Annotated in this window: 50 protein-coding genes and 1 riboswitch (2 of these 51 cut by a window edge); of the genes, 21 read left to right on the top strand and 29 right to left on the bottom strand. The window is 68.0% G+C overall.

All coding sequences use genetic code 11. The features are described 5' to 3' along the window. The 9 genes from dnaB to ToN1_RS15255 all read right to left on the bottom strand — a co-directional run. A protein-coding gene (gene dnaB / locus ToN1_RS15295) for a replicative DNA helicase (RefSeq protein ID WP_169205852.1) crosses the window boundary here: on the bottom strand, positions 1-1,360 show its 5' portion. The gene continues 50 nt to the left of window position 1, outside the view; 1,360 of the gene's 1,410 nt are visible here — the first part of the coding sequence; it begins with the start codon at positions 1,358-1,360; the stop codon falls past the left edge of the window. Positions 1,361-1,475: 115 nt separating this feature from the next. Beyond that, positions 1,476-1,925, bottom strand: a complete 450-nt coding sequence (rplI, locus tag ToN1_RS15290) for a 50S ribosomal protein L9 (RefSeq protein ID WP_169205851.1) — start codon at positions 1,923-1,925, stop codon at positions 1,476-1,478. A 16-nt stretch (positions 1,926-1,941) separates the two neighbouring features. Next, positions 1,942-2,214, bottom strand: coding sequence for a 30S ribosomal protein S18 (rpsR, locus tag ToN1_RS15285; protein ID WP_015434307.1), 273 nt, complete (start codon positions 2,212-2,214; stop codon positions 1,942-1,944). Next, positions 2,177-2,530, bottom strand: coding sequence for a primosomal replication protein N (priB, locus tag ToN1_RS15280; RefSeq protein WP_169205850.1), 354 nt, complete (start codon positions 2,528-2,530; stop codon positions 2,177-2,179). The genes rpsR and priB overlap by 38 nt, the downstream gene beginning before the upstream one ends. Before the next feature lies 1 nt (position 2,531). Beyond that, a complete protein-coding gene (gene rpsF, locus ToN1_RS15275; protein WP_169205849.1) occupies positions 2,532-2,915 on the bottom strand; it encodes a 30S ribosomal protein S6 in 384 nt (127 codons plus the stop codon). Positions 2,916-3,087: 172 nt separating this feature from the next. Then, positions 3,088-7,185, bottom strand: coding sequence for an ATP-dependent RNA helicase HrpA (gene hrpA / locus ToN1_RS15270; protein WP_210147829.1), 4,098 nt, complete (start codon positions 7,183-7,185; stop codon positions 3,088-3,090). A 154-nt stretch (positions 7,186-7,339) separates the two neighbouring features. After that, entirely contained in the window at positions 7,340-8,347 is a 1,008-nt protein-coding gene (locus ToN1_RS15265) for a M48 family metallopeptidase (RefSeq protein ID WP_169205848.1), read from the bottom strand. Beyond that, positions 8,347-9,747, bottom strand: coding sequence for a YjgN family protein (locus tag ToN1_RS15260; protein ID WP_169205847.1), 1,401 nt, complete (start codon positions 9,745-9,747; stop codon positions 8,347-8,349). The genes ToN1_RS15265 and ToN1_RS15260 overlap by 1 nt, the downstream gene beginning before the upstream one ends. Before the next feature lie 184 nt (positions 9,748-9,931). Then, positions 9,932-10,528: a Yip1 family protein gene (locus ToN1_RS15255; RefSeq protein WP_169205846.1), complete on the bottom strand. Its 597-nt coding sequence runs from the start codon at positions 10,526-10,528 to the stop codon at positions 9,932-9,934. 145 nt (positions 10,529-10,673) lie between these two features. Between ToN1_RS15255 and ToN1_RS15250 the strand changes: the two genes are divergently transcribed. Together ToN1_RS15250 and ToN1_RS15245 are read left to right on the top strand one after the other, a co-directional pair. Next, positions 10,674-11,168: a DNA-deoxyinosine glycosylase gene (locus ToN1_RS15250; protein WP_169205845.1), complete on the top strand. Its 495-nt coding sequence runs from the start codon at positions 10,674-10,676 to the stop codon at positions 11,166-11,168. Then, a complete protein-coding gene (locus ToN1_RS15245; protein ID WP_169205844.1) occupies positions 11,165-12,457 on the top strand; it encodes a TIGR03862 family flavoprotein in 1,293 nt (430 codons plus the stop codon). The genes ToN1_RS15250 and ToN1_RS15245 overlap by 4 nt, the downstream gene beginning before the upstream one ends. 13 nt (positions 12,458-12,470) lie before the next feature. Here ToN1_RS15245 and crcB read toward each other — a convergent pair whose 3' ends face one another. Next, positions 12,471-12,869: a fluoride efflux transporter CrcB gene (gene crcB / locus ToN1_RS15240; RefSeq protein WP_169205843.1), complete on the bottom strand. Its 399-nt coding sequence runs from the start codon at positions 12,867-12,869 to the stop codon at positions 12,471-12,473. Between the two features lie 229 nt (positions 12,870-13,098). Here crcB and ToN1_RS15235 point away from each other — a divergent pair, with 229 nt between their 5' ends. From ToN1_RS15235 to ToN1_RS15210, 6 genes are all read left to right on the top strand, one after another. Continuing rightward, entirely contained in the window at positions 13,099-14,835 is a 1,737-nt protein-coding gene (locus tag ToN1_RS15235; RefSeq protein ID WP_169205842.1) for a glutamine--tRNA ligase/YqeY domain fusion protein, read from the top strand. Positions 14,836-14,926: 91 nt separating this feature from the next. Next, complete coding sequence (locus ToN1_RS15230) at positions 14,927-16,090, top strand: efflux RND transporter periplasmic adaptor subunit (RefSeq protein WP_169205841.1); 1,164 nt, start codon at positions 14,927-14,929, stop codon at positions 16,088-16,090. A gap of 8 nt (positions 16,091-16,098) precedes the next feature. Then, on the top strand, positions 16,099-16,791 hold the full coding sequence (locus ToN1_RS15225) for an ABC transporter ATP-binding protein (RefSeq protein ID WP_169205840.1): 693 nt from the start codon (positions 16,099-16,101) through the stop codon (positions 16,789-16,791). Positions 16,792-16,875: 84 nt separating this feature from the next. Beyond that, a complete protein-coding gene (locus tag ToN1_RS15220) occupies positions 16,876-18,084 on the top strand; it encodes an ABC transporter permease (RefSeq protein WP_169205839.1) in 1,209 nt (402 codons plus the stop codon). After that, a complete protein-coding gene (locus tag ToN1_RS15215) occupies positions 18,081-19,280 on the top strand; it encodes an ABC transporter permease (RefSeq protein ID WP_169205838.1) in 1,200 nt (399 codons plus the stop codon). Before ToN1_RS15220 ends, ToN1_RS15215 begins: the two co-directional genes overlap by 4 nt. Positions 19,281-19,411: 131 nt before the next feature. Further along, a complete protein-coding gene (locus ToN1_RS15210) occupies positions 19,412-19,717 on the top strand; it encodes a hypothetical protein (RefSeq protein ID WP_169205837.1) in 306 nt (101 codons plus the stop codon). Here ToN1_RS15210 and ToN1_RS15205 read toward each other — a convergent pair. Then, the gene (locus ToN1_RS15205; protein WP_244860796.1) at positions 19,661-20,875 is read right to left on the bottom strand and encodes a pseudouridine synthase; all 1,215 of its coding nucleotides are present in this window, start codon (positions 20,873-20,875) and stop codon (positions 19,661-19,663) included. The genes ToN1_RS15210 and ToN1_RS15205 overlap by 57 nt on opposite strands. 278 nt (positions 20,876-21,153) lie before the next feature. On the opposite strand from ToN1_RS15205, the gene ToN1_RS15200 reads away from it, so the two are divergent. Next, positions 21,154-21,885 (top strand): IclR family transcriptional regulator, encoded by a 732-nt coding sequence (locus tag ToN1_RS15200; protein WP_244861066.1) that lies wholly within the window; start codon positions 21,154-21,156, stop codon positions 21,883-21,885. Between the two features lie 42 nt (positions 21,886-21,927). Here the strand turns inward: ToN1_RS15200 and pbpG are convergent, their stop codons facing one another. From pbpG to ToN1_RS15185, 3 genes are all read right to left on the bottom strand, one after another. Then, positions 21,928-23,010 (bottom strand): D-alanyl-D-alanine endopeptidase, encoded by a 1,083-nt coding sequence (gene pbpG, locus ToN1_RS15195; RefSeq protein WP_169205834.1) that lies wholly within the window; start codon positions 23,008-23,010, stop codon positions 21,928-21,930. Between the two features lie 178 nt (positions 23,011-23,188). Continuing rightward, positions 23,189-24,319, bottom strand: a complete 1,131-nt coding sequence (locus tag ToN1_RS15190) for a patatin-like phospholipase family protein (RefSeq protein WP_169205833.1) — start codon at positions 24,317-24,319, stop codon at positions 23,189-23,191. Positions 24,320-24,415: 96 nt separating this feature from the next. After that, positions 24,416-26,692 carry an NADP-dependent malic enzyme gene (locus ToN1_RS15185; protein WP_169205832.1) on the bottom strand — a complete coding sequence of 759 codons (2,277 nt, stop codon included), beginning with the start codon at positions 26,690-26,692 and terminating at the stop codon, positions 24,416-24,418. A 332-nt stretch (positions 26,693-27,024) separates the two neighbouring features. Here ToN1_RS15185 and ToN1_RS15180 point away from each other — a divergent pair, with 332 nt between their 5' ends. Next, positions 27,025-28,872 carry a phosphoenolpyruvate carboxykinase (GTP) gene (locus tag ToN1_RS15180; RefSeq protein WP_169205831.1) on the top strand — a complete coding sequence of 616 codons (1,848 nt, stop codon included), beginning with the start codon at positions 27,025-27,027 and terminating at the stop codon, positions 28,870-28,872. A 108-nt stretch (positions 28,873-28,980) separates the two neighbouring features. Next, the gene (locus ToN1_RS15175) at positions 28,981-30,141 is read left to right on the top strand and encodes a pyridoxal phosphate-dependent aminotransferase (protein ID WP_169205830.1); all 1,161 of its coding nucleotides are present in this window, start codon (positions 28,981-28,983) and stop codon (positions 30,139-30,141) included. Positions 30,142-30,186: 45 nt separating this feature from the next. Here the strand turns inward: ToN1_RS15175 and ToN1_RS15170 are convergent, their stop codons facing one another. The 4 genes from ToN1_RS15170 to gcvA form a co-directional block, all read right to left on the bottom strand. Beyond that, entirely contained in the window at positions 30,187-30,915 is a 729-nt protein-coding gene (locus ToN1_RS15170) for a transglycosylase SLT domain-containing protein (RefSeq protein ID WP_244860795.1), read from the bottom strand. A gap of 412 nt (positions 30,916-31,327) precedes the next feature. After that, a complete protein-coding gene (gene ampD, locus ToN1_RS15165; protein WP_169205829.1) occupies positions 31,328-31,954 on the bottom strand; it encodes a 1,6-anhydro-N-acetylmuramyl-L-alanine amidase AmpD in 627 nt (208 codons plus the stop codon). Continuing rightward, the gene (locus ToN1_RS15160) at positions 31,947-34,133 is read right to left on the bottom strand and encodes a YgiQ family radical SAM protein (RefSeq protein ID WP_211162092.1); all 2,187 of its coding nucleotides are present in this window, start codon (positions 34,131-34,133) and stop codon (positions 31,947-31,949) included. The genes ampD and ToN1_RS15160 overlap by 8 nt, the downstream gene beginning before the upstream one ends. 125 nt (positions 34,134-34,258) lie before the next feature. Then, on the bottom strand, positions 34,259-35,242 hold the full coding sequence (gene gcvA, locus ToN1_RS15155; RefSeq protein ID WP_169205827.1) for a transcriptional regulator GcvA: 984 nt from the start codon (positions 35,240-35,242) through the stop codon (positions 34,259-34,261). 130 nt (positions 35,243-35,372) lie between these two features. On the opposite strand from gcvA, the gene ToN1_RS15150 reads away from it, so the two are divergent. Further along, positions 35,373-35,549 (top strand): hypothetical protein, encoded by a 177-nt coding sequence (locus tag ToN1_RS15150; RefSeq protein WP_169205826.1) that lies wholly within the window; start codon positions 35,373-35,375, stop codon positions 35,547-35,549. 28 nt (positions 35,550-35,577) lie between these two features. Here the strand turns inward: ToN1_RS15150 and ToN1_RS15145 are convergent, their stop codons facing one another. Together ToN1_RS15145 and ToN1_RS15140 are read right to left on the bottom strand one after the other, a co-directional pair. Further along, positions 35,578-35,961: a DUF2784 domain-containing protein gene (locus ToN1_RS15145; protein ID WP_244860794.1), complete on the bottom strand. Its 384-nt coding sequence runs from the start codon at positions 35,959-35,961 to the stop codon at positions 35,578-35,580. A 1-nt stretch (position 35,962) separates the two neighbouring features. Further along, positions 35,963-36,943: a DMT family transporter gene (locus ToN1_RS15140; protein ID WP_169205825.1), complete on the bottom strand. Its 981-nt coding sequence runs from the start codon at positions 36,941-36,943 to the stop codon at positions 35,963-35,965. Between the two features lie 231 nt (positions 36,944-37,174). Here ToN1_RS15140 and ToN1_RS15135 point away from each other — a divergent pair, with 231 nt between their 5' ends. The 4 genes from ToN1_RS15135 to ToN1_RS15120 all read left to right on the top strand — a co-directional run bounded on the left by ToN1_RS15135 (position 37,175) and on the right by ToN1_RS15120 (position 40,531). Beyond that, a complete protein-coding gene (locus tag ToN1_RS15135) occupies positions 37,175-37,960 on the top strand; it encodes a (Fe-S)-binding protein (RefSeq protein WP_169205824.1) in 786 nt (261 codons plus the stop codon). Then, positions 37,960-39,366: a LutB/LldF family L-lactate oxidation iron-sulfur protein gene (locus ToN1_RS15130; RefSeq protein WP_169205823.1), complete on the top strand. Its 1,407-nt coding sequence runs from the start codon at positions 37,960-37,962 to the stop codon at positions 39,364-39,366. Before ToN1_RS15135 ends, ToN1_RS15130 begins: the two co-directional genes overlap by 1 nt. After that, entirely contained in the window at positions 39,363-40,004 is a 642-nt protein-coding gene (locus tag ToN1_RS15125; RefSeq protein ID WP_169205822.1) for a LutC/YkgG family protein, read from the top strand. Before ToN1_RS15130 ends, ToN1_RS15125 begins: the two co-directional genes overlap by 4 nt. A gap of 167 nt (positions 40,005-40,171) precedes the next feature. Continuing rightward, positions 40,172-40,531 (top strand): hypothetical protein, encoded by a 360-nt coding sequence (locus ToN1_RS15120; RefSeq protein WP_169205821.1) that lies wholly within the window; start codon positions 40,172-40,174, stop codon positions 40,529-40,531. A gap of 9 nt (positions 40,532-40,540) precedes the next feature. On the opposite strand, the gene ToN1_RS15115 is transcribed toward ToN1_RS15120, so the two are convergent. The 9 genes from ToN1_RS15115 to ToN1_RS15075 form a co-directional block, all read right to left on the bottom strand. Beyond that, the gene (locus tag ToN1_RS15115; protein WP_169205820.1) at positions 40,541-41,146 is read right to left on the bottom strand and encodes an acyl carrier protein phosphodiesterase; all 606 of its coding nucleotides are present in this window, start codon (positions 41,144-41,146) and stop codon (positions 40,541-40,543) included. Between the two features lie 11 nt (positions 41,147-41,157). After that, positions 41,158-42,036 carry a LysR substrate-binding domain-containing protein gene (locus ToN1_RS15110; RefSeq protein ID WP_244860793.1) on the bottom strand — a complete coding sequence of 293 codons (879 nt, stop codon included), beginning with the start codon at positions 42,034-42,036 and terminating at the stop codon, positions 41,158-41,160. Beyond that, positions 42,033-42,623 carry a DNA-3-methyladenine glycosylase I gene (locus ToN1_RS15105; protein WP_169205819.1) on the bottom strand — a complete coding sequence of 197 codons (591 nt, stop codon included), beginning with the start codon at positions 42,621-42,623 and terminating at the stop codon, positions 42,033-42,035. The genes ToN1_RS15110 and ToN1_RS15105 overlap by 4 nt, the downstream gene beginning before the upstream one ends. Positions 42,624-42,801: 178 nt before the next feature. Further along, positions 42,802-44,091 carry a cobyrinic acid a,c-diamide synthase CobB gene (locus ToN1_RS15100; RefSeq protein ID WP_169205818.1) on the bottom strand — a complete coding sequence of 430 codons (1,290 nt, stop codon included), beginning with the start codon at positions 44,089-44,091 and terminating at the stop codon, positions 42,802-42,804. Then, the gene (cobA, locus tag ToN1_RS15095) at positions 44,088-44,936 is read right to left on the bottom strand and encodes a uroporphyrinogen-III C-methyltransferase (RefSeq protein ID WP_169205817.1); all 849 of its coding nucleotides are present in this window, start codon (positions 44,934-44,936) and stop codon (positions 44,088-44,090) included. Before cobA ends, ToN1_RS15100 begins: the two co-directional genes overlap by 4 nt. 208 nt (positions 44,937-45,144) lie before the next feature. Next, on the bottom strand, positions 45,145-45,756 hold the full coding sequence (gene cobO / locus ToN1_RS15090; protein WP_169205816.1) for a cob(I)yrinic acid a,c-diamide adenosyltransferase: 612 nt from the start codon (positions 45,754-45,756) through the stop codon (positions 45,145-45,147). Positions 45,757-45,758: 2 nt separating this feature from the next. Further along, on the bottom strand, positions 45,759-46,544 hold the full coding sequence (locus ToN1_RS15085; RefSeq protein WP_169205815.1) for an ABC transporter ATP-binding protein: 786 nt from the start codon (positions 46,542-46,544) through the stop codon (positions 45,759-45,761). Beyond that, entirely contained in the window at positions 46,541-47,521 is a 981-nt protein-coding gene (locus tag ToN1_RS15080) for a FecCD family ABC transporter permease (RefSeq protein WP_169205814.1), read from the bottom strand. Before ToN1_RS15080 ends, ToN1_RS15085 begins: the two co-directional genes overlap by 4 nt. Before the next feature lie 37 nt (positions 47,522-47,558). Beyond that, positions 47,559-49,457: a TonB-dependent receptor domain-containing protein gene (locus ToN1_RS15075; protein WP_169205813.1), complete on the bottom strand. Its 1,899-nt coding sequence runs from the start codon at positions 49,455-49,457 to the stop codon at positions 47,559-47,561. Between the two features lie 134 nt (positions 49,458-49,591). Next, positions 49,592-49,828, bottom strand: a riboswitch (cobalamin riboswitch). An 85-nt stretch (positions 49,829-49,913) separates the two neighbouring features. On the opposite strand from ToN1_RS15075, the gene cobU reads away from it, so the two are divergent. The 5 genes from cobU to cobC form a co-directional block, all read left to right on the top strand. Further along, positions 49,914-50,456, top strand: a complete 543-nt coding sequence (cobU, locus tag ToN1_RS15070; RefSeq protein WP_169205812.1) for a bifunctional adenosylcobinamide kinase/adenosylcobinamide-phosphate guanylyltransferase — start codon at positions 49,914-49,916, stop codon at positions 50,454-50,456. Between the two features lie 149 nt (positions 50,457-50,605). Then, positions 50,606-52,042 carry a diguanylate cyclase gene (locus ToN1_RS15065; RefSeq protein ID WP_169205811.1) on the top strand — a complete coding sequence of 479 codons (1,437 nt, stop codon included), beginning with the start codon at positions 50,606-50,608 and terminating at the stop codon, positions 52,040-52,042. Between the two features lie 85 nt (positions 52,043-52,127). Then, positions 52,128-53,177 carry a nicotinate-nucleotide--dimethylbenzimidazole phosphoribosyltransferase gene (cobT, locus tag ToN1_RS15060; protein WP_169205810.1) on the top strand — a complete coding sequence of 350 codons (1,050 nt, stop codon included), beginning with the start codon at positions 52,128-52,130 and terminating at the stop codon, positions 53,175-53,177. A gap of 8 nt (positions 53,178-53,185) precedes the next feature. Beyond that, a complete protein-coding gene (locus ToN1_RS15055) occupies positions 53,186-53,956 on the top strand; it encodes an adenosylcobinamide-GDP ribazoletransferase (RefSeq protein ID WP_169205809.1) in 771 nt (256 codons plus the stop codon). Continuing rightward, on the top strand, positions 53,941-54,119 hold the 5' end (the start) of the coding sequence (gene cobC, locus ToN1_RS15050) for an alpha-ribazole phosphatase family protein (protein WP_169205808.1). Its footprint extends 373 nt past the window's final position; 179 of the gene's 552 nt are visible here — the first part of the coding sequence; the start codon lies at positions 53,941-53,943; its stop codon lies off the right edge, out of view. Before ToN1_RS15055 ends, cobC begins: the two co-directional genes overlap by 16 nt.

Genomic DNA, 54,119 nt, shown 5'->3' with positions numbered 1-54,119 from the left:
TGCACTCGCCGATGAAGGTCATGCGGACGGTGCCGGTCGGGCCGTTACGATGCTTGCCGATAATCAGTTCCGCAGAGCCTTTGTCGGGCGAGTCGGGGTTATAGACCTCATCGCGATAGATGAACATGATGATGTCCGCGTCCTGCTCGATGGCGCCGGATTCGCGCAGGTCGGACATCACGGGGCGCTTGTTGGGGCGCTGCTCGAGGCTCCGGTTCAACTGAGACAACGCGATGATCGGAACGTGCAGCTCCTTGGCGAGCGACTTGATCGAGCGTGAGATCTCGGACAATTCGGAGGCCCGGTTGTCGCTGTCCTTGCTGCCGACCATGAGCTGCAGGTAGTCGATGACGATGAGGCCGAGCTTGCCGCACTGGCGTGCGAGGCGGCGTGCGCGGGCGCGCAGGTCGATCGGATTGAGGCCGGGCGTCTCGTCGATGAAGAGCGGGGCATCATAGAGCTTGCCCATCGCCATCGTAAGGCGCTGCCAATCCTCGTCACCGAGACGACCGGTGCGGATCTTGCCTTGGTCGATCCGGCCGACGGAGGAGATGAAGCGGGTGGCGAGCTGGGTACCGGGCATTTCCATCGAGAAAATGGCGACGGGCAGCTTGCAGTCGACGGCGACATGTTCCGCGACGTTGAGCGCGAATGTGGTCTTGCCCATCGCGGGACGGCCGGCCACGATGATCATGTCGGAGGGCTGCAGGCCGGACGTCTTGTCGTCGAGATCAACGAGACCGGTCGGCACGCCGGTGACCTCGGACGGGTTGTCACGGTCGTAGAGATCCTGCACACGGTCGACGACCTGCTTCAGGATGGGCTGGATCGAGACAAAGCCGGTGGTGGTGCGCGCTGTCGACTCGGCGATCTCGAAGACTTTGGCTTCGGCTTCGTCGAGCAGAGTCTTGGCGTCCCGGCCCGTGGCGCTCAGCGCAGAGGCAGCGATTTCGTCGCCGACAGTGACGAGCTTGCGCAGGATGGCACGCTCCCGGACGATTTCCGCGTAACGCCGGATGTTCGCTGCCGACGGGGTGCTGTTGGCGATTTCTGCGAGATAGGCGAGCCCACCCGCCTGCTCGGCTTCACCATTCTTCTCGAGCGATTCGAACACGGTGACGACGTCAGCCGGCTTGCCGAGGTCGAGCAGCTTGCTGATGTGGCGAAAGATGCGCCGGTGATCGTCGCGGTAGAAGTCGGCTTCGCTGGCGAGGTCAGCCACGCGTTCCCACGCCTGATTGTCGAGCAGGATGCCGCCAATGAGGGATTGTTCGGCTTCGAGCGAGTGCGGCGGGAGCTTGATTGCCGAAATGTCGGGGTCGCCGGGGTTCGCTGGAAAGCGGCGCTTTTGAGTGGCCATCGGGGCGATCGTCCTGGAGAGCGAGTGCGGAATTTTACCGAAGCGGCAGGGACTGCTGAAAAAGAAAAGGGGCTGCCGCGGCAGCCCCTTTTGCGATCACCTCAGCGCGGGCGGATTACTGTTCGCCGAGCACGGAAACGGTGACGGGAACCACGACGTCGTGGTGCAGGGCGATGTCGATCTGCACGTCGCCGATGGCCTTGATCGGGCCTTCGGGCATGCGGACCGCGCTGCGCTCAACCTTGAAGCCCTGACCTTCCAGCGCTTCAGCGATGTCGATGTTGGTGACGGAGCCAAACAGGCGCCCGTCCATGCCGGCCTTACGGGCGATCTGCAGCATCAGACCTTCGAGCTTGGTGGCAACGGCCTGCGCTTCGGCGAGCTTTTCGGCCTGGGCCTTTTCGAGTTCGGCGCGCTTGGCTTCGAACGCGGCCATGTTGGCCTGGGTTGCGCGCTTGGCCTTACCCTGCGGGATCAGGTAGTTGCGAGCGTAGCCATCCTTGACCTTGACCACGTCGCCGAGGGTGCCGAGGTTGGCGACTTTTTCGAGCAGAATGATTTGCATGTCCGATCTCTCCTGATTACTTGTGCAGATCGGTGTAAGGCAGCAGGGCGAGGAAGCGCGCACGCTTGATCGCGGTCGACAGCTGACGCTGGTAGCCGGCCTTGGTGCCGGTGATGCGGGCCGGCATGATCTTGCTGTTTTCGGTGACGAAGTCCTTCAGGATGTCGACGTCCTTGTAGTCGACTTCCTCGATCTTTTCCGCGGTGAAGCGGCAGAACTTGCGACGCTTGAACAGGCCGCGATTGCCGCGGTCATCCTTTTTCTTTGCAAACTTCTTGTTGAACGCCATTTTCGTTTCCTTCCAGAAATTCGATCTTGCTCAGGTGCAGTACCGGGCTTCGGCTGCGAAGGCTCTTCGCAGCGAGAAATCCGGAGACCCGTATCCTCATGCCGGGGGATGCACTAGCCAGCACACTGGCCAGTTCACCGACTGCAACCGCCTGCAGCTCCACCGAAACGTCGCGGCTCAGGCCCGCTTCCAGTTGTTTCGATTCGTGCGCGAGGCCGCAAGCGGCGATCGGCACTCCTGCCGGGGTTCGACGCAGGGGCTGGAGTTCAGCAATCCGGGCGTCGAGGTGCAGTTGGTTGATTCCCTCGTCAGTCACCTCAGGCGGATTCGGCCTCGGACTTCGCTTCTTCCGCAGCGGGCGCGGCAGTCAGCGAGCGGGACTTCTCTTCCTTCATCATCGGCGACGGGGTGGTCACGGCGCGCTTCATCTTGACGACGAGGTGACGCAGGACGGCATCGTTGAACTTGAACGAGTGCTCGAGTTCGCCAAGGGCTTCGCCGTCGCACTCGATGTTCATGAGCACGTAGTGGGCCTTGTGCACCTTCTGGATCGGATAGGCCATCTGGCGGCGGCCCCAGTCTTCCAGGCGGTGGATCTTCCCTTCGCGGGCGGTGACGATCGACTTGTAGCGTTCGATCATCGCCGGGACCTGTTCCGACTGGTCCGGGTGGACGATGAATACAACTTCGTAATGTCGCATGGAGACTCCTTGCGGTTGATGACAGCTCCCCGGCATGCGAACCGGTGGAGCAAGGGAAAGCCGGGAAGAATAGCAGGAAACGCTTGACGGATCAAAGGACGTTGTTTAGTGGCGGATGATGGCCTCTATTGCCGTGCTGATCCGGGCCTCCGGCGCTGTGTTGAGAGGCTGTCTATCGGGGGCGGGCGTCCCAAATTTTTTGCAGGCGCTTTACGGACATGGGCATGGGGGTTTTCAGTTCCTGGGCGAAGAGGCCGACGCGGAGCTCTTCGAGGAGCCAGCGGAATTCGTCCAGTGTGGGGTCGGCGACACCGGCCTTGCGCTTGCCGAGGCGTTCCCGCTCGAAGGGTTGGGCGAGACTGCGCCACTCTGTCTGTAGTTGCGCGTCGCGCGCGGGGTTGTTGCGCAGCTTGTCCAGGCGTACGCCCGCGGCCTTGAGGTAACGCGGGAAGTGGGCAAGGCGCTCCCAAGGATAGGCGATGAGAAAGTCCTTGGGCATCAGCTCGCGGACCTGGGCCTGGATGTCGGCGGCGACTTCGGGGAAGCCTTTCATGCCGGTGAGGCGTTTCTGCAGCGCGGCGTGCTCGGCGATCAGGGTCGTCGCGAGGCGCATGAACTCTTGGGCAACGAGGGTGATGCGGGATTTGGCTTCGGCACAGCGCTTCTCGAAGCTTGCGGCGTCGATCGGGAGCGGATCGAGCAGGCAGGTTCGGTCGAGAGTTGCGGTGACGAGTTGGGCCTTGAGCTCGGCTTCGGTGCCGAACGGGATGAAGGCGAGCGCGAGATCGCGCAGGCCAGGCAGGCGCTCGACGGCGCGCACCTGGTCCTTGAGGGTCAGCGCGAAGAGGCGGGTGAGGCCCTTGCGATGCACTTTCGCGGCTTCCTCGGGGGTGTCGTAGGGGCACAGGGAGACGCTGTCACCGTCGTCATGGAGCGCGGGGAAGCCGATGACTTCGCGACCGGCGACCTTGACTTCGAGGAGTTCCGGCAACGGGCCGAAAGTCCAGGCGGTCAAACCGGAGAGTTGGGCGGCGGAGGTTTCGGCGGTCGGCTTCGCGGGGGCGCCCTGCCCTTTCGGCGTCTGCGTGGGCGCAGGGGGAGTCGTCGCCTTTGGCGTGACGGCCTTGGCCGCGACCTCGGGCATCGTGATGCGCGCCCCGCGGAAGCGTTCGGCGACCTGGTCGCGTAGCCGCGTGCGCAGTTCGGCGAGGTTGCGCGACTGGCCGAGCACGCGGCCGTGCTCGTCGATGACGCGGAAGTTCATGAAGCAGTGCGGATTGAGGTTTTCCGCACGGAAGGATTCCATCGGCAGCTTGAGCGAGACGCGGTCCTCGACGAAGCGCTGGAGTGCGCGCAGAAGCGCTTCGTCGGTGTCCCACTCGCCGGCGTCGAAGTGCTCCATGAAGGCGGCGGCGCTGTCGGCGATCGGTTGCAGGCGGTGGCGGTGCTTTTGCGGCACGGTTCGCAGCAGGGCCGCGACCTTCTCTTCCAGCAGGCCGGGCACGAGCCATTCACAGCGGTGCGCGGGGACCTGGTTGAGCATCGCGAGCGGGACGGTGAGCGTGACGCCGTCGTCGGCTTCGCCGGGCTGGTGCAGGTAGGTGAGCTTGAGCTTCTGGCCGAGGACCTCGAAGTTCGCAGGGAAGCGGTCGGTCGTGATCCCTTCGGCCTCGTGGCGCATGAGCTGGTCGCGCGAGAGGTGCAGCAGCTTGGGCTCGGCCTTTTCGGCCTGCTTGCGCCAGGCGTCGAAGCTCGGGACGTCGAGGACGTCCGGCGGGAGCTTGGCGTCGTAGAAGGCGTGGATCAGTTCCTCGTCGACGAGGACGTCGGGGCGGCGCGACTTGTGCTCGAGGCGTTCGATCTCGGCGACGAGGCGGCGGTTGTGCTGCAGGAAGGCCATGCTGCGGGCGGGGCCTTCGGCGATCTCGCCCTGGACGAGGCCTTCGCGGATGAAGAGTTCGCGGCACAGCCCGGGGTCGGTGTCGCGGTAGCCGACGCCGCGACGGGCATACAGGACGAGGCCGTGCAGCGTGCCGCGCTCCCATGCGCGTACCGCACCGGTGGTCTTGGACCAGTGCGGCTCATAGACCTGGCGCTTGAGGAGATGGGCGCCGACTTCCTCCAGCCATTCGGGTTCGATCTTCGCGAGGCAGCGGCCGAAGAGGCGCGAGGTGTCGACGAGTTCGGCGCAAACGATCCACTTGCCGGCCTTCTTGGCGAACGCGGAACCGGGATGCGGCCAGAACCTGATGCCGCGCGCGCCGAGGTAGCTGCCGGCCTGCGGGCCGCTGGCGTCCTCGATCTTGCAGCCGACGTGGCCGAGGAGGCCGGCGAGGAGCGCCTTGTGGATCGCTTCGTACTGCGCGGGCTTGTCGTTTTCCTTCCATCCGTGTTCGGTGCATAAGGTGTGGAGCTGGGTATGCACGTCGCGCCATTCGCGCAGGCGCATGTAGGACAGGTGGTGCTGCTTCGCCCACGCCTTCTGCTTGCTGCCGGTTTCATGGCGCAGCACTTCGCTCCATGCCTTCCACAGGTTCCAAAACCACAGGAACTCGGAGCGCTGGTCCTGCTCGCCGCCGCGGAACCTGGCGTGCGCCTGGTCGGCGGCGCCGGGGCTTTCAGGATTGCGCTCGCGCGGATCCTGCGTCGACAGGGCGGCGGCGATGACGAGGACCTCGGCGAGGCAGCCGCGGTCGCGCGCGGCGAGGATCATGCGGCCGATCTTGGGGTCGAGCGGGAGCCTGGCGAGTTCGACGCCAGTAGGCGTGAGTTCGCGTGCGTCGTCATCCGTGACGGCACCGAGCTCGGTGAGGAGCTGGTAGCCGTCGGCGATCATGCGCGGCAGCGGCGCGTCGATGAAGGGGAAGTCCTCGACCGCGCCGAGGCGCAGGGACTTCATGCGCAGGATCACGCCGGCGAGCGAGGAGCGCAGGATCTCGGGATCGGTGTGCGCGGGGCGCTTACCGAGCTCGTCCTCGTCGTAGAGGCGGAAGCAGATGCCGTCCATGACGCGACCGCAGCGACCCGCGCGCTGCTTGGCGGCCGATTGCGCGATCTTCTCGACCTGCAGTTGCTCGACCTTGTTGCGGTGCGAGTAGCGCTTGACGCGCGCCAGACCGGTGTCGACGACGTAACGGATGCCGGGGACCGTGAGCGAGGTCTCGGCGACGTTGGTCGCGAGGACGACGCGGCGGCCCTTGCCGGGCGCGAAGACGCGGATCTGCTCCTGCGCGGACTGGCGCGCGTAGAGCGGCAGGATCTCGGTGCCGGCGGCGTGATGCGCCTTGCGCAGGGCTTCAGAGGCCTCGCGGATTTCGCGCTCGCCGGGCAGGAAGACAAGGGTGTCGCCGGGACCGCTGCGGTGCGCCTCATCGACGGCGTCTACGATGGCGTCGTAGAGGTCGCGGTCCCTGCGGCGGTCAGCGCCGGGGCGGCGGTCCTGGTGGGCAGGTTCGTCGTCGGATTCGACGGGGCGGTAGCGCAGCTCGATCGGGTAGAGGCGGCCGGAGACTTCGATCACCGGGGCGGGCTTGCCGTCGGCGCTCGCGAAGTGGCGCGCGAAGCGGTCGGCGTCGAGCGTCGCGGAGGTGACGATCACCTTCAGATCCGGGCGACGCGGCAGCAGGGTCCGGAGGTAGCCGAGCAGGAAGTCGATGTTGAGGCTGCGCTCGTGGGCCTCGTCGATGATCAGGGTGTCATAGGCAGCGAGGGTCGGGTCGCCCTGCGTCTCCGCGAGCAGGATGCCGTCGGTCATCAACTTGATGCAGCTCGACTCGCTGAGGCGGTCGGTGAAGCGGATCTTGTAGCCGACAGCCTGGCCGAGTTCGCTTTTCAGCTCCTGCGCGATGCGGGTCGCGGTGGCGCGGGCGGCGAGACGGCGCGGCTGGGTATGGCCGATGAGGCCGGCGGCGCCGCGGCCGAGTGCGAGGCAGATCTTGGGGAGCTGGGTGGTCTTGCCGGAGCCGGTCTCGCCACAGACGATGACGACCTGGTGGGCGGCGACCGCGGTGGCGATCTCGTCGCGCTTTTGCGTGACGGGCAGTTCGGCCGGGAAGTCGGGTTTCGGCAGGCGGGCCCGGCGTTCGGCGAGCGCAGCGCGGGAGCGTGCAAGCAGCGCGTCGAGGTCGGCCTGCAGGCGCTCGCGCTTGGCGCCGGAGTGGCGACCGAGGTCGCGCGCGAGACGGCGCAGGCGCGGGCGGTCGGCAGTCAGGCAGTCGGAATAGTCGTCGCGCCGGCGCTCATCGCGGGGCCGGGAATCGGTAGGAGTCACGTTCGGGGTCGTCGGCGGGACCGCCATGTCCAAACAGTCGCAGGCGGTCGTTCATTGCCCGCCGGGGCGGCGGGTCACTTCGGGAAAGTCGTGCAAATTATGCCAGAACGGGCGGACGGGGCATTACTTGTACGCCCGGCCCCGCCCGCACCGCTCATTCCCGCGCGATGGACAGGATCAGACGCACGCGCTCGGGCGTCGGCGGGTGAGTCGAGAGATACCCCCACTTCTCGTCCGCGTCCTGATCGACCCGCTCGAGGATGTCGACCAGGCGCTGCGGGCTGATGCCATGACGGCGCAGCGTGTCGACCGCGTGACGATCGGCTTCCCGCTCGAAATCGCGGGAGTAGCCCATCTGCGTGAGCAGCAGCGGCAGCGCGGTGACCGCCGAGGACACGGACGAAATGTCGCCGACGACCAGGGCCGAGAGAAGGCCCATGAACGAGGCCTGCAGCGAAGCGCGCATGGCATGGCGGTGCGCGACATGGCCGATCTCGTGGGCAAGCACGCCGATGAGTTCCTCGTCGTGCCGGGCACGCTGGATGAACTGGTCGGTGAAGATGATGGTGCCAGCGGGGAGCGCCAGCGCGTTGGGGCCGATGGTGCCGGCGGCATCCCGGAACACCACCCGAACGGGGCAACCTTCCCCCATGAGCGGGGCAAAGACGGCAAGCAGGCGAGCCTGTTCCTGCGCGGGCAGGCGGCTTGGCTTGAGGAGTTGCCGGTCAAGGAGCTCGAGCACCGCGGTCTCGGCGTGCGCATTGAGTTCGACGGGCAGCGCATGCGCCGCGACGCGTGCCAGCGCCGGGACGCCCCACTGCATGCAGGCCCACACGAACGCGACGGTGAACGCCAGCCCGACAAGGGCGTAGCGCAACTTCGACTCCAGCCGATGCGCGAGCCCGCTCGCGGGCGCACGGCGCGCAAGGAGTTGGTCGACCGCGTCGTTATCGGCGGTCTCGAAGCTCGCCCCGGCCGAAAAACGGAGAAAGCGCGGCGTATCGCCGACCCGCGAAGAGAATTCGACGCAGTCGAGCTCGCAGGCAGGATGCAGGGTTTCGCCCGCCGCGCCCTCGACCTGCAGAACGCCTTTCTCGACCACCACACTCGCCCGGTGGCTGCGCGAGCTTAGGCCGTCGAAGAAGCGTCCCTCGATTCGCATCAGATGCCCAGGTCCACGTCGAACAGGTCGCCGATTTCCCCGCCGGCCGCCGACACCTGTTCGCGCTGCCCGGCGGCGAAGACGTCGAGGTCGCCGTCGGCCACCAGGGAAATGTGCTCGGCGGCGTAGCGGGCACTGCGCACCTTGGCCCAGGGATAGAACAGGCCCAGGGTCAGACCCAGCGCCAGCGTGTTGGTGAGCATCAGCATTGCATAGGAGCCGAAGCCGTAGTTCGCCTGCAGGAGATGTGTGCCGAGCGCCGTGTTGTTGTAGCGGAGATTGGTGATCATCACGTTCGACACCGCGAAGATCGCCAGATACGCCGCAGGCATGACCACAAGGCTCAGCGGCGGGAACACCGCGCCTGTCAGCATCGAGAGCAGGAAGCCGACCACGCCGATGCCGATGACGGCCAGGGCGATCATGTAGAACCCGCCGGCCCGCGCCTCGAACCGGAACGGCTCCACGCCGTAGCGCCCCCTGCCGATGATGAATTGCTGCTGTCGGTACGCCGCGTAGGGCAGGAGCAGGCCGAGCGTGATCGCACCGGCGATCGGCCACAGCAGGAACACGCGATAAGCCTCGCCGAGGCGGCCATCGAAGCCGAAGCGTACGCCACGCCAGGCCGAGTTGTGGTTCCGGAAGGCGAGCCCGCGCACCATGATCCAGGGGAAGATCGCGAGGAAGAGCAGCGTCACGACGACACGAAGCAGGGGAACGAAGCCGTCGGCAAGGATGTAGACGAGGGCCAGCGCGAAGGCGATCAGGCGGCCCTTGAGAATGCTCAGCGGTTCGGCCAGATACGCGAAGCTCGCGCCGTCGCAGCGAGTGTTGCCGTAGAAGTAGCGCTGCGTGCGCACCTTGGCCCAGGCGGAATAGATTCCCAGCGTGACGATGCTGAGGACGAGGTTGACGATCCAGATGCGGAAGAACTCGAAGCCGTTGCCGGAAAACTCGAAGGGGAGCTCGCGCGGCTGATCGTTGTCGCGGGTGGCGGAGGAGACCAAGGGCGTCGCGGCAACCGACGCGGCGGGTGCTCGCTGATCGGACGCGCCGCTCTGCTGCGGGGTCGCCGTCGGCGGCTGCTCGACGCTCACCGGAGGCGGTGCCTCCCGCATCTCGTCGTCCGACGTCGGCAACACCGGCAGCGGATCGGGCGTCGCGGGCCGCACCTCGTCGAGCCGGACCGCCATACCGATGCCGGCAAGCCGGCCGAGGTATGCGTCCGCGGCCGCGCGATCGAGATTGCGCTTGAGCACGACGCGCGGGTGGCCGAAGATCTTCTCGACGTCTTCTGCCGACACGCGGAAAATATGTCCGAATCGCTGCATCACCTGTTCGCGCTCGAACCCGTCCAGGATGCCGCCTTGAAACACCAGGGTAAAGCTCGCTTCTGCCATCACGTCTCCGAGGATTCATCGCACGCGCCCCGACCGACGGTCGCGACCGCAGGATGCGGCTCTCATGCGCCCCATGAAATGACATGATGGTAGCACCCGGCGCCGCCACCGTCATAAGAGCGGCGCCGGGCGACTGAGCGGGGGCGCCGGACGCCTCGCGGCATCCGGCGCGGCAGGCATGCGTTCAGCGCAGGCCGACGATCATGCTCATCGCCAGCGCGAGCACGACCAGCAACGCACCCCAGGCGATCACGCCCGCAGTGAGGACGAAGGAGCCCATCAGGCGGGACTTGCTCTTGTCCTCGAGTTTGAAGAGCGGATAGACGCCGTGATAGATCAGCGCTGACGAGGCGACCCACGCGAGCGCAACGACGATCCCCGCCACCCAGGCGGAGGGGATGAACAGCGCCAGCGCGGAGAGCCACAACGGAGTCGGCGCGACCGCGGCGAGGATGAAGGACTCGGAGTACGGCGGTTTGGCATCCACGACGTCCCCCATCTGCTGGATGATGGAAGCCATCAGCGCGACCATCGCCAGTTCCGCGACATAGAACGCGACTGCCGCTGCAAGCGCCTCACCGACGCTGATCTGCGGCACCAGTTCGGGAAACACCGCGCCCGGCGTGGCGAACATCGAGTACAGGAACATCGCCGGCGGGATCAGCGACATCGGCATCACGTACATCGTGAAGATCTTCGCGACGGTCGGATGCACCTGGATCAGGTCCTGCCAGCCCTCCGAATACGAGTACAGCATCTTGGGTAAGTTGTGGGTGTTCATGGCGAATTCCTCCTTGTCTCCCTTGATGAGACGCCCGTTGGACTCCAAACAAAGCGAAAGGATTCCCGGCGACCGGACTTGCCGGGCAAGGCGCGGCCGGCTACCTTGCGTGCCGTCGTCCCTTACCCTGTTCCCGCTTTCCGCGATGTCCCGACTCGAAGGTTTCCCGCCGATCGCCCTGCCCCATGCGCACACCCTGATCCTGGGCAGCATGCCGGGGGCGGCCTCGCTCGCCGCAGGTCAGTATTACGCCCATCCGCGCAACGGTTTCTGGCCCATCGTGTGTGCGGTGCTGGGCATCGACGCTGCCCTGCCGTATGCGGAACGCGCGCGGTGCTACGCCGAGCGCGGCTATGCGCTGTGGGATGTTCTCGGCGCGTGCCGGCGTAGGGGCAGCCTGGATACGGACATCGAACCCGCGTCGATGGAGGTGAACGACTTCGCGGCCTTCTTCGCCGTGCATCCGGGCATCGCGCGCGTGTTCCTCAACGGCACGGCGGCCGCGACGCTGTTCCGGCGGCACGTCGCGCCTGCACTCGATGCGACGATCGCCTGGACACGGCTGCCGTCGACGAGTCCGGCGAACGCGAGCTGGTCGTATGCGCGGAAGCTTGCGGCCTGGCAGGAGATTGCACGATGAGCGACAGGACGGCGCCGCGGGTCGCGGTGATTGGCGCCGGCCCGGCCGGGCTGATGGCGGCGGAGATGCTCGCGACGCGCGGCTGCACGGTCGACGTCTACGACGCGATGCCTTCGCCGGGGCGCAAGTTCCTGCTCGCGGGGATCGGCGGGCTGAACCTCACCCATGCGGAGCCGCCCGCCGCCTTCGTCACCCGCTACCGCGAACGACAGGCCGAACTCGCGCCCCTGCTGGAGCGTTTCGGTGCCGCCGCATTGCGCTCCTGGGCGGCGAAACTCGGCATCGAGACCTTCGTCGGCAGTTCGGGCCGCGTTTTCCCCAAGGAAATGAAGGCCGCGCCACTGCTGCGCGCCTGGCTGCACCGCCTGCGGCAGGCGGGGGTGCGCCTGCACGTGCGGCATCGCTGGCTGGGCTGGGACGACGAGCACGGCGGCGACAAGGATCCGACGCGCGGCCTGCGCTTCGCGACGCCCGAAGGGGAGTGCCGCATCGCGGTCGACGCGGTGATCCTCGCGCTGGGCGGCGGGAGCTGGGCGAAGCTCGGCTCGGACGGCGCCTGGATGCCGTGGCTCGCGCGACGCGGTGTGGAGCTCGCCCCGCTGAAGCCGGCAAACTGCGGCTTCGACGTCGACGTCCTCGCAGGCAACGCGGCTGCCGGCTGGAGCGCGCATTTCCTCGAGCGCTTCGCCGGCGCGCCGGTGAAATCGGTTGCGGCGCGCGTCAGCGACGCCCGCGGGCAGACGCATGAGCGCGCAGGCGAGTGCATGATCTCGGCCAGCGGCATCGAGGGCGGGCTGATCTACGCGCTGTCGGCGCCGCTGCGCGACACGATAGCCACCACGGGATTGGCGACGGTGCACCTCGACCTCGCGCCCGGTCGCAGCCTGGAACGCCTCGCGGCGGATCTCGCACGGCCGCGCGGCTCGCGCTCGATGGCGAGCCACCTGCAGAGCAAGGCCGGGATCGAGGGCGTGAAGGCGGGCCTGCTGCGCGAGTGCACGACGAAGGACGTCTTTGCCGACGCAAACCGCCTCGCCGCCGCAATCAAGGCCCTGCCGATCGTGCTGGCCGCAGCGCGCCCGCTCGACGAGGCGATCAGCAGCGCGGGCGGGGTGCTGTTCGAGGCGCTCGACGATCGCCTGATGCTGCGCGCGCTCCCCGGCGTGTTCTGCTGCGGCGAGATGCTCGACTGGGAGGCGCCGACCGGCGGTTATCTGCTTACGGCCTGCTTCGCCACCGGCCGGGCGGCGGGGCTCGGGGCGGCCGACTGGCTCGCGGGCCGGGAATGAGCCAATCGCGGATTCAGCCGCGCCACGCGTTGAACGCCGCGTAGCCTGCCCACGCCATCGCCAGCGATCCCAGCACGTGCAGCAACGTGTGCAGCGCGAGCCACGCCCATTCGCCGCGCTGCACGAGGTGCAGGCCTTCGGCGGAGAAGGTCGAGAAGGTCGTGAGTCCGCCGAGAAAGCCCGTGGTCATCAGCAGGCGCAGGGTCGGCGACATCTCGGGCACCGCGTGGATCCACGCCAGCGCGGCCCCCATCAGCAGACCGCCGAGCAGATTGGCAGAGAGCGTGCCGAGCGGAACCACCAGGAAGAGCGGGTTGAGCAGCAGGCCCAATCCCCAGCGCAGCCACGCGCCGAGCGCGGCGCCGATACCGATCGCCGCGAATGCGGGCAGGGTCGCCAGCGGCGCGCTCATCGCCCGGCTCCCGTGCAAACAAGGGCGCTTCCGGGCATCGGGCGCTCGCCGCGCAGGCCGATTCGGCTGTAATGCATGGGTCGTCCAGTGAATGGCAATCGGATGGAATTCTAGCCCAGCAAGGCCCGCCGCCGATGCCCCAACCGGTGCCGGGGGCTCATTCCGGGCGCCGACGCGCTAAAATCGCGGATTCCTGAAATTTTCGCCCTTAGAATCGAGGCTTCTCCCCGTGTCCGACACTCCGAAATCCGGTGCCGCCGCTGCCGCACCGGCGAGCAATTTCATCCGCAACATCATCGACGAGGACATCCGGAGCGGCAAATGGGGCGGACGGGTCGAGACCCGCTTCCCGCCCGAGCCCAACGGCTACCTGCACTACGGTCATGCGAAGTCGATCTGCCTGAACTTCGGTCTCGCGCAAAGCTACGCCGGCGTGTGCCACCTGCGCTTCGACGACACGAACCCGGAGAAGGAGGAGCAGGAGTACGTCGACTCCATCGTCGAGGCGGTGAGCTGGCTGGGCTTCGACTGGGGCAAGCACCTGTACTTCGCGTCCGACTATTTCGACAGGATGTACGCGTGCGCCGAGTACCTGATCTCGGCGGGCAAGGCCTACGTCGAATCGCTCTCTGCCGAGGAGATGCGCGCCTACCGCGGCACCCTGACCGAGGCGGGACGCGAGAGCCCCTACCGCAGCCGCAGCGTCGAGGAAAACCTCGACCTCTTCCGCCGCATGCGCGCGGGCGAGTTCGCCGACGGCGAGCATGTTCTGCGGGCGAAGATCGACATGGCCTCGCCCAACATCAACCTGCGCGATCCGGCGATCTACCGCATCCGCAAGGCGCACCATCACCGCGCCGGCGACACCTGGTGCATCTACCCGATGTACACCTTCGCCCATCCGATCGAGGACGCGATCGAGGGCATCACGCACTCGATCTGCACGCTGGAGTTCGAGGACCAGCGTCCGTTCTATGACTGGCTGCTCGATGCGCTCGCCGAGGGCGGCTTCTTCCCCCGCCCGCTACCGCAGCAGATCGAATTCGCCCGCCTCAACCTGACCTACGTCGTGCTCTCGAAGCGCAAGCTGATCCAGCTCGTCGAGGAAGACTACGTGTCGGGCTGGGACGATCCCCGCCTGCCGACACTGGTCGGCGCGCGCCGCCGCGGCTTCACTGCCGAGGGCTTCCGCCTCTTCGCCGAACGCATCGGCGTCACCAAATCCGATACCTGGATCGACTTCAGCGTGCTCGAGGAATGCATGCGCGAGGACCTCAACGAGGCGGCCGAGCGCCGCGTCGCCGTCCTCGACCCACTGAAGCTCGTGATCACGAACTACCCCGAAGGTCAGAGCGAACTGTGCGAGGCGCCGAACCACCCGCTCAAACCCGAACTGGGCAAGCGCACGATGCCCTTCTCTCGCGAGCTGTGGATCGAGCGCGAGGACTTCATGGAGACGCCGGCCAAGGGCTTCCATCGCCTCTACCCGGGCAATATGGCGCGCCTGCGCTACGGCTACGTCGTGAAGTGCACCGGCTGCGAGAAGGACGCGGATGGCAAGGTGACGGCCGTGCTGTGCGAATTCCTGCCGGACACCAAGTCGGGCACGCCGGGCGCCGATAGTGTCAAGGTGAAGGGCAATCTGCACTGGGTCTCCGTCGCCCACGGGTATGAAGCGGAGGTCCGCCTCTACGACCGCCTGTTCGCCCATCCCTACCCCGGCAACCGCCGAGAAGGCGACCCCGAGGGCTTCGAGCGCAGCTTCCTCGACGACCTCAACTACGACTCCAAGCGCACCATCACCGCTTGGCTCGAACCTGCCCTGCGCGAGGCTGCAGCCGAGGACCGCTTCCAGTTCGAACGCCACGGCTACTTCGTCGCCGACCGTGTCGACTCGCGGCCCCAGGCGCCGGTGTTCAACCGCACCGTGACGCTGAAGGATTCGTGGGCCAAGGCCAAGGGCTGACGAGACGGCTCTCCCTGCGCGGTTGCGCACATCCGGCGAAGGGCGGATCATCGGCCCCTGACATGCCGTTTGGAAACCGCGCAGGAACCTCATGAAGCCCCTCGTCCGACGCAGCCTGATCGTCTTCGTCGTCCTCGCCCTCGCCGCCGGGGCCATCTGGTGGCTCTCCCGCCCCAAGCCCATTCCCGTACGCCTCGTCGAGGTCGCGCGCGGCACCGTCGAGGCGACCCTGTCGAACACGCGCGCGGGCGAGATCGAGGCCTGCCAGCGCACCAAGCTGTCGACCATCATCGGCGGACGCATCGATTATCTCGGCGTGAAGGAAGGCGACCGCGTGCAGGCGGGCCAGGTGCTGCTGCGGCTGTGGAACGAAGACCAGGAGGCGCGGCTCGCGGTCAATCGCGCGCAACTGGAGACGGCACGCAAACGCGTGCAGGAAGCCTGTGCGCAGGCGGACAACGCCGAGCGCGAGGCCGCGCGCCAGGAAGGACTCTTCGAGCGCAAGTTCGTCTCCGCCTCGCGCGTCGAACAGGCGCGTACCGAGGCGCGCGCGCGCCGCGCCGCCTGTGAGACCGCGCGAGCCGACACGCGCACGGCCGAAGCCCAGATCAATGCGACTTCGACCGACCGCCAGCGCACGGTACTGATCGCGCCCTTCTCGGGTACCGTCGCGAAGATCACCGGGGAACTGGGCGAATACTCGACGCCGTCCCCCCCGGGCGTCCCGACGCCGCCCGCGATCGACCTCATCGACGACAGTTGCCTGTACGTGAAGGCGCCGATGGACGAGATCGATGCCCCCAAGATCCACCCCGGCCAGCCGACTCGCGTGACGCTCGACGCCTTGCCGGGCAAGGTCTTCGAGGCGCGCGTGAAACGCATCGCTCCCTACATCACGGCAGTCGAGAAGCAGGCGCGCACCGTGGAGGTCGACATCGACTTCGCGAACCCCGAGGACGCCAGGGGGCTGCTCGTCGGCTACAGCGCAGACGCCGAGATCGTGCTGGCCGTGCGCGAGAACACGCTGCGCGTGCCGACCTCGACGCTGCGCGAAGGCAATCGCGTGCTGCTCTACCGTGCCGACGACGGTCTGCTCGAGGAGCGCCTGATCAAGGCCGGCGTCGCGAACTGGGAGTTCACCGAGGTGCTAGAAGGCCTCGCCGAGGGCGAGCGCATCGTCGCCTCGCTGGAACGCGAAGGGGTGAAGGCCGGCGCGCGCGTGCGGCCGGAAGACGGGGCCGGGGCCTCGCGCTGAGGGCGGCGATGGCGCAGATCGAACTCTCCGGCATCGAGCGCATCTTCAAGCTCGGCGACAGCGAGGTCCATGCGCTGCACGAGTTGAGCGTGTCGATCGAGCGCGGGGAATACGTCGCCGTGATGGGCCCCTCTGGCTCGGGCAAGTCGACGCTGCTGAACCTGCTGGGCCTGCTCGATCGCCCGAACACCGGCACCTACCGCCTCGAAGGGCGCGACGTCACCACGCTCTCGCCCGATGAACAGGCCGAAGTGCGCCGCACGCGCATCGGCTTCGTGTTCCAGAGCTTCCACCTCGTGCCGCGCCTCACCGCCGCCGAGAACATCGCCCTGCCCCTGATGCTCGCCGGCATCCCGCCCACCGAGCGCCATGCGCGCGTGACGCAGGCGCTGAAGGACTTCGGCCTGGAACCGCGCGCGGGCCATCGCCCGGACGAACTGTCGGGCGGCCAGCGCCAGCGCGTTGCGATCGCGCGCGCGACGATCATGCGCCCCACCGTGATCCTCGCCGACGAGCCGACCGGCAACCTCGACCGCGCGACTGGCCAGGACGTCACGCACCTGCTGGAAGAGCTGAACGCTTCGGGCGTGACGCTGATCGTCGTCACCCACGACCCCGTCATGGGCGGACGCGCCCGCCGGCGCCTGCTGATGGAGGACGGGCGCCTGCTGCAGGACGTGCGCGAGCCCGCGCCCGCGTGAGATGAAACGACTTCCATGCTCGCATTACTCGCTGCCCCCCAAGGGGGCGCAGGCCTCCCTTGGGGCGGCCCGGCGGGAGGCCTGATGACACCCGCCGACACGCTGCGCTTCGCGACGCGCGCCGCCACCGGCTATCCGCTGCGCACCGCGTTGATGGTGCTGGCAATGTCGATCGGCGTGGCGGCGGTCGTCGTGCTCACCGCACTGGGAGACGGCGCGCGGCGTTACGTCGTGAATGAATTCTCCGCCCTCGGCAGCAATCTCGTGATCGTGCTCCCCGGCCGCACGGCCACGGGCGGCCTGGGGCTTGGCAACCTGATCACGAGCACGCCGCGCGACCTGACGGTACGCGACGCGGAGGCACTGCTGCGCGCCCCGCTGGTCACCCGCATGGCGCCGCTGGCGGTCGGCAGTTCCGAGATCGCGTACGGCGGACGCCTGCGCGAGGCCATGGTCGTGGGCACCAGCGGCGACTACGTCGACATCCGTGCCTTCCGCATGGCCGAAGGCAGCTTTCTGCCGCGCGAGGACCTCGGCCGCGCCTCGGCGGTCGCCGTCCTCGGCACCAAGCTGCGCGCCGAGATCTTCGGCAGCGAGCCGGCGATCGGCCGCATCGTGCGCGTCGGCGATCGGCGCCTGCGCGTGATCGGCGTGCTCGACAAGACTGGCCAGGGCCTGGGCATGAACACCGACGAACTGGTGTTCGTGCCGGTCGCCACCGCGCAGGCGATGTTCAACACCAACAATCTCTTCCGCATCATCGTCGAGGCGCGCAGCCGCGACGCGATCGCGCCGGCGAAGCAGCAGCTCGAGGACATCATGCGCCTGCGCCGCGAGGGCGAACTCGACGTCACGCTAATCACGCAGGACGCCGTGCTCGGCACCTTCGACCGCATCCTCGGCGCGCTGACGATGGCGGTCGCCGGCATCGCTGCGATCAGCCTCGCCGTCGCCGGCATCCTCGTCATGAACGTGATGCTGGTCGCCGTCACGCAGCGCACCGCCGAGATCGGCCTGCTCAAGGCGCTCGGCGCCACCGGCCGCAACATCCGCTTCGCCTTCCTCACCGAGGCGGCGCTGCTGTCGCTCGCGGGCGCACTCGCCGGCTTCGCGCTGGGCCACCTCGGCGCGTGGGGCCTGCGCCTCGCTTTTCCGGTACTGCCCGCATGGCCACCGGACTGGGCCGTGTTCGCCGGCATCGGCACGGCCCTCGCGACCGGCATCCTGTTCGGCGTGATGCCCGCCCGACGCGCCGCCCGCCTCGACCCCGTGCAGGCCCTGTCCCGCCGATGAGCCTGCGCGACTTCATCCAGCTCGCGCTGCGCTCGCTGCTCGCCCACCGCCTGCGCAGCTTCCTCACGCTGCTGGGCATCGGCGTCGGCATTGCCGCGGTGATCCTGCTGACCTCCATCGGCGAGGGCCTGCACCGTTTCGTGCTCAACGAATTCACGCAGTTCGGCACCAACATCATCGAGGTCACGCCGGGCCGCCAGGGCACGCGCGGCGGGCCGCCCGGCCTGCCGAGCACCGCGCGCCAGCTCACCCTGGACGACGCCCTGGCGCTCGAACGCGTGCCGCACGTCACCGGCGTGACACCTATCGTGTGGGGCAATTCCGACGTCGAGGGCGCGGGCCGCGTGCGTCGCACGAGCGTTTACGGCGTCGGTCCCGAGATGCATCGCATCTTCGCGATGCACGTGCGCGTCGGGCGTTTCCTCCCGCCCGACGACCCCAACGGCGCGCGCGCCTTCGTCGTGCTCGGCGCCAAGCTCAAGCACGAACTCTTCGGCGGCGCCAACGCCCTAGGCGAGCGACTGCGCATTGGCGGCGAACGCTACCGCGTGATCGGCGTGATGGAGGAAAAGGGCCAGTTCCTCGGCGTCGACCTCGACGACACCGCCTACATCCCGACTTCGCGCGCGCTGTCGCTCTACAACCGCGAAGGCCTGATGGAGATCAACGTCACCTACGAGGAGGCCGTACCGGCCCCGCGGGTCGCCGCCGGCATCCGCAAGGTGCTCGTCGCCCGCCACGGTCAGGACGACGTCACGCTCACGACGCAGGAAGACATGCTCGCGCGCCTGTCGAATATCCTCGACATCCTCACCGCCGCAGTCGGCGCACTCGGCGGCATCTCGCTGCTGGTGGGCGCCGTCGGCATCGTCACGATCATGACGATCGCGGTCTCCGAACGTACCAACGAGATCGGGCTGCTGGTCGCGATCGGTGCGCGGCGCACCACGATCCTGCGCCTCTTCCTCGCCGAGGCCATCGCCCTCGCGGCCATCGGCGGCGTGCTCGGACTGATCGCAGGTGCGGGTGCCGCCCAGCTCGTCGGCTTGCTCGTTCCCGCCCTGCCGGTCCATACGCCGTGGCATTTCGTGCTCATCGCGGAGGTTCTCGCGGTGGCGATCGGGCTCGTCGCCGGCGTGCTTCCCGCAATCCGTGCGGCACGCCTCGATGCGGTCGAAGCGCTGCGCTCTGAATAACCACTTCTTCATCACGGTTTTTTGAGCCAGATCAATTCAGCGCGATTCGAGCAGGCACGCCGAGCGGATGCTGACTAGATTAAAAGTACAAGAATTCCCTTTTTCCGCATAACCGCTTCAAGGAGTTCGTCATGACATTCCTCGACTCTCCCATTGGCCGCTGCGAAGCAGTCCGGGAAATGGTGCTGCTGGATGAAACACAGAAGGAGTGCGCCCACGAGCATGGCTGTCCGGACGGGTTCGATTGCCCGCTGAAAGGCTGGTTCACGGAACAATCCGGGGTCAGCGATCCGGCCAGCCTGCCGCTCAAGCGCGCAACGCGGCGCCGTCGCGGCACCGCGGCGACCAAGCCCACGCCCTTGAAGGCGCGGGCGACGATGTCAAAACCGCTCGTCTTCGTGGAGAAAGCGCCATTGCCCGAGCGGAAGGTCGCCTAGCCGGACCCGCCCGATCCGTATGCGCTTGAGGCCGACCACCTTCAGGCCGACCAGTTCGCACATGCGCCGGATCTGACGCTTGCGGCCTTCGCGCAGCACGAAGCGCAACTGATCCTCGTTGATCCACTCGACCTTGGCGCGCCGCAGCTTGCGGCCGTCGAGCTCGAGGCCGTGGTTCAACAGCGCAAGCCCGCGGTCGTCGAGTTCCCCCTCGACGCGGACGAGATATTCCTTGTCCACCTCGGAATCGTCGCCGATCAGCTGGCGCGCGATGCGGCCGTCCTGCGTCAGCACGAGCAGGCCGGTCGAGTCGATGTCGAGGCGGCCGGCCGGCGCCAGGCCCTTGAGATGCGCAAAATCGAAGGGCTGCGCGGTGTCGCGGTCGAACTGGTTGGCCGCACCGATCAGCGAAACGGCCGGCTCGTAGCCGGGTTCGGGCTGGCCCGACACGTAGCCGACCGGCTTGTGCAGCAGGATCGTGACCCGTTGGGACTGGCGTCGGCTCGCCTGCGATGCGAGCGTGATCTCCGCGTTCGGGTCGATGCGGGTGCCGAGTTCGGACACGCACAGGCCATCGACGAGCACCCAGCCACGTTCGATGAACTCATCGGCCTCGCGGCGCGAGCACAGACCGCGTTCGGCCATCACCTTCGATAAGCGCACCCCTTCCGCAGCGGCCGTCGCTGGCGCCTCCGCGCGGACAGCGGGTCGTGCGGCCGCGGGGCGCTCCTCGCGACGGCCGACAGGCGCACGGTCGGTCGGCGCAACCGGCTTGCGCGTTTTGCGCTCGTCCGCCGCCGGCGTGCGCGGCTGATCGCCATCCCTGCGCGGACGCCGCTCGATGTCCGTCACACCGGCCGCCTTCGGACGCTCCGGCTTGCGGCCGCGACCGGCCCCTTCCGCGCGCTCCGCTTCCGGCGGCCGCCCCGCCTTGCCTCCACGTGCCTTTCCCTGCCCCTCGCCCGCAGGCGCCCGCGTCGCGGCGACGGTCTTCGCATAACCGGGCTGGAAGCGCGCACGCACGCCGGCCCGACGAGGCCCCTCGACGGCGGGAGCGTCGCCCTGCCGTTTCACGCCCAGTGTGCGGCGCGGCGCGTCGGCTGCATCTTCCTGTGCGGGGACATCGCCGGGCGTGCCGGCTTCCTTCGAGCGCTTCATGGTGGCCATCCGGTTCGCAGGCGCGCCCGCGCGCAGCGCAGACGAACCCGTCAAAAAAACAATGCCCGGCATCGCCGGGCGCAACGCTTTTCAGTATATCGGCTGCCCGCGGCAGCTTCCAGCGACGCGACGGCGGGGATTCCGGCACGCGCCGCGCCATTTCACTAGGCGAAATCACCACGAGCCGGCTAGAATGCGCGCAACTGCAAATCCCTCCCGAACGCGTGAGCACCAACACCCCCACCGAAACCAAGAACCCGATCCAGGTCGTCGAGCGCATGATGAAGCTGCTCGACGTGCTGGCGCATCACCCGGACCCGGCCGCGCTCAAGCAGATCGCCCAGGAAACCGGGCTGCACCCGTCGACGGCGCACCGCATCCTGAGTGCGATGGCGCAAAGCGGCTTCGTTGAGCGCGGAGAAGGGGGCACCTACCGCCTCGGCATCCGTCTCCTCGAACTCGGAAGCCTGGTCAAGTCGCGCATTTCCCTGCGCGAGACCGCGATGCCGGCGATGCTCAAGCTGCACGCCGCCACGGGCGAGAGCGTCAATCTCGGCATCCGCGCCGGCGACGACATCGTCTATGTCGAGCGGACGTCCAGCGGCCGCTCCGCCGTGCGCGTCGTGCACATCGTCGGCGCGCGCGCCCCGCTGCACACCACCGCCACCGGCAAGCTCTTCCTCGTCGAGGACGGTTCCGAGCGCGTGCGCGAGTACGCACGGCGCACCGGCTTGCCCGGCTCCACGCCGGCCTCGATCACCGAGATCGGCATGCTCGAGAAGGAGCTCGACAAGGTCCGGCGCCACGGCGTGGCCTTCGACCTGGAAGAAGTGGAAATCGGGGTGCGCTGCATCGCAGCCGGCGTGCGCGACGACAGTGGCGAGCTGATCGCCGGCCTGTCGGTATCCACCCCCTCGGAACGTTTCAGCCCCGACCGCGCCCCGCTCGTGCGCGAGGCGGCGGACGAGATTTCCCGCGCCCTGGGCTACGTTAGGCGCAGCGCGCGCTGAACGTCACCCCAGCGCAGCCGAGGCACACGCGCTCGCACAGACTCAGATGTTTTCCTTGCCCGCTGCCGTCGCCACGCGTTGCGGACCGGCGGCTTCGAGCCATTTCTTGATGCGCACCGCGTCAGCGGTGCGCGAGTAGCGACCGTCGGAATCCATCAACACGATGATCACCGGCTGCTTCATCAGCCAAGCCTGCATCACGAGACAGCGCCCCGCCTCGCGGATATAACCCGTTTTCTGGACGCCGATCTCCCAGTCGGGGTTACGCACCAGCGAATTGGTGTTGCCGAAGCGGTGCGTGCGCGAACCGATCTGGACATAACGCTCGGACGTCGTCGAGAATTCGCGGATCAGCGGGTAGGTCGACGCCGCCGAAACCATGCGCGCGAGATCGTGCGGGCTAGAGACGTTTTCCGGCGTGAGGCCCGTCGGATCGGCGAAATGCGTTTCGGTAAGGCCGATCATGCGCGCCTTGACGTTCATCGCCGCGATGAACGCCGCCTCGCCCCCCGGATAATGACGCGCGAGCGCCGAGGCCGCACGGTTTTCCGACGACATCAGGGCGAGATGCAACATCTCCTCCCGCGTCAGACGGGTCCCCAAAGACAGGCGCGAACCCGTGCCCTTGAGCGTGTCGATGTCGCCTTCGGAAATCGTGATCTCCTCGGACAGACTCTGTCCGGCATCGAGCACGACCATCGCTGTCATGAGCTTGGTGATCGACGCGATCGGCAGCACGGAATCGCTCTTCCTCTCGAGAATCACATGGCCGGTGTTCTGGTTCATGACGAGGAAGGCCGAGGAGCGCAGATGCGGTAGGCCGGCGGCGTCGAGTTGCAGCGGCGCGCTGTCGATCGCCGCCTCGGGGATCACGGCATCACGACGCAGCGACACCTTGACGCGGCGCGCTTCCTGGCGCGCGACCGCCTTGCGGCTCACGCGCTTCTTCACCGTCTTCTTCGCCGGCGCGCTGACCGCGCGCTTCGCGGACTTCTTGACGGACTTGCTCACGGTCCCGGTCGAACCGGACCCGTCCGCCCGCGTGGCAGCGGAAGCGGGGAGAGTCCAGCCCGCCTGCACCATCGCGAGACTGACCATCGCGATCGCCAGATTACGGAATTTCATGTTGTGGCCTGAAACAAAAGTAACACGGAAGGGAACAACATCCGTCTCATTACTATTCTTATGCAAATTAAGCAGATATCAAGTCTTTTTGAAGTATTCCGCGAAAAATTTCTTACATCGCGTCACACGTCAGTCCAAACTAATAGTTTAGATGACCCTGCGCCGCACATGGCGAACGTTACACACGGAGGAAAGCAGCCACTTCGCCGCGCCGGTCCATCGTGTCCTTGTAGCCGAGTTCGATGAGCGCCTGCGTGAAAGACGGCTCGAATAGCAGGTAGGACAGCAGCGTCGAACCGTCGCGGCGCATCGCACCGATGCCGCGCAGCACCGTGCGCAGCGCAAGCGGCAGGCTCTCGCGGTTGCGGCCGGCGATCGCATCGAGCCGCTGCGACGGTGAAATCACCAGGGTTTCGATCGGCCGCAGGTTGATACCGGCTGCGGCGCGCTGTTCGGGACTCATCGCGCCTGCCGTGATGTTGATGCGCTGGAGCCGCTCGAGGTCCACAGACAGGCTGTCGAGGAAGATGCTCGACAAGGCGTGGCCGGCAATCTGCGCGAGCGAAGGGTAGCCTTCGGAGCGCTGGCGCCCCTCCTCGGCCAGCCGCCCGGAGCCGATCACGAGGATGCGGTCGGCACCCAGATGGATCGCTGGGCTGACCGGCGCAAGCTGGCGCATGGAGCCGTCACCGAACCATTCGCGGTTGATGCGCACCGGCGGGAACACGAAGGGGATCGCGCTCGTCGCCAGCAGATGGTCGACGCCGATCGAAGTGCGCACGCCCAACCGCTGCATGCGCCGCCAGGCTTGGACTTCGGGCGCAGCGTCGAAGAAGGTCAGGCTCTCGCCCGACGAATAGCCCGATGCCGCCACGCTCACCGCATGCAGGTGCCCCTGTTCGATGCTGCGGCCGATGGCCGAAAAATCCAGCACCTCGGCGAGCAGGCTGCGCAGCGGGGAATTGTCGAGCAGCGAGTGCGGCGTCTGGCGCACGGCCCAGCCCAGCGTCAGCGCCGAAGCCCAGCGCAGTCCGGTCGCAAGCAGCGCCGCGGCGTCGGAGCGGTACACGTGATCGACATGGAATTGCCGCCAGATGCGGACGAGCATGCGCACGGCACGCGTGAAATCGCTGGAAAAAACCGCCAGTGCGACGGCATTGATGCCGCCAGCGGAGGTGCCACACAGGATGGGAAACGGATTGCCCGCCTGGCGCCCGCGGATCTCGCGGATCGCCGACAGCACACCGACCTGGTAGGCGGCGCGCGCGCCGCCTCCCGTCAGTACCAGCGCAGCCTTGCCTTCAGCCATCGAGCCTCCGGTCGCTTGCGGACACTACCGGGAAAATCTTGCCACGCGGGTGCCGGCCGGGAAAGGCCCGCACCCGCGTTTTCACGGCCCAGTGAGTCAGATTTGACGCTGCGCTGCTTCGACCGCTGTCAGTGCGGTCATGTTGACGATGCGGCGCACGGTGGCCGAAGGCGTGAGGATATGCACCGGACGCGCTGCACCGAGCAGGATCGGGCCGACGGTCATGCCTTCACCCGCCGCCGTCTTGAGCAGGTTGAAGGCAATGTTGGCGGCATCCAGCGTCGGGAAGATCAGCAGGTTCGCGGCATCGCGCATGCGCGAATTGGGGAAGATGCGCAGGCGCAACTCGGCGTCGAGCGCCGCGTCGCCGTGCATCTCGCCCTCGACCTCGAGCTCGGGATGACGCTCGTGCAACAGCCGCAGCGCGGTGCGCATTTTCTCGGCGGTCGGCGAATCGGCGCTACCGAAGGACGAATGCGATAGCAGCGCGACCTTGGGGGTGATGCCAAAGCGCGACATCTCCTCCGCCGCCAGCAAGGTCATCTCGACAATCTGTTCCGGCGACGGGTCGTAGTTGATGTAGGTGTCGGCGAGGAAGAGCGTGCGCTCGGGCAGGTTCACGACGTTGAGCGCATAGCAGTGCCTCACGCCCTCACGCCGGCCGATGACCTTCTCGATGAAGTCGAGGTGCAGGCGGTGCATGCCGTAGGTGCCGCAGATGAGGCCGTCGCCGTAGCCGAACTTCAGCAGCAGCGCACCGATCAGCGTCGTGCGGCGGCGGACTTCCTTCTTCGCGTACTCGATCGATACGCCCTGGCGCTCCATCAGGCCGTGGTAGTAGGTCCACAGTTCCTTGAAGCGGGGATCGGAATCGGGGTTCACCAGTTCGAAATCCTGGTCGGCACGCATGCGCAGGCCGAAGCGTTCGATGTTGGCGTTCACGACGTCCGGGCGGCCGATCAGGATCGGACGCGCGAGACCTTCGTCGGCCACCGTCTGCACCGCGCGCAGCACGCGCTCGGATTCGCCCTCGGCGAAGATGATGCGCTGGTTCTGGCCGCGCGCCGCGGCGAACACGGGCTTCATGATCAGGCCCGAATGCCACACGAAGTTGTTGAGCTGCGAGCGATAGGCATCCCAGTCGGCGATCGGGCGCGTTGCGACGCCCGAGGTCATGCCCGCTTCGGCCACCGCCGGGGCGATCTTGACGATGAGGCGAGGATCGAAGGGGCGCGGGATGATGTACTCGGGGCCGAAGCCCGACACCTTCTCGCCGTAGGCGGCGGCGACGATGTCGCTCTGCTCGGCACGCGCGAGCTCGGCGATGGCCTTCACCGCGGCAAGCTGCATCTCGTCGGTGATCGTCGTCGCGCCGACGTCGAGCGCACCGCGGAATATGAAGGGGAAGCACAGCACGTTGTTGACCTGGTTCGGGTAGTCCGAACGGCCCGTCGCGATGATCGCGTCGTCGCGCACTTCCTTGACGAGCTCCGGCAGGATTTCCGGCGTCGGGTTCGCAAGGGCGAGGATCATCGGCTTCGCTGCCATCTTCGCGACCATCTCGGGCTTGAGCACGCCGCCGGCCGACAGGCCCAGGAACACGTCCGCGCCCTCGATCACCTCGGCGAGCTTTCTCGCCTCGGTCTTCTTCGCGTAGCGCGCCTTGATCGGGTCCATCAGCGCGGTGCGGCCTTCATACACGACGCCTTCGAGGTCGGTGACCCAGATGTTCTCGACCGGGATGCCGAGCTTCTCGAGCAGGCCCAGGCAGGCGAGTGCCGCAGCGCCCGCACCGGAAGTGACGAGCTTGACCTTCTTCAGATCCTTGCCGAGCAGGTGCAGGCCGTTGAGGATCGCTGCGCCGACGACGATCGCGGTGCCGTGCTGGTCGTCGTGGAAGACCGGGATCTTCATCCGCTCGCGCAGGCGAGACTCGATGTAGAAGCACTCGGGGGCCTTGATGTCCTCAAGGTTGATGCCGCCGAAGGTGGGCTCCAGCGCGGCGATCATGTCGATCAGCTTGTCGGGGTCGTTCTCGGCGATCTCGAGGTCGAACACGTCGATGCCGGCAAACTTCTTGAACAGCACGCCCTTGCCTTCCATGACCGGCTTGGCGGCAAGCGGGCCGATGTTGCCGAGGCCGAGCACGGCGGTGCCATTGGTGACCACGCCGATTAGGTTGCTGCGCGCGGTGAGCGTCGCGGCCTCCGCCGGTTCCTCGACGATCGCGTCGCACGCCGCGGCAACGCCGGGCGAATAGGCCAGCGAGAGGTCGCGCTGGTTGGAAAGCACTTTCGTGGGGGTAACCGAGATCTTGCCCGGCCGCGGATAGCGGTGATAGTCGAGCGCCGCAGCGCGGATCAGTTCGTCCATGTGATGTCCCGTCGTTGTTGTAGTAAATCTCTCGCGGTCGTCGCCGACCGTCTCCCGAACTTGCAATGATGCCGCGGATTGCAGCCGGGAGACAGTCCCGCCGGAATGCGGCGGAACGACCGCACGCCAGGGAACGATGAAGCTGTTTTCCGTCGGCCTCGCTGGCGTGGCATAATATTAGGCTTTCGCCGACTGCGGTTTACCCTAGTAGTTTCCGCAAGACGGCTCAACAAGAAGGTCCTAAGGCCCGTTCAAGATCCCGCCGGGACGCGTGGCTGCGAGCTCCAGGCGGGTTACCGCTTTTGCTTCTGCAATCTGGAGAGCTTTTCACCATGACTCAACGCTTGTCCGCCGAGGCCATCCTGGCCGGCGCGCCCGCTTACATCCGCCACGCCGGCCTGAAGAAGTGGGTCGCGGAAATCGCCGCACTGACCGAGCCCGACCGGGTCTATTGGTGCGACGGATCGGTCGAGGAATACGATCGCCTGTGCGCCGAAATGGTCGAGGCGGGCATGTTGATCAAGCTCAATCCCGAAAAGCGCAAGAATTCCTACCTCGCGTGGTCCGACCCCTCGGACGTTGCCCGCGTCGAGGACCGCACCTACATCTGCTCGAAGAACAAGAGCGACGCCGGCCCGACGAACAACTGGGAAGATCCGGCAACGATGCGCGAAACCCTGAACGGCCTGTACAAGGGCTGCATGCGCGGTCGCACCCTGTACGTCGTGCCGTTCTCGATGGGTCCGCTCGGCTCGCCGATCGCCCACGTCGGCGTCGAGATCTCGGACAGCCCCTACGTCGTCACCAACATGCGCACGATGACGCGCATGGGCAAGGCAGTGTATGACGTGCTCGGCACCGACGGCGAGTTCGTGCCCTGCGTGCATTCCGTCGGCGCCCCGCTCGGACCGGGCGAGAAGGATTCGCGCTGGCCGTGCAACCCGGACACCAAGTACATCGTCCATTACCCCGAGACGCGCGAGATCTGGTCCTACGGCTCGGGCTACGGCGGCAACGCACTGCTGGGCAAGAAGTGCTTCGCGCTGCGCATCGCCTCGACGATGGCGCGCGACGAGGGCTGGCTCGCCGAACACATGCTGATCCTCGGCGTCGAGTCGCCCGAAGGCGAGAAGACCTACGTCGCGGCGGCCTTCCCGTCGGCATGCGGCAAGACCAACTTCGCCATGCTGATTCCGCCGACGTCCTTCAACGGCTGGAAGATCTACACCGTCGGCGACGACATCGCGTGGATCAAGCCGGGCAAGGACGGCAAGTTCTACGCCATCAACCCCGAAGCCGGTTTCTTCGGCGTGGCCCCGGGCACGTCGGAAAAGACCAACTACAACGCGATGGCGACGCTGAAGGAAAACATCATCTTCACCAACGTCGCGCTGACCGACGATGGCGACGTGTGGTGGGAAGGCATGAGCAAGGAAGCTCCTGCCCACCTCATCGACTGGCAAGGCAAGGACTGGACGCCGGAACTGGCCAAGGAAACCGGCCGCAAGGCGGCGCACCCGAACTCGCGCTTCACCGCGCCCGCCAGCCAGTGCCCGTCGATCGACCCGAACTGGGAAGATCCCGCCGGCGTGCCGATCTCGGCCTTCATCTTCGGCGGCCGTCGCGCGACGACCGTCCCGCTGACCTACCAGGCGTTCAACTGGAACTTCGGTGTGTACATGGCTGCCACCCTGGGTTCGGAAACCACCGCTGCCGCCTTCGGCGCACAGGGCGTGGTGCGCCGCGACCCGTTCGCGATGCTGCCCTTCTGCGGCTACCACATGGGCGACTACTTCAACCACTGGCTCCGCATGGGCCACGTGGTCGAGGACGCGCCGCAGATCTTCTGCGTGAACTGGTTCCGCATGAACGAGAAGGGCGAGTTCATGTGGCCCGGCTTCGGCGAGAACATGCGCGTGCTGAAGTGGATCGTCGACCGCGTCAAGGGCCGTGTCGCCGCGAAGGAAACGGCGCTCGGCTGGATGCCCAAGTTCGAGGACATTGACTGGACCGGCTCCAACGTGACGAAGGAAGAGTTCGAGGCCCTGACCCAGGTCGACGCCGACGCGTGGAAGAAGGAGCTCGAGCTGCACAAGGAATGGTTCGACAAGTTGCAGGATCGCCTGCCGCGCGCGCTGACGCTCAAGCGCGAGATGTTCGAACTGGCCCTGTCGGTCTGAGTTTTGCTGTCGGCCCGGGCCGGCAGAACCTGCAAAAGCGCCGCGCGTCGGCGCTTTTGCTTTTTCAGTCTCCTACAATTCCACTTTGATCGTCGCCAAGGAACACGCATGATCCCGCATCTCGCCCGCCGCACCGCCGACATCCAGCCCTTCCATGTGATGGAGCTGCTGCGACGCGCACGCGAGCTCGAAGCGCACGGGCGCGACATCATCCACATGGAAGTCGGCGAGCCGGACTTCGCGACGCCGCAGCCGATGATCGATGCGGCGACACGCTTCCTCGCGGGCGGCGACGTGCATTACACGGCGGCCCTGGGCCTGCCGCAGTTGCGCGAGGCGATCGCACGCTTCTACCACGAGCGTTTCGGCGCCGACGTCGCGCCTGAACGCATCATCGTGACACCGGGAGCCTCGGGTGCATTGATGCTGGCGCTGGCCGCGACGACGGACCCGGGCGACGAATGGCTGCTGCCCGATCCGGGCTATCCGTCCAATCGCCACCTCGTGCGCAGCTTCGAGGGCGTGCCGCGCGCGCTGGCGGTGGGAGCGGAGACGCGCTACCAGCCGACGCCCGCACAGGTAACGGGCGAGTGGACGACGGGCACGCGCGGGCTGATCGTCGCCAGCCCGTCCAACCCCACCGGCACCCTGCTCGACCAGACCGAGCTGGCGGCACTGAGGACGGCAGTGCTCGCGCGCGGCGGCACGCTGATCGTCGACGAGATCTACCAGGGCCTGACCTACGGCGTCGAGGCGAGCACGGTCCTGAAGAGCATGAACGACGTGTTCGTCGTGAACAGCTTCTCCAAGTATTTCGGCATGACCGGATGGCGTCTCGGCTGGCTCGTCGCGCCTCAGCCGTATGTACGGGAAATCGAGAAGCTCGCGCAACATTTCTTCATCTCGCCTTCGACGCCGGCGCAGCACGCCGCGCTAGCCGCCTTCGCGCCCCCGACGATAGAGATCCTGGAGGCGCGCCGGCACGAGTTCGCGCAGCGCCGCGACACGCTGCTGCCGGCCCTGCGCGAGCTGGGTTTCGTGGTGGCAGCGGAGCCGCAGGGCGCCTTCTACATCTACGCCGACATCACGCGCCTCGCGGACGACAGCGAGGCGCTCGCACAGCGCCTGATCGAGGAAGCCGGGGTCGCCGCGACACCCGGGCTGGATTTTGGCGACAACCAGCCGCGCCGCCATCTGCGCATCGCCTACACCAACCGCCGAGAACGCCTGCTGGAAGCGGCAGAACGCATCGCGCGCATGCGCGCCTGAGAAACGGGAAAATGCGGCGCGGGATCACTCACCGGCCGCCACGGATCAGACGCCGGTTTGAATCTTGGCGCGGCTCGCGGCCGTGAGAAGGCGCTTCTTCATCGCCAGCACCTTGTTCGCGTAGCTCGCGTTCGGATCCCTGAGCGCACCGCCGTAATACTGCAGCGCACCCTGCAGGCTGCCGAAGCGCTGCATGCCCTCGACGAGCACCATCGTGCCGACGCGGATGTTGAGCGTGGGATCGAACAGGGCGTCCTCGCCGGCGTTGCGGCCGATCTTGTCGAGATGGAAGCGGGGGATCACCTGCATCAGACCCTGCGCGCCCATGTTGCTTTCGGCGAAGGGGTTGAAGCTCGACTCGATCGCCATCACGGCGACGATCAGCAAGGGATCGATGCCGAGCTTGCGGCCGCTGACTTCCGCGGCGACAAGCAGTGGTTCGAGCTTGCGCGTGGAGATGTTGTAGCGCTGCGCGACGAAGTCACGTACGCCCAGCATTTCCGTTGACAGTCCGCCCGCAGATGCGATCGGTTTCGGACGCGGCATTTCGGCGGACGCCTGCAGGGCATTAGTCTGGGCGGCGTCGCCGACCGCTGCGGTTTCCGGGGCGCCGACACCAAGGTCGGCATAGCTGACGGGATCCTTCAGCAGATAGCCTGCGCCGGCGAACGCGACGAGCGCGAAGGCGGTGAGCATCAGACTGCCGTGGACGAAATGCACGAAGAACGCGGCCGCGCCGTGAAGCCTGCGGCCAGGACGAGTTGCGTGAGTCATCGGTACCTCCCTGCTGCGACCATGCCCCCGACCGCGGCGCCGACAGCGCGCCCAGGCAGCCTTCACCTGTCGATCGGAAGATCACGTCTTCAGTGGTTGTTCGAACGCGCGGTCGCAACCAGACCTCACGTCCGGCGGGGACGGGATGCGCTCTGCGGCGCTGCCCCGGGGCACCCGAATCCTGCCGGATTCACGCGCCGCCCCGCTGCCAACAATTGAACTGCGATTGAAAAAAACCGTTGCTGCGCTGCAGCAACGTCCCTACTATATTGATTTAATTGGGCTTGGTCAAGCAGGCAGACGCCTGCGAAGTCCCTCCACCCTCCTCCAGGAGGCGAAGTTTTGCACAGACACGCGCCCGCGCGGTGCGAAAAATTTGTCACAAAAGATGTAAAACATTTACTCGGAGCGTTCAGACTGGTTCGGACAACGGTCCGCAGGCCAGTTCCGGACAGCCCAGCGCCAGGCGCAGATGGGTCCAATCGAAGCATGGACCGGGGTCCGTTTTGCGCCCGGGAGCGATGTCCGAGTGGCCGGTGACCGCCTCGACGGGGTAATGCGCACGGAGCACGCGCAGCAAGGCGGCGAGACGCGCGTATTGCGCCGGCTCGAAGGGCCGGGTGTCGCAGCCCTCCAGTTCGATACCGATCGAGAAGTCGTTGCAGCGCTCGCACCCGTTCCAGCTCGACACGCCGGCGTGCCATGCGCGCGCGTCCGTGGGCACGAACTGCACCAGGCGGCCGTCGCGGCGGATGAAGAAGTGCGCCGACACGCGCAGATGGCTGATCGCGGCGTAGTACGGGTGTTCCGCGGGATCGAGGGCGTTGGTGAACAACTGCTCGACGCCCGGACCGCCGAACTCGTCCGGCGGCAGGCTGATCGCATGCACGACGATCAGCTTCACCTCGGTGCCGGCGGGGCGCGCATCGAAGTTCGGCGACGGACAGTGCTGCGCCCCTTCCAGCCAGCCGGCCGCGAGTGGGCCGAGGTCATCATCGACCTGCGCACGGGGCGCAAGCTCCGCCGTCGGCCTACGCATGGCGCTTGCCGCTGCGGGCGGGCTTGCCGCTCGCGCCCGGGCCCGAGCGTGCCGGCGCACGTCCCGCCTGCGCGCCGCGGTTGGCTGCCGCCCCCGGTCTGCCGCTTGGCTGGCGGGTGCCTGCTGCGCCCTTGGCCGGTCCGCGGCCCGCGGATGCTGCAGGGCGCTCGGTCGCGCCCAGCGGCACGCCCGGTTGATGGCGCGGCACGAGGCAGTGCGGGCCGTTGCCGATGAGGTCGGCGCGCCCCATCTGCTGCAGCGCCTCGCGGATGAGCGGCCAGTTCTCCGGGTCGTGCCAGCGCAGCAGCGCCTTGTGCAGCTTGCGGACCTTGCCCGCACGCGCGGTTTCGACGATTTCGGAGTCGGCCGACACCTTGCGCAAGGGGTTGCGCCGGCTGTGGTACATGGTCGTTGCCATCGCCATCGGCGTGGGCAGGAAGGTCTGCACCTGGTCGGGCTTGAAACCCTGCTTCTTGAGCCACAGCGCGAGGTTCACCATGTCCTCGTCGGTCGTACCGGGGTGGGCGGCGATGAAATAGGGCACGAGGTGCTGCTTCTTGCCCGCTTCCTTCGAGTACTTCTCGAACATCGCGGCGAACTTCTCGTAGGTGCCGATGCCGGGCTTCATCATCTTCGACAGCGGCCCCTCCTCGGTATGCTCGGGCGCGATCTTGAGCAGCCCGCTGACGTGGTGGGTGACGAGTTCCTTCACGTACTCGGGCGAGCGCACGGCAAGGTCGTAGCGCAGGCCCGAGCCGATGGTCACGCGCTTGACGCCGGGAATCGCGCGCGCCTTGCGGTACAGCGACACGAGCGGCGCGTGGTCGGTGCCGAGGTTCTCGCAGATGTCCGGGTACACGCAGGACAGGCGCCGGCACGAGGTCTCGATCCGCTTGTCCTTGCACGCGAGGCGGTACATATTCGCGGTGGGGCCGCCGAGGTCGGTGATGTGGCCCTTGAAGTCGGGCGTGCGGTCGCGGATCTCCTCGATCTCGCGCAGGATCGATTCCTCTGAACGGCTCTGGATGATGCGCCCCTCGTGCTCGGTGATCGAGCAGAAGGTGCAGCCACCGAAGCAGCCGCGCATGATGTTGATCGAGAACTTGATCATGTCCCACGCCGGGATGCGCGCGTCGCCATAGGCGGGGTGCGGCCGGCGCGCATAGGGTAGGCCGTACACGAAGTCCATCTCGGGGGTGGTGAGCGGGATCGGCGGCGGGTTGAGCCACACGTCGCGCCGGCCCGGCCCTTCGCCGTGCGCCTGCACGAGCGCCCGCGCGTTGCCCGGATTGGACTCCAGGTGGAACACGCGCGAGGCGTGCGCGTACATCACCGGATCGGCGCTCACGGTCTCATAGGACGGCAGGCGGACGGCGGTCTTGCCGCGGGCGGCGCGGCGCGCGGCGATGCGCTCGGCGGCGGGGACGATCTGCACCGGCTGTGCGCCGCCGCCCGTGGGCTGCGGGGCCGGCGCGGTGCGCTTCTCGTCCTCCATCGCGTAGGGGTCGGCATGGGGCTCGATGCGCCCCGGACGGTCGAGGCTCAGCGAGTCGATCTCGCTCCAATCCTCCCCCGGCAGCCAGCCCGGCTTCACCATGAAGGCGGTGCCGCGCAGGTCGCGGATCGCTGCGATCGGTTCGCCGGCGTCGAGGCGCCGCGCCAGGGCCACGAGCGCGCGCTCGGCGTTGCCGAAGATCAGCAGGTCCGCCTTGGAGTCGGGCAGCACCGAGCGGCGCACCTTGTCGGACCAGTAGTCGTAATGCGCGATGCGGCGCAGCGAGGCTTCGATGCTGCCGATCACGACGTTCGCATCGGGGAAGGCCTCGCGCGCGCGCTGCGCGTAGACCGTCACCGCGCGATCGGGCCGCTTTCCGGCTTCGGCGCCGGGCGTATAGGCATCGTCGGAGCGGATCTTGCGGTCGGAGGTGTAGCGGTTGACCATCGAGTCCATGTTGCCGGCGGTGATGCCGAAGAACAGGCGCGGGCGGCCGAGCGCGCGGAAAGGCTCGGCGCTCTTCCAGTCGGGCTGGCTGATGATGCCGACGCGAAAGCCCTGCGCCTCGAGCATCCGCCCTATCAGGGCCATGCCGAAGCTGGGGTGGTCGATGTAGGCGTCGCCGGTCACGAGGATCACGTCGCACGCATCCCAGCCGAGCGTCTTCATCTCGCTACGGGACATCGGCAGGAAGGGCGCGGGGCGGGCCGGCGGGCGGGCGCCCGCGGTGATGCTGGGGGGAGAATCGGGGATCATTGTCGCGTGCATTGTACTCGGACGCCCGAAAGCGCCGTTCGGTTCAGTTCGACTCAATGGGCGAGCGCGGCCTGCGCATCGGCCAGGCGGATGGCGTCGCGGCGGGCCTCGTCGAGCAACCAGTCGCGGAACGCGGCGACGTGGGCCCGTGGGGCCACGGCCTGCGGCGTCACGATGTAATAGGCGAACCGGCGCCGCAGGCTGATGCCGAAGGGCACGACGAGGCGGCCGGCCGCGACTTCCGCCGCAACCAGCGGCTTGGACACCAGGGCGACGCCCAGCCCGTCGAGCGCCGCGGCGATGGCGAGGCCCGAGTCGCTGAAATGCAGGCCGGCATCGGCACGCACCGCTGTTACCCCGGCCGCCTGCAACCACTCCGCCCAGGTCGGCCGCTCGCGCGTGTCGGGCACGGTGTCGTCGTGGATCAGGCAGTGACGCCGCAGGTCCGACGGCTGGCGCAGGGGGATCTTCGCGCGCAGCAGCGCCGGGCTGCACACCGCGGTGTATTCGGGTTCGAGCAACAGCTCGCAGCGATAGCCGGGATACGTGCCCGTGCCGAATCGGATCCACAACTGGCCGCCCTCGGCGCGCGCCGTGAGCGGCTCGATGCCCAGCCCGGCAGCGTCGCGGCCGTCGATGGCCTTGGTGGCGCTCGCCAGATGCAGCTCGACCTGCGGGTGCAGTTCGGCAAAACGTTGCAGGCGCGGGACCAGCCAGCGCGAGGCGAAGGACGGCGGGGCGACGACCGACAGGCGGCTGAGCGGCCGCATCGCGCGGACGGCCTCGACCGACTCGGCGATCGCGCCCATCGCTTCGCGCAACCGGGGCAGCATCGCCTCGCCTTCCGGCGTGAGCTCCAGCGCGCGCGTCAGGCGCCGGAACAGGGGCACGCCCAGATCCTCCTCGAGGCCGCGGATCTGGTGGCTGACGGCGGTCGGGGTGACGGACAGCTCCTCGGCGGCGCGCTTGAAGCTCAGGTGACGCGCGGCGACCTCGAAGGCGCGCAGGGCGTTGAGCGGCGGGAGACGGACGGCCATACGCGGACGATCACATGGATGAGTTTTTCTAAGGCATCACATGATGAACGATCGTTTGTTGCAATGCAACAAGCCCCGTACAGTCGCGTCCATGCCCTCACGAAGGGCTGCAACGTCAAGGAGCCGCACGATGGACAAGGACTATCTCTTCTACCAAGGCCGAATCCGCGAAGCGCAGCGTCTGCGCAACGAAGCCCTGGGCCAGATCCTGGCCGACGGCTGGCACGGTACAAAACGCCTGGTCACCCGCATTGCACGGGTCGCGGTCAGCCTGCTGCTGGGCGTGCGTCACCCCCAACCCCACTGAAGCGCACGGCGCCTCACGAGGGCGCCGGTCACTCGCCCGCCCTGCGCCTCCGACGCAGGGCGACGATGCCGTACACAAGCGCGTTGACCGCCAGCACCAGCATACCGAGCAGGAGCTGGACCCGGGGCGTGAGGCCCGCGGGATAGATCAACGGGATCAGGTAATGCTCGATGAAGCCGCCGCGGTAATCCACGCCGCCCGCCGCCAGGCGCAGCGTCTTTTCGAGCGGGGTCAGCGGACAGGTCCAGCCGATCAGTTCGATGGCCGCGCCGTAGGCGGCCACTGGCAGATGCGCCCACTTCGCGCGCGGCCAGCGCAGTGTCAATAGGCCGCCGAACACCACGAAGGCGATGAAGAGCGCGTGCACCAGCACGACGAGATCGGCGGCCATCAGCGCGAGCACGCTTTTCACCTCAGGATCCGGTTGCGGCCGGTCGGAACACGCGCACCCCGAGCAGGACGCCCGCGACCAGCAGCACGATGCCGGCCGTCTCGCCGGGGCCCGGCCAGCGGTCGTACCACAGGAAAGCATAGAGCAGCGCCGCCAGCGTTTCGAACACGATCAGCTGACCGGCGAACGCCGGCGGCAGCAAGTGGCTTGCGCGGTTCCATAACAGGGTGCCGAGCCACGAAGCGGCAAGACCCACAACCAGCATCAGCCCGACGAAGGCCAACGGACGCGGCCCGAACGGCCACTCGAATGCCTCCGCCGGCGCCGTCACGCCTTCCCACAGCGCGAACGCGATCGCCGCAGCAAGCGCGAGCGGCAGCGTCACGAGGCCTTGCGCGGTCGCCCAGGGGCGTGCGAGGCCCGTACCGCGGGCACGCAGCCAGCGTGCGTTGCGAATCGGATACCAGGTCCACGACGCGAGCGCGACGGCGGCCAGCACCAGGCCGGCCACGTAGCGCAAGCCGCCGCGGGCGCCCTGCCCACCCGCACCGGTTGCATGCGCGGTGGAGTCGAACTGCACGACCACGAGGCCGGCGAGGATCACCACCAGCGGCAAGGCGAGGCGCCGCCACGCGACGACGTCCGCAGCGTTGCCGGCGCGGCGCTCGGTGAGGTTCGCGCAGATCGCGATCACGACCGGCAGCGTGCCGATCATCAGCGTCGGCACCGGGGCGCCCGCTAGCTGGATCGCGCTCGCGAGGGTGGTGTAATAGACGAGATTGCCGACCAGCGCGAGCTTTCCGGCCTCGATCCAGTCGGCGCGCGAGAGCCGTGCCAGTGCCGCGCGGTCCATCCAGGCGAGCGCGACGGCGAGGACGCCGAAGGCGATGTAGCGGCCGAACGCGAGCACGATGCCGGGGTAGTCCCCGAGCATCAGCGGGACGACGAAAACGAGTCCCCACAACATCCCCGCACCGAGCGCCGCGAGCAAACCAGCGAGCATGGATTCCTTCCCCGGATCGAAGGCGCGCAGTGTGCCACGCAAAGTCGGTGCGCGGATGCGGGGAAACCCTGAGCGCGCGCGATTCGGGCACGGCAGCTGCTATGCTGACCAGGACATGAATCGGGCTCATCACAGGCCTGAAAATCCCTCGCTGCACGCAGGCGCGGAGCTTGTTAACATCGCGCCACCTCGTTCCAGAAAATTTCCGAACATGAACCGGAGACCTCCCTCATGACCGAATCGCCCACCCGCGGGCCGCGCGTCGGACTGTTCGCCACCTGCCTGATGAACGTGTTCCGGCCGAACGTCGGCTTCTCGGCGGTGAAGCTCCTCGAAGACGCCGGCTGCATCGTCGAGGTGCCTGCAAACCAGACCTGCTGTGGCCAGCCCGGCTACAACAGCGGCGACTACGACGCGGCGCGCGCACTCGCCCGCCAGGTGATCGAAGCCTTCGAGAATTACGACTACATCGTCGGGCCGTCCGGCTCATGCATGGCGACCATCCGCCACGACTACCCGGTGCTGTTCCAGGACGACCCGGTGTGGCTGCCGCGCGCGCAGGCGCTGTCGGAGAAGGCCTGGGAGCTGCTGTCCTTCCTCGCCGACGTGCTGCATGCGGCGCCGTCCGATTCGCGCTACGAAGGCACGGTCACCTACCACGACTCCTGTTCAGGCCTGCGCGGCCTGGGAATCAAGGGGCAACCGCGCGCACTGCTCGGCGAGGTCGACGGCCTCAAGCTCAAGGAGATGGAGGACAGCGAAGTGTGCTGCGGCTTCGGTGGCACCTTCTGCGTGAAGTACCCGGAGATCTCCGAGAAGATGGTCGAGGACAAGGTCAGGAACGTACTCGCCTCGGGCGCCGACACGCTGGTCGGCGGCGACTTGGGCTGCCTGATGAACATCGCCGGACGACTGAAGCGCGTCAACGCGCCGGTGAAGGTCTTCCACACCGCCGAAGTGCTCGCCGGCCTCGCCGACGGCCCCGGTCTCGCAGGCGCCGCGAAGGAGAGCGAGTGATGGAGATCCGTTCGAAGGAATTCAAGCGGCGCTCGGTCTTCGCGATCCACGACGCGAACCTGCAGACGGCGCTCGGCCGCGCGCGCTACGGCTTCGTCGGCAAGCGCGCGCTGCAGGTCGCCGAACTGCCGGAATTCGAGCGCCTGCGCGAGGAAGCGAAAAACACCAAGAATCACATCCTCGACAACCTCGACCATTACCTCGAGCGCTACGAGGCGGCCGTGACGGCCGCCGGCGGCCAAGTCCACTGGGCACGGGACGCCGAGGAGGCGCGCGAGATCATCCTCGACATCTGCAAGCGCGTGGACGCCAAGACCGTCACCAAGGGCAAGTCGATGGTGTCCGAGGAGATCGGCCTCAACGAGGCGCTGATCGAGAATGGCATGGAAGTGGTCGAGACCGACCTGGGCGAATACATCATCCAGCTCGCGCACGAACCGCCCTCGCACATCATCGCGCCGGCCGTGCACAAGACCAAGGACCAAGTCTCCGACCTCTTCGAGGCCGCCCACGGCGGGCCGCGCAAGACCGAGGTGCCGGACCTCGTCAATGAGGCGCGCCAGGTGCTGCGCGACAAGTACTTCAAGGCCGACGTCGGCATCACTGGCGGCAACTTCCTCGTCGCCGAAACCGGCTCGTCGATCATCGTCACGAACGAGGGCAACGGCGACCTGACGCAGACGCTCGCGAAGGTGCACATCGTCACCTCCGGCATCGAGCGCGTCGTGCCGACGCTCGACGACGCGACGCTGTTCCTGCGTCTGCTGGCGCGCAGCGCGACCGGCCAGGAGACCGAGACCTACACGACGATCTCGACCGGCCCGCGCCGCGCCGACGACCTCGACGGCCCCGAGGAGTACCACGTGGTGCTGGTCGACAACGGCCGCTCGAAGATGCTCGCCGGGCGCTTCAAGGAGATGCTGCGCTGCATCCGCTGCGGCGCCTGCATGAACCACTGCCCGGTGTATGGCGCGGTCGGCGGCCACGCCTATGGCTGGGTGTATCCGGGGCCGATGGGCTCGGTGCTCACGCCGCTGATCAAGGGCCTGGACAACGCCTACGATCTGCCCAACGCCTGCACGCTCAACGGGCGCTGCGCCTCGGTATGCCCGGTGAAGATCCCGCTGCCGGACCTGTTGCGCGAGCTGCGCCACATGCAGCACCAGCAGGACATCACGCCGGTGATGCAGAAGCGCGCGCTGAAAGTGTGGCGCTATGTCGCGACACGGCCGAAGCTCTACCACGCGCTCGAACAGGTCGGGGCACGCTTCCTGTCGGCGATCGCGAAGAACGGCAGCATCCGCCGCCTGCCGCTCGCGAGCGGCTGGACCGATGTGCGCGACCTGCCGGCCCCGGCGGGACGCACCTTCCTGGAACTGTGGCAAGGCAAGCGAGGCCAGAAATGACTGCTGCAATGAACGCCCGCGAGGCGATCCTCGACTCCGTCCGCTCCGCGCTGCGGCGCGGGCCGCTCGACGACGCACGGCGCGCCGAACTCGACGCGCGCCGCCCGCAGCACACCCGCCCGGCGCAGGACGAGGAACTCGTCGCGCGCTTCATCCGCAAGTTCGAAAGCCGCGCCGGCACGACCACGCGCGTCGCGAGCCGGGCCGACGTGCCGGCTGCGGTCGAAGCCTATCGCGCCGCCAAGGACCTGCCCGCACGCGCCGCGGTCGGCGCCGCACTGAACGATCTGGCGTTTCCGGGTCTCGAGATCCATCACAACCCGGCCGGCATCGACGAGACGATGGCCGTGTCGCAGGCCCTGTGCGGCATCGCCGAGCCGGGCAGCCTGATGATGGCCTCCGGTCCGGCAAGCCCGATCACGCACAACTTCGTGCCCGACGACCACGTCGTCGTGCTCGACGCGAACGCGATCGTCGGCCACTTCGAGGAGGCCTGGGAGATCCTGCGCGCCCGCCCCGAAGGCATGCCGCGCGCGACCAACATCATCTCCGGCCCCTCGCGCACGGCCGACGTCGAGCAGACCATCCAGCTCGGCGCACACGGCCCGCGCCGCGTGCATGTGATCATCGTCGGCTGAGGCCGGCAGGCACGCCCGGGGGCCGTTTCAATGCTCCCGGGCTAGCCCGTTTCATGCATATCCGCTTACAACTCGGCGACAACTTCTCCGGTCGATCTCGCGTTTAATGCGCATGGGGACAACGGTACGCGCTGCGTGACGGTGTCCGGTTCGTCAGGAGAAGAATCATGAAATCGAAAGCCCTCAAACTGCTTGCTGCGATGATCGCCGGGGGTGCCCTGATCGCTGCCACGCCCGCCCATGCCGACCGCGACCACTGGCGCGACGACGGTTACCGCGAGTGGCGCGGCGACGGCCACCGCCACGGCCACTACAAGAAATTCCGCGACCGCGAACGGGTCGTGATCCGCGAACGGATCGTCGAGCGCCGCCCGGTGGTGCGCGAATACCGCTACTACGAGCGCCCGATCGGCTACTACGCCCCCGCGCCGGTGTATGCCCCGGTGTACGCGCCGCGCATCTACCCGCGCGATCCTGCAATCACCATCGGCGTCGACATCCCGCCGCTGGTCATTCCGTTGCGCTGACGCAACACTTCAAAACGCCCGCTCGCCGGGTCCGCGCAGGGCCCGGCGCTCCGCGGCGAACGCTTCCGCCGCGGCGATGAATTCGAAGAAATCCGCCTCGAAGCCCGCGTAGTCGGCGAAGAGTTCCGCGCCGCTGCCGGTCAGCGGATTCGCTCGGCGCAGCCTGTGCGCCATGCGGTCGAGCGCCATCGCGACGACGTCCGCCGAGCGGTAACTCCCCAGCCAGTCCGATTCGCGCATGCGCGGCAGGATTACCGCGAGCCGCGGCGGCAGCAGCGCGCCGTTGGCGTCCATCAGCGCATACATCGCCGCGCTGAAGCGCTCGAGCGGCTCGTCGTGGTAGCGCTCCCAATGCCGCGCGAGGAAGTGGTCGTAGAACATGTCGACCATCACCCCGGCGACGCGACGCCGCTCCGGCGACACCCGTGCACGGCTGCGCAGGAAGGCGGGATGGGTTTCGGCGAAGAGGTCGATCTGGCGATGCAGGCGCACGCCTGCGGCGAGGTCCGGCGGCAGGCCGGCCGGCAACGGCCCTTTCACGAAGTCGCCCATCAGCCCACCGAGGCGGTCCGCGGGGGCTTCGCCGGCGAGCCAGGCGTGCGCGAGGAAATTCATGTCGGTTTTGCCTAGGCGAATGCGGCTGCGAGCCAGTCGATGAATCCCTGCACCACCGCGCGCTTGCTCTGCGCCGGCGTGCTCACCGCGTAGTAGGTGAACGGCGCCGGCGCGGACACACCGAAGAGCGGCACCAGCCTGCCGGTCTCCACCCACGCAGCCGACAGTCGCCGCGTACACACCGCCGCGCCCAGACCGGCCGCGGCAATCTCCATCAGCATGCCGAGATCGTTGAACACCGCACCGCGCTCGGGCTCCGCCCAGTCGAGACCGGCCGCGAGGAAGCACGGCCGCCATGGCAGCAGCGGCGAGCGCAGCAATTCCAGGCCGGCGAGATCGGCCATGCCGGCCGGCGCATGCGCGGCCACCCACGACGGCGCGGCGAACGGCACCATGGTGTCGTCGAAGAGCTTGCGCACGACCCGCTCCGGGTAGTCGCCGCGCCCCCAGCGCACCTCGACGTCAGCCGCCTCCGCCGTGACATCCTGCAGCGGGATCGACAGGTGCGCCTCCAGTTCCACTTCGGGGTGGGCGCGCAGGTATTCGGGCAGGCGCGCCATCAGCAACTGCCGCGCGAAGGTCGGCGGCAGCGACACGCGCAGGCGCTCGCGCTCGGGCCGCAGCACGGCACCGGCCTGCGCGAGCCGGTCGAAAGCCGCGCGCACGCTGTCGAGGTACAGCCGCCCGGCGGTGGTGGGCCGCACCCCGCCCGGGCCGCGCTCGAACAAGGCGGTGCCGAGCTGGGTTTCAAGTTGGCGGATGCGGTGGCTGACGGCGCTTGGAGTCACGCACAACTCTTCGGCCGCCGGCGCGAAACCGCCCAGGCGCGCGGCCGCCTCGAAGGCCGCGAGCGCGTGCATCGGCGGCACGTGGCGTAGCGGTGCGCTCACGCCCGGCTCCGCAGGCGCGCGAGATCAGCGACTTCGCGGTGGCGCGGGCAGGCGACGACGTGATCGTTGGTCATCCCTGCGGCCTGCATCAGCGCGTAGCAGATCGTGCTGCCGACGAATTTGAAGCCGCGCGTCTTGAGCGCCTTGCTCATCGCGTCGGACTGCGGCGTGGTCGCGGGAATCTCGGCAAGCGCGGCGAACGCATTCTGCACCGGCCGGCCGTCGACGAAGCCCCACAGCCAGGCGGCCGGGTCGATGCCGGCGTCCAGCAGGTCGAGCCAGGCGCGCGCATTGAGGATCGCCGCGTCGATCTTCGCGCGGTTGCGGATGATGCCGGGGTCGGCCAGCAGTTCCGCCTTCTTCGCGTCGTCGTAGCGCACGACGCGCTCGGGGTCGAAACCGTCGAACACCGCACGGTAGCGCTCGCGCTTCCGCAACACGGTGATCCACGACAGCCCCGCCTGCGCACCTTCGAGGACGAGGAATTCGAACAGCGTGCGCGCATCGTCGGTCGGCACACCCCATTCGGTGTCGTGGTAGTGGACGTAGAGCGGGTCATTGCCCGCCCAGGCGCAGCGCTCGGTCATGTGCTTCCTCCGGTGGGCGCATCCGCAGCCCGATAGTCGGCCAGTTTACCCCTCGCCATGCACGCCGAACGCCCCCGCCTCTGCCCGCGCCCGGGGGTGCTTCATGCCGAGGCGTCCGCCACGCGCCAACGAGGCGTGGAGCAGCCCCGGACGCGGGCGGATTCGCGCCCCGAATCCATCACCCGAAAAGCCGCGCCACCGCGACAGGATCGGACGGAAAATAGAAATGTACGTAGGACGCCGTCAGCCGCCCCTGCCGGTAGATCGCCTCGCCTTCGCGCCCGTCCGGGGTCTGGGCGCGCACGACGGGCGCGAGCGGGGTGTCACTCTTCGAATAATGGAAGGTGTGGCCGCGCAGGCGCCCCTCGGGCAACTCGGCAACCTGCATCCCCAGCGCGGCGAGCCGCTGCTGCATCACTGCACGCCCGGGCAACAGGCCGGCGAAGGCGTGCATCTGCCCGGCCTTGTCGACGACCGTCTCGAACAGACTCATCATCCCGCCGCACTCGGCGAGCAGCGGCCTGCCCGCCGCCGCGTGTGCGTGCAGGCCGGCAAAGAAATGCGGGTTCTCCGCCAGCGCCTCCCCATGCAGCTCGGGGTAGCCGCCCGGCAGCCACACCGCATCGCAATCCGGCAGCGCCTCGCCGGCGAGCGGCGAGAAGAACGCAAGCCGCGCGCCGAGCTCGCACAAGGTGTCGAGGTTCGCCGGGTAGATGAAGCCGTAGGCCGCGTCGCGCGCGACCGCGACGGTGCGCCCGGCCAGCAGCGGCGACAGTTGCGGCGGCAGCGCGGCGGGGAATTCGACCGGTTCCGGCAGATCGGCCGCGCCGGTCGCCGCAATGCCATCGGCGAAGCGGTCCAGCCGCGTTTCGAGGTCAGCGATCTCGGCCGCCTGCAGGAGGCCCAGGTGGCGCTCGGGCAACCCCGCCTGCGCGTCGCGCGACAGGGCGCCGTACCAGCGCATGCCCTCAGGCAGCGCGTCGCGCAGCATCTCCGCATGGCGCGCGCTGCCGACGTGGTTCGCCAGCACGCCGGAAAACGGCAGCCCCGGCTGGTAATGCGCGAGTCCGCAGGCCACCGCGCCGAAGGTCTGCGCCATCGCGCGCGCATCGATCACCGCCATCACCGGCAGGCCGAATCGCCGCGCGATGTCCGCGCCGGACGGATTGCCATCGTAGAGACCCATCACCCCTTCGACGAGGATCAGGTCGGCCTCGCGCGCGGCCGCGTGCAGGCGCCAAGCCGCATCGGCCTCGCCGCACATGCCCAGGTCGAGGTTGTACACCGGAGCACCGCTCGCAACCGCATGGATCTGCGGATCGAGGAAGTCCGGGCCGCACTTGAACACACGCACGCGCCGCCCCTGCCGCGCGTGCAGGCGTGCGAGGGCAGCAGTGACGGTGGTCTTGCCCTGGCCGGACGCGGGCGCAGCGACGAAGAGCGCGGGGCAGCGTGCGGTGTCGCTCATCGCTCCGCCTCGCCGCGATGCACCGCAGTGCAGCCGGCGTGCGGCGGATGCGCCGCCGGCACGCTGTCCGGCGCGAACCACGCGAGGCGCGGATACAGGCCGACGACATCGCCGACGATGGTCAGCGCCGGTGGGCGGATGCCCTCGTCCGCGACCACTTGTGGCAGCGTTGCGAGCGTGCCGACGGCGACGCGCTGCGCCGGCGTCGTGCCGCGCTCGACGACGCCGGCCGGGGTTTCCGCAGGCAGGCCGTGGGCGACGAGTTCACGGCAGATGTCGGGCAGGCGCGAGATGCCCATGTAGATCACCAGCGTCTGCCCGCGCCGCGCGAGCATGGGCCAGTCGAGATCGAGCGCGCCGTCCTTGAGGAAGCCGGTCGTGAACACCACCGAGCGGGCGTGGTCGCGGTGCGTGAGCGGGATGCCTGCGTAGGCGGCGACGCCCGCTGCGGCGGTGACGCCCGGCACGACCTCGACGGTGATCCCGGCCCCGACCAGCACTTCCATCTCCTCGCCGCCGCGGCCGAAGATGAAGGGGTCGCCCCCCTTCAGGCGCACGACGCGCTTGCCGGCCTGCGCAAGGCGCACCAGCAGCTGGTTGATGTCGTCCTGAGGGAGCGTGTGGTCGGCGGCCTTCTTGCCGACGTAATGGCGCTCGGCGGTCGCGGGCGCGAGGTCGACGATCGCCGGGCTGACGAGGTTGTCGTAGACGACGGCGTCCGCCCCCGCGATGAGGCGCGCGCCGCGCAGGGTCAGCAGTTCCGGGTCACCCGGGCCGGCGCCGACGAGATACACGTGGCCCGCGGCAGGGCCGGGGCGGGGATTCGGGAGGTCGGGAAGGGACATGCGGGTCGCCTCTTGATCGTTGCGCTGGCGATTGGACAATTGAGCGGGTGATCCGGCATCAGGTCGCCGACGTTGCCTCGAACCCGCGCGCGGCGGGGTGTGTTTCGGGCCTCGTTGGCGCGTGGCGGACGCCTCGGGACGAATCACACTCCGCCGCGCGCAGCGCTTTCCTGTGCACAAGGCTTCGCGAAGTTAACAGCTCCGTCCTTCAGAACTCCAGGCCCGGCATCGCCTTCACCCCGGCAGCGAAGGCGTGCTTGACGAGCCCCATGTCGGTCACGGTATCGGCCGCTTCGACGAGCTCCGGCGGCGCCGCACGGCCGGTCACGATCACGTGCTGGTGCGCGGGCCGTGCGAGCAGGTCGGCAATGACGGCGCCCACTTCAAGATAGCGGTACTTCAGTGCGATGTTCAACTCGTCGAGCACCACCAGCCCGATCGCGGGGTCGCGCAGCAGTGCGCGCGCCTGTTCCCACGCGGCCTCGGCGCTCGCCACGTCGCGCGTGCGGTCCTGCGTGTCCCAGGTGAAGCCCTCGCCCATCACGTGCCACACGACACTTGGCTGGCGGCGGAAGAAGGCCTCCTCGCCGGTGTCCGAACGCCCCTTGATGAACTGCACGACGCCGACCTGCATGCCGTGGCCGAGCGCACGTGCGACGACGCCGAAGGCGGCGCTCGATTTGCCCTTGCCGTTGCCGGTATTGACCAGCAGCACGCCGCGCTCGGTCTGCGCGGCGGCGATCTTTTCCTCCACCACCGCTTTCTTGCGCTGCATGCGCTCGGCGTGACGGATGTTCTTCTCGTTGTCCTGTTCGTTCATGCTCAATCCGGGATAAAGAGGATCCGCTCGCCCACGTCGAGGCGACGGATCGGGTGGTCGAAGGCGCGACTGAGGTGGTCCGCCTGCAGGACCTCCTCGCGCGCACCGGCAAGCACGCCGCCCTTGCCGTCAAGCAGGATCACGTGGTCGGCGAAGCGCGTCGCGAGATTGATGTCGTGCAGCACCATGACCACACCGCACCCCTCGCGCTTGAGGCGCGCAAACAGCTCCAGCACGGCGATCTGGTAATGCAGATCGAGGTGGTTGGTCGGCTCGTCGAGCAGGAAGAGCCGCGGCGCCTGCGTCAGCAGCGTTGCGATCGACACGCGCTGACGCTCGCCGCCGGACAGGCTGAGAACGTCCCGCCCGGCGAATTCGGCGAGACCCACTTCGGCCAGCGCCGCCTGTGCGATGGCGATGTCGGCGGCGGTCTCCCAGCCCCAGCGGCCGAGATGCGGATGACGGCCGATCAGTGCCGTCTGCAGCACCGAGGCGGAAAAGTGGTCCGGCTGCTGCTGCGCGAGCAGGCCGCGCAAACGCGCCGCCACGAGGCTGTCCCAGTCCGCGTAGGAGCGTCCGCCGAGGCGCACGCTGCCCACCGTCGGCGCGCGCAGGCCGGCAAGGGTGTGCAGCAGCGTGGTCTTGCCGGCCCCGTTGGGCCCGAGCAGCACCAGACACTCCCCCGCGGCAAGCCGCAGGCTGAACTCGCAGCACAGCCAGCGCTCGCCGACCTGCAGCGCGAGGCGCTCGGCCTCGAGCAGGACGGACGAATCGCCGATGCGCGTCATCGCGAACTCCGCGACAGCAGGAAGAGGAACACCGGCACGCCGATCAGCGCGGTGAGCACGCCGACGGGCAGCTGCACGGGCGCGATGACGGTGCGAGCGGCCGTGTCGGCGAGCGTGAGCAGCGTGCCACCTGCGAGCAGCGCCGCCGGCAGCAGCAGGCGCTGGTCGTTGCCGATGGCGAAGCGCACCAGATGCGGCACGATCAGGCCGACGAAACCCACGGAACCGACCAGCGTCACGGCTGCCGCGGTGAGCAGCGACGCGAGCACGTAGAGCAGGTAACGCAGCCGCCGCACACGCACGCCCAGTGCCGAGGCCGTTGTCTCGCCGCGTGCGAGCACGTTGAGGTCGCGCGCGACCGGTAGCACCGCGACGAGCCCGGCGACGAGCACCGCCAGTGCCGGCCACGGCCGGCTCGCGCCGCTGGCGTCGCCCATCAGCCAGAACAGCATCGACTGCAGGCGCGTGTCCGTCGCCAGCGACAGCATCAGGGTCACCGCCGCGCCGCAGCCGGCCGCGACGATGACGCCCGTGAGCAGCAGCCGTGTCTGCGTCCACGAGCCATCGCCGTGCGCGAGCCCGAACACCACCAGCATCGCCGCCAGCGCGCCGCCGAAGGCCGCCCCGTCGACGACCCAGGACGACGCACCGACCAGCATCGCCGCCAGCGCCCCGACCGCGGCGCCACCGGAGACGCCCAGCACGTAGGGATCGGCCAGCGGATTGCGCAGCAGCACCTGCATCAGCGCGCCGGCCAGCGCCAGCAGCCCGCCGCACACGAACACGGCCACCGCACGCGGCAGGCGCAGCTCGCGCACGACGTCGGCGGCCATGCCTTCGGCGCCACGGAACAGCGCGCCGAAGACGTCGGCCAGACCGATGGGCAGATCACCGGCGGACAGCGCCCACGCCAGCGCGCACACGCCCGCGAGCGTCAGCCCCGCGATCACGAAGCCTGGTGATGTGCGTCCCGGCATGGGTCTCCTGTCATCCGCTCACGACGGCCGCGCGCCCTCACTTGGGCGCGTAGCGCACGCCCACGAAGACGTTGGCGCCCGGCGTGTTGTAATCCTTGATCAGTTCGTACTTCTTGTCGAACAGGTTGTTGATGCGTCCCTCGAGCGACCACGCACGATCGATCGCATAGCGGGCGAACAGATTCACGATGCCGTAGCCGTCGAGGCGGTCGCGCTCGCCGTTGCTGCTGTAGCGCGCGCCGCTTGCAACGAGCTCGCCGCCGGCGAGCAGTTGCCCCATCGAACGGCTCAAACGGAAGCTCGCCGTACGATCGGCGCGACGCTGCAGATGATCCCCCGTATCCTCGTCGCGCGCCTTCAGGAAGTCGATGTTCGCCGAAGCGTGCCAGGCCCCGATGTCCGCACGGCCGCTGAGGCTGACACCCTCGAGTTTCGCCGATGCCACATTGGACGGCATCAACAGCGATACGTCGGGAGCCGGGAACGTCGACTGCCAGTCGATGAGGTTGCGCACCTTGTTGTTGAAGTAGGTCACCGACGCCGCGGCGTTCGTTCCTTCCCAATGCAGCGCGAGTTCGCGATTGCGCCCTTCCTCCGGCTTGACGTCGGGATTGCCGCGGGTGAGGAACGTCATGTCGAAACCGCAGATCGCGGTGGTACAGACGAAGACGTCCTCCGGCCAGTAGAGGTCGTTGAACGTCGGCGCGGCGAACGAGGTGCCATAGGACGCATGGACACGCCACTGGTCGCTCAGCTGGTAGCCGTAGGCGAGCGAGCCGGTGGTCTTGTCCTCGAAGCGCGAATTGTCGTCGTGGCGCAGGTTGGCCTGCAGGCGGCTGCGACCGAAGCTGCCTTGCCAACCCGCCAGCACCGAGCCGACCGAACGGCTGTCGACTGCGATCGGCTGGCCGGTATCGACGTGCTGTTCGAGATACTCGTAGCCGAGCATGACGCGCCCGACGGGCAGGCGGAAAGTGTTCTGCCAGATCACTTGGTCCTGCTCGGTCGTGAAGTGCGCCTCGGGCGAGAACTCGGAGAAACGGTCGCGGCCGTCATCGATCGAACGGCCGACACTCAGCGACGAGTCCCAGATGTCCGTGATGCGGTTCTGGCTGTACAGTTTCAGCGTCGACACGACACTGTCGCTGCGGACGTTCGCAGGCAGCGGCGAAAACTGGTTGTCGTACCAGGCGCGCTGATCGCTATGCAGCACGGACATTCCGACTTCGTGCCCTGCGGCGGGGCGGAACGCGAGGCTACCGGCGAAATTCGTTTCGCGATGACCGTCCTTGTCCGGGTCCGCGACGGCCTTGCGACGCGCGCTGTAGCCTTCGGACTCCGAATAGCCGCCCGAGAGGCTATAGGACCAGCGCTGGTCGGCGCCCGACACGCCGACATTGGCTTCACGGCGTCCGTAGCTGCCTGCGCCGGCGAAGGCGTCGACGCGCGGCCCGCCCGTCTCGCCACGTCGCGTGAAGACCTGGATCACGCCGCCGACCGCGTCACTGCCGTACAGCGCGCTAGCCGGTCCGCGCAGGATCTCGATGCGCTCGATCTGGGACAGCGGGATGTTCTGCGGGGTCGGCTCGCCAAGGGTCGCCGAGCCCGTACGCATGCCATCGACGAGAATCAGCGTGTGGCTCGCCGCACCGCCGCGCAGATAGATGCCCGTCGTGGTCCCCGGGCCGCCCGCCTGCGAGAACTGAACGCTCGCCTGCGCCGCCAGGAATTCGGCCAATGTGGCCTGGCCGGCGAGTTCGATGTCCTCGCGTTCGATGACCGTGAGATCGCTGAGCAGTTCGTTGATCGGGGTCGGCATGCGCGTCGCGGTCACAACGACGGGGTCACCGGTCTTCTCGTTGGCGGCGAGTGCGCCCGAGGTAAACGGCAACGCGGCAGCCACCGCGACGGCGATGGCGGACAGGCGGATGTTCATTATTGGGATTCTCCCTGCGCCGGCAGTCGCGTCCCCGCAATGCCGGTCATCTTCACAATGGAAGCGCCGCCCGGGGAAACCACACGTCGAGTCGCTGCAATGCACGCCCGTCACCGCATCCCCGCGGCACTTCCGCCTTCTCGTGTCCGGGCCGGTATCCGGGCTCGTGGGCTGGACGGTGCTCCATGGCGGAGCCCGCTCCGAGCGCATCGCCTTCCCGGACTCTCGTCCAGTGGCGGTTGGATGCGCCTTGCGTCCACTTACCGTTGCGGGGGCAGCACAGGCATTGCGAGGGAGGCTCGGGGAGCCGTTCGCGCACCTGTTTCCCGTTTAACCCTCGGGCGGGAGTCGCCGTCGGGCACCTGTAACACGTCGCACCCGAAAACGGGCGCGGGGCGGATAATAGCGCGTTCCGCAATTTTGCGCAGCGCAGAAAAAGCGCGCAATTCCAAAGACATGTCCGCTCACCTCATTCTCGGTGGCGCGCGCTCGGGCAAGAGCCGCCACGCCGAAAGCCTCGCCACCGCAAGCGGCCTGCCGGTCACCGTGATCGCCACCGCCGAAGCCCTCGACGACGAGATGACGGCCCGCATCCGCCGCCACCAGGAAGACCGCCCGGCCGGCTGGCGCACGGTCGAGTCACCGATCATGCTCGCGGCAACGCTGGCGCGCGAAGCCGGCGAAGGCCGCTGCGTGATCGTCGACTGCCTGACGCTGTGGCTCTCCAACCTGCTGGCAGGCGCCGACATCCCGACCGGCACCGACCTGCCGCCGGTGCTCGAAGCGGAACGTGCAGCGCTGCTCGAGATTCTGCCGACACTGCGCGGCGAGGTGCTGCTCGTCGCCAACGAGGTCGGCCTGGGCCTCGTCCCGGACACCCCTCTCGGGCGCGTGTTCCGCGACGAGGCGGGCCGCCTGAACCAGATGACCGCTACCGCCTGCGCGCGCGTCACCTTCGTCGCCGCGGGCCTGCCGCTGACACTCAAGGGCGGCGCCTGAGGGAAAACCGCAACACTGCGACCTGGCGCTACCCATGCCGGGGTGGATTTCTTGTACGCTGAGCGCGTTTGCCTCCTAGAATTGCAGGCTCGTAACAAGATCTGATCGACAGGGCAGTCATGGACGTTGTCGCGCAACCGACTGGCGGGATGATCGAACGCCGCACGGCGTTCGATGCCGCACGCCTGCGCCTCGCCCTGCTGATCCCGCTGAGCCTTCCCGTCGCGGCCTTTGCGCAGGCCGATGCCCAACCGGAGGCCGAGAAGCTCCTGGCGAACCTGCTGGCCACGATCTTCTACGTCGGCTTTGCAGCCGCCCTGCTGCTCAACAAGCTGCTCCAATTCCTCGCCAACCGCGACCGCAGTTACATCATTTACGCAGGATTCGCATTCGGCACCGGCCTCAGCCTGCTTGCCGTCGGCCTGCTCCACGGCTTTTCGCCCGGAGGAACGGACGGTGGCTGGGCCAAGACCGCAGAGCCCTTGGGCCTGGCCCTCGCCGGCGTGTCGGCAGCCCTGTTAAATCGAGAATACCTGCGCACCGCGACCCTTTCGCCGCGCCTCGACCTTGCACTCAAGGTCTTCACGGCACTGTTCGGCGTCGCGCTGGCAGGCGCCTTCGTGCTGCCAGGCGATTACGCGAACACGTTGATCGCCGGCATCAGCCCGGCCTTCGCACTGCTGGCGATCGCGTGCGCGGCGCATGGCCGTCAGCAGAAACTGCCGGGAGCGCGGCTTCTCATTGCCGGCTGGACCGCCATGCTCGTCGGCGCGGCGCTCTTCCTCGCCACCCACACGGGGGTGCTGCGCGCGGAAGGGTTGCCGGTTCACGCGATCCAGCTTGCATGGACGTTCGGCGTGCTGACGATGTCGCTCGCGCTGGCCGAACGCACCGGCTCGAACTGGCGCGAGCGCGCCGCCCGACACGCCGACGAGGTCGCCAGCCTGGAGCATTCGATCGAAACCTTGCAGGCATCGGAGCAGTTCCTCACCCAGGGCATGGCGCAACGCAGCCACGAGATCGAATCCCTCGCCCTTCGCCTGCAGGAGAGCGAGCAGCGCTTCCAGGAACTGTCGCATCACGATCCGCTCACCGGCCTGGCCAACCAGCTCCTGCTCACCGACCGCATCGACCAAGGCATCATCCGCGCCAAGCGTCACAACACCCGCATCGGCGTCGTGATGCTCGACCTCGATGAGTTCAGCTCGATCAACGACAGCTACGGGCAGCACGTCGGCGACGAGATCCTCAAGATCGTCGCGCAGCGCCTGCGCAGCATCGTGCGCGAACAGGACACCGTGGCACGCCCGGAGAACGACCAGTTCGTGATCGCGCTCGAGGAGGTGTTCGACATGGACGACCTGCAGCGCGTCGCGAACGCCGTCACCACGGTGGCGGGAGAGGCGATCCAGATTGACGGGCAGACGTTCATGCTCGATGTTTCGATGGGCTGCGCGATCTCGAGCAATGAAGGCGCCAACGCCCTCACCCTGCTCAAGCAGGCAAGCAAGCTCATGCGCCGCGCCAAGGAAGGCAAGCGCCTCAACCGCCAGCACGGCACCGCCCGCAGCATCGCCCAGGCGTGAGGCTCGCGGCGCGGGCCGCGTGCCACCGCGGCACAGGCTGCGTGCTACCATCGCAGCCCTTTCAGGGCACATGCATACCGCCACCATGACATTTCAGATCTGCGCGCCCGACCGCGCGCTCGCGGCCGATCTCCAGCACCGCATCGACAACAAGACCAAGCCGCTGGGCGCCCTGGGCCGCCTGGAGCCGCTGGCGCTGCAGCTGGGGCTCATCCAGCAGACCCTCAGCCCGGAACTGCGCCAGCCGCACATCATGGTCTTCGCCGGCGACCACGGCGCGGCGCGCGCAGGGATTTCGGCCTTCCCGCAGGACGTCACCTGGCAGATGGTCGAGAACTTCCTCGCCGGCGGCGCGGCGATCAACGTGTTCAGCCGCCAGATGGGGCTGGGGCTCACCGTCATCGATTGCGGGGTGAACCACGAATTCGGCCAGCGACCGGGCCTCATCAACGCCAAGCTCGGCCCCGGCACGGCAAACTACCTCGACGCGCCGGCGATGAGCGCCGAGCAGGCGGATGCCGCGCTCGCCCGCGGCCGCGAACTCGCCCACACGCTCGCCGCCAACGGCTGCAACGTGGTCGGCTTCGGTGAAATGGGCATCGGCAACACCGCCGCGGCCTCGCTGCTCACACACTGCCTGATCGGCGATGCCGGCGGCGCAGATCTCGTCACCGTAACGGGCCGCGGCACCGGCCTCGACGACGCCGGCCTCGTGCGCAAGCGCGAACTGCTCGGCCAGGCGCTCGCCCGCGGCGGACGCCCCACCGATCCCCGCGCCGCGCTCGCCGAGTACGGCGGCTTCGAAATCGCAGTGATGGCCGGCGCGATGCTGGGCGCCGCGGAAAAGCGCATGACGCTGCTGATTGACGGCTTCATCGTCACCTCGGCATTGCTCGTCGCGCACGCGATCGCGCCCGCGATCCTCGATTACTGCGTGTTCGCACACCGTTCGAAGGAGCCCGGCCACACGGCACAGCTGAAGCACTTCGGCGTCGATCCGCTGATGGAGCTCGACCTGCGCCTCGGCGAAGGCACCGGTGCCGCACTCGCCTTCCCGCTGCTGCAGGCGGCGGCGAACTTCCTCAACGAGATGGCGAGCTTCGATTCGGCCGGCGTCAGCGACAAGAACGCCTGACAGCCCGGATGCGCTACCAGCTTGAACTCTTCTTCACCGCGCTGGGCTTCTTCACGCGCCTGCCGGTGCCAGCGTGGGTACCGTGGTCGCCCGAGCGCCTGAACCACGCCGCGCGCTACTTCCCGCTGGTCGGCTGGGTGGTCGGCGGCATAGGCGCGGCGAGCTGGCTGGCGCTCGCGCAGTTCCTCCCGCCCACCCTCGCGGTGCTGCTGTCGATGGCGGTGACGATCCGCGCCACCGGCGCCTTCCACGAGGACGGCTGGGCCGACGCCTGCGACGGACTGGGCGGCGGCTGGGACAAGTCCCAGGTGCTGACGATCATGAAGGACTCGCGCATCGGCAGCTACGGCACCGTGGGCCTCGTGCTGATGCTGCTGGCGAAGGCCGCGGCGCTGGTCGAACTGGCCGCAGCGGGCGCGACCGCCGTCGCCATCGCATTGCTCGTCGCGCATCCGCTGTCGCGGCTCGCCTCGACCAGCCTGATCCACACCCTCGAATACGTGCGCGAGGACGAGACGGCGAAGGCGAAGCCGCTTGCGCGCCGGCTTTCGACGCCCGAACTCACGATCGCGACGACCTTTGGCGTCCTGCCGCTCGCGCTGCAGGCGCCGCAGGAAGCGGCCGCCGCGCTGATCGCGACCGTCGCCGTGACCGGGTGGGCCGCGCGCTACTTCGTACGCCGCCTCGGCGGCTACACCGGCGACCTGCTGGGCGCGACGCAGCAGGCGACCGAACTGGCGATCTATCTGGGCATCCTCTCGGCATGGAACTTCACCTGATCCGCCACCCCCGGCCGGACGTTCCGGCGGGCGTGTGCTACGGACAGTCGGACGTCGGCCTCGCGGAATCCGCCGCGGAGGTCGCGGCGCGGTTGCGCCCGCTGCTGCCGGCAGACTATGTGCTGCACGCGAGCCCGCTCGCTCGGGCGCGCCTGCTCGCTGC

The sequence above is a fragment of the Aromatoleum petrolei genome (assembly GCF_017894385.1).
Taxonomy (GTDB): domain Bacteria; phylum Pseudomonadota; class Gammaproteobacteria; order Burkholderiales; family Rhodocyclaceae; genus Aromatoleum; species Aromatoleum petrolei.
This window is presented reverse-complemented; position numbering and strand designations above follow the sequence as displayed.

Bases quoted from the DNA above. Each gene is read 5' to 3' on its own strand.
- rplI (WP_169205851.1), bottom strand. From the start codon at position 1,925: ATGCAAATCATTCTGCTCGAAAAAGTCGCCAACCTCGGCACCCTCGGC.
- rpsR (WP_015434307.1), bottom strand. From the start codon at position 2,214: ATGGCGTTCAACAAGAAGTTTGCAAAGAAAAAGGATGACCGCGGCAAT.
- rpsF (WP_169205849.1), bottom strand. From the start codon at position 2,915: ATGCGACATTACGAAGTTGTATTCATCGTCCACCCGGACCAGTCGGAA.
- ToN1_RS15265 (WP_169205848.1), bottom strand. From the start codon at position 8,347: ATGCGAATCGAGGGACGCTTCTTCGACGGCCTAAGCTCGCGCAGCCAC.
- ToN1_RS15260 (WP_169205847.1), bottom strand. From the start codon at position 9,747: ATGGCAGAAGCGAGCTTTACCCTGGTGTTTCAAGGCGGCATCCTGGAC.
- ToN1_RS15255 (WP_169205846.1), bottom strand. From the start codon at position 10,528: ATGAACACCCACAACTTACCCAAGATGCTGTACTCGTATTCGGAGGGC.
- ToN1_RS15250 (WP_169205845.1), top strand. From the start codon at position 10,674: ATGTCCCGACTCGAAGGTTTCCCGCCGATCGCCCTGCCCCATGCGCAC.
- ToN1_RS15245 (WP_169205844.1), top strand. From the start codon at position 11,165: ATGAGCGACAGGACGGCGCCGCGGGTCGCGGTGATTGGCGCCGGCCCG.
- crcB (WP_169205843.1), bottom strand. From the start codon at position 12,869: ATGAGCGCGCCGCTGGCGACCCTGCCCGCATTCGCGGCGATCGGTATC.
- ToN1_RS15230 (WP_169205841.1), top strand. From the start codon at position 14,927: ATGAAGCCCCTCGTCCGACGCAGCCTGATCGTCTTCGTCGTCCTCGCC.
- ToN1_RS15225 (WP_169205840.1), top strand. From the start codon at position 16,099: ATGGCGCAGATCGAACTCTCCGGCATCGAGCGCATCTTCAAGCTCGGC.
- ToN1_RS15220 (WP_169205839.1), top strand. From the start codon at position 16,876: ATGACACCCGCCGACACGCTGCGCTTCGCGACGCGCGCCGCCACCGGC.
- ToN1_RS15215 (WP_169205838.1), top strand. From the start codon at position 18,081: ATGAGCCTGCGCGACTTCATCCAGCTCGCGCTGCGCTCGCTGCTCGCC.
- ToN1_RS15210 (WP_169205837.1), top strand. From the start codon at position 19,412: ATGACATTCCTCGACTCTCCCATTGGCCGCTGCGAAGCAGTCCGGGAA.
- ToN1_RS15205 (WP_244860796.1), bottom strand. From the start codon at position 20,875: ATGAAGCGCTCGAAGGAAGCCGGCACGCCCGGCGATGTCCCCGCACAG.
- ToN1_RS15200 (WP_244861066.1), top strand. From the start codon at position 21,154: ATGATGAAGCTGCTCGACGTGCTGGCGCATCACCCGGACCCGGCCGCG.
- pbpG (WP_169205834.1), bottom strand. From the start codon at position 23,010: ATGAAATTCCGTAATCTGGCGATCGCGATGGTCAGTCTCGCGATGGTG.
- ToN1_RS15190 (WP_169205833.1), bottom strand. From the start codon at position 24,319: ATGGCTGAAGGCAAGGCTGCGCTGGTACTGACGGGAGGCGGCGCGCGC.
- ToN1_RS15185 (WP_169205832.1), bottom strand. From the start codon at position 26,692: ATGGACGAACTGATCCGCGCTGCGGCGCTCGACTATCACCGCTATCCG.
- ToN1_RS15180 (WP_169205831.1), top strand. From the start codon at position 27,025: ATGACTCAACGCTTGTCCGCCGAGGCCATCCTGGCCGGCGCGCCCGCT.
- ToN1_RS15175 (WP_169205830.1), top strand. From the start codon at position 28,981: ATGATCCCGCATCTCGCCCGCCGCACCGCCGACATCCAGCCCTTCCAT.
- ToN1_RS15170 (WP_244860795.1), bottom strand. From the start codon at position 30,915: ATGACTCACGCAACTCGTCCTGGCCGCAGGCTTCACGGCGCGGCCGCG.
- ampD (WP_169205829.1), bottom strand. From the start codon at position 31,954: ATGCGTAGGCCGACGGCGGAGCTTGCGCCCCGTGCGCAGGTCGATGAT.
- ToN1_RS15160 (WP_211162092.1), bottom strand. From the start codon at position 34,133: ATGTCCCGTAGCGAGATGAAGACGCTCGGCTGGGATGCGTGCGACGTG.
- gcvA (WP_169205827.1), bottom strand. From the start codon at position 35,242: ATGGCCGTCCGTCTCCCGCCGCTCAACGCCCTGCGCGCCTTCGAGGTC.
- ToN1_RS15150 (WP_169205826.1), top strand. From the start codon at position 35,373: ATGGACAAGGACTATCTCTTCTACCAAGGCCGAATCCGCGAAGCGCAG.
- ToN1_RS15140 (WP_169205825.1), bottom strand. From the start codon at position 36,943: ATGCTCGCTGGTTTGCTCGCGGCGCTCGGTGCGGGGATGTTGTGGGGA.
- ToN1_RS15135 (WP_169205824.1), top strand. From the start codon at position 37,175: ATGACCGAATCGCCCACCCGCGGGCCGCGCGTCGGACTGTTCGCCACC.
- ToN1_RS15130 (WP_169205823.1), top strand. From the start codon at position 37,960: ATGGAGATCCGTTCGAAGGAATTCAAGCGGCGCTCGGTCTTCGCGATC.
- ToN1_RS15125 (WP_169205822.1), top strand. From the start codon at position 39,363: ATGACTGCTGCAATGAACGCCCGCGAGGCGATCCTCGACTCCGTCCGC.
- ToN1_RS15120 (WP_169205821.1), top strand. From the start codon at position 40,172: ATGAAATCGAAAGCCCTCAAACTGCTTGCTGCGATGATCGCCGGGGGT.
- ToN1_RS15115 (WP_169205820.1), bottom strand. From the start codon at position 41,146: ATGAATTTCCTCGCGCACGCCTGGCTCGCCGGCGAAGCCCCCGCGGAC.
- ToN1_RS15105 (WP_169205819.1), bottom strand. From the start codon at position 42,623: ATGACCGAGCGCTGCGCCTGGGCGGGCAATGACCCGCTCTACGTCCAC.
- ToN1_RS15100 (WP_169205818.1), bottom strand. From the start codon at position 44,091: ATGAGCGACACCGCACGCTGCCCCGCGCTCTTCGTCGCTGCGCCCGCG.
- cobA (WP_169205817.1), bottom strand. From the start codon at position 44,936: ATGTCCCTTCCCGACCTCCCGAATCCCCGCCCCGGCCCTGCCGCGGGC.
- cobO (WP_169205816.1), bottom strand. From the start codon at position 45,756: ATGAACGAACAGGACAACGAGAAGAACATCCGTCACGCCGAGCGCATG.
- ToN1_RS15085 (WP_169205815.1), bottom strand. From the start codon at position 46,544: ATGACGCGCATCGGCGATTCGTCCGTCCTGCTCGAGGCCGAGCGCCTC.
- ToN1_RS15080 (WP_169205814.1), bottom strand. From the start codon at position 47,521: ATGCCGGGACGCACATCACCAGGCTTCGTGATCGCGGGGCTGACGCTC.
- ToN1_RS15075 (WP_169205813.1), bottom strand. From the start codon at position 49,457: ATGAACATCCGCCTGTCCGCCATCGCCGTCGCGGTGGCTGCCGCGTTG.
- cobU (WP_169205812.1), top strand. From the start codon at position 49,914: ATGTCCGCTCACCTCATTCTCGGTGGCGCGCGCTCGGGCAAGAGCCGC.
- ToN1_RS15065 (WP_169205811.1), top strand. From the start codon at position 50,606: ATGATCGAACGCCGCACGGCGTTCGATGCCGCACGCCTGCGCCTCGCC.
- cobT (WP_169205810.1), top strand. From the start codon at position 52,128: ATGACATTTCAGATCTGCGCGCCCGACCGCGCGCTCGCGGCCGATCTC.
- ToN1_RS15055 (WP_169205809.1), top strand. From the start codon at position 53,186: ATGCGCTACCAGCTTGAACTCTTCTTCACCGCGCTGGGCTTCTTCACG.